Source organism: Streptomyces sp. NPDC058051 (assembly GCF_042885475.1).
Classification (GTDB): domain Bacteria; phylum Actinomycetota; class Actinomycetes; order Streptomycetales; family Streptomycetaceae; genus Streptomyces.
Genome location: NZ_JBHVRW010000014.1, coordinates 57,672 through 115,342, shown reverse-complemented (window position 1 = coordinate 115,342; position 57,671 = coordinate 57,672). Strand labels below are relative to the sequence as shown.

General features: G+C 69.2%; 42 protein-coding genes and 2 pseudogenes (1 of these 44 only partly in view). 26 read left to right on the top strand and 18 right to left on the bottom strand.

Features of this window, described 5'->3' with window-relative positions; genetic code table 11:
• Positions 1 to 161: 161 nt before the first annotated feature.
• From ACFVUT_RS22580 to ACFVUT_RS22570, 3 genes are all read left to right on the top strand, one after another.
• Positions 162 to 1,433: a ParA family protein gene (locus ACFVUT_RS22580; protein WP_389653667.1), complete on the top strand. Its 1,272-nt coding sequence runs from the start codon at positions 162 to 164 to the stop codon at positions 1,431 to 1,433.
• Positions 1,430 to 2,641, top strand: a complete 1,212-nt coding sequence (locus tag ACFVUT_RS22575; protein ID WP_389653665.1) for a ParB/RepB/Spo0J family partition protein — start codon at positions 1,430 to 1,432, stop codon at positions 2,639 to 2,641. Before ACFVUT_RS22580 ends, ACFVUT_RS22575 begins: the two co-directional genes overlap by 4 nt.
• Positions 2,642 to 3,813: 1,172 nt before the next feature.
• Positions 3,814 to 4,284 carry an SsgA family sporulation/cell division regulator gene (locus ACFVUT_RS22570; RefSeq protein ID WP_389653662.1) on the top strand — a complete coding sequence of 157 codons (471 nt, stop codon included), beginning with the start codon at positions 3,814 to 3,816 and terminating at the stop codon, positions 4,282 to 4,284.
• A 96-nt stretch (positions 4,285 to 4,380) separates the two neighbouring features.
• On the opposite strand, the gene ACFVUT_RS22565 is transcribed toward ACFVUT_RS22570, so the two are convergent.
• Both ACFVUT_RS22565 and ACFVUT_RS22560 read right to left on the bottom strand, forming a co-directional pair.
• On the bottom strand, positions 4,381 to 7,386 hold the full coding sequence (locus tag ACFVUT_RS22565) for a S8 family peptidase (RefSeq protein WP_389653659.1): 3,006 nt from the start codon (positions 7,384 to 7,386) through the stop codon (positions 4,381 to 4,383).
• 397 nt (positions 7,387 to 7,783) lie between these two features.
• Positions 7,784 to 9,892: a BTAD domain-containing putative transcriptional regulator gene (locus tag ACFVUT_RS22560; protein ID WP_389653657.1), complete on the bottom strand. Its 2,109-nt coding sequence runs from the start codon at positions 9,890 to 9,892 to the stop codon at positions 7,784 to 7,786.
• Between the two features lie 389 nt (positions 9,893 to 10,281).
• Here ACFVUT_RS22560 and ACFVUT_RS22555 point away from each other — a divergent pair, with 389 nt between their 5' ends.
• Both ACFVUT_RS22555 and ACFVUT_RS22550 read left to right on the top strand, forming a co-directional pair.
• Entirely contained in the window at positions 10,282 to 13,080 is a 2,799-nt protein-coding gene (locus ACFVUT_RS22555) for an ATP-binding protein (protein WP_389653654.1), read from the top strand.
• A 114-nt stretch (positions 13,081 to 13,194) separates the two neighbouring features.
• Positions 13,195 to 13,698: an SRPBCC family protein gene (locus ACFVUT_RS22550; RefSeq protein ID WP_389653651.1), complete on the top strand. Its 504-nt coding sequence runs from the start codon at positions 13,195 to 13,197 to the stop codon at positions 13,696 to 13,698.
• 156 nt (positions 13,699 to 13,854) lie between these two features.
• Here the strand turns inward: ACFVUT_RS22550 and ACFVUT_RS22545 are convergent, their stop codons facing one another.
• Positions 13,855 to 14,517 carry a hemerythrin domain-containing protein gene (locus ACFVUT_RS22545; RefSeq protein WP_389653648.1) on the bottom strand — a complete coding sequence of 221 codons (663 nt, stop codon included), beginning with the start codon at positions 14,515 to 14,517 and terminating at the stop codon, positions 13,855 to 13,857.
• Positions 14,518 to 14,814: 297 nt separating this feature from the next.
• On the opposite strand from ACFVUT_RS22545, the gene ACFVUT_RS22540 reads away from it, so the two are divergent.
• The 6 genes from ACFVUT_RS22540 (at position 14,815) to ACFVUT_RS22515 (ending at position 21,292) form a co-directional block, all read left to right on the top strand.
• Positions 14,815 to 15,498, top strand: a complete 684-nt coding sequence (locus ACFVUT_RS22540) for a hemerythrin domain-containing protein (protein WP_389653645.1) — start codon at positions 14,815 to 14,817, stop codon at positions 15,496 to 15,498.
• A 246-nt stretch (positions 15,499 to 15,744) separates the two neighbouring features.
• A complete protein-coding gene (locus tag ACFVUT_RS22535; protein ID WP_389653642.1) occupies positions 15,745 to 16,257 on the top strand; it encodes a nuclear transport factor 2 family protein in 513 nt (170 codons plus the stop codon).
• 319 nt (positions 16,258 to 16,576) lie between these two features.
• Positions 16,577 to 17,659, top strand: coding sequence for a CE1758 family FMN-dependent luciferase-like monooxygenase (locus ACFVUT_RS22530; RefSeq protein ID WP_389653639.1), 1,083 nt, complete (start codon positions 16,577 to 16,579; stop codon positions 17,657 to 17,659).
• A complete protein-coding gene (locus ACFVUT_RS22525) occupies positions 17,656 to 18,267 on the top strand; it encodes an FMN reductase (RefSeq protein WP_389653636.1) in 612 nt (203 codons plus the stop codon). Before ACFVUT_RS22530 ends, ACFVUT_RS22525 begins: the two co-directional genes overlap by 4 nt.
• Positions 18,268 to 18,728: 461 nt before the next feature.
• The gene (locus ACFVUT_RS22520) at positions 18,729 to 19,712 is read left to right on the top strand and encodes a zinc-binding alcohol dehydrogenase family protein (protein ID WP_389653633.1); all 984 of its coding nucleotides are present in this window, start codon (positions 18,729 to 18,731) and stop codon (positions 19,710 to 19,712) included.
• Between the two features lie 167 nt (positions 19,713 to 19,879).
• The gene (locus ACFVUT_RS22515) at positions 19,880 to 21,292 is read left to right on the top strand and encodes an aldehyde dehydrogenase family protein (protein WP_389653630.1); all 1,413 of its coding nucleotides are present in this window, start codon (positions 19,880 to 19,882) and stop codon (positions 21,290 to 21,292) included.
• Positions 21,293 to 21,445: 153 nt separating this feature from the next.
• Here the strand turns inward: ACFVUT_RS22515 and ACFVUT_RS22510 are convergent, their stop codons facing one another.
• On the bottom strand, positions 21,446 to 22,063 hold the full coding sequence (locus ACFVUT_RS22510) for a TetR/AcrR family transcriptional regulator (RefSeq protein WP_389653628.1): 618 nt from the start codon (positions 22,061 to 22,063) through the stop codon (positions 21,446 to 21,448).
• A gap of 144 nt (positions 22,064 to 22,207) precedes the next feature.
• Here ACFVUT_RS22510 and ACFVUT_RS22505 point away from each other — a divergent pair, with 144 nt between their 5' ends.
• The 3 genes from ACFVUT_RS22505 to ACFVUT_RS22495 all read left to right on the top strand — a co-directional run bounded on the left by ACFVUT_RS22505 (position 22,208) and on the right by ACFVUT_RS22495 (position 24,403).
• Complete coding sequence (locus ACFVUT_RS22505; RefSeq protein WP_389653624.1) at positions 22,208 to 22,789, top strand: ester cyclase; 582 nt, start codon at positions 22,208 to 22,210, stop codon at positions 22,787 to 22,789.
• Between the two features lie 118 nt (positions 22,790 to 22,907).
• The gene (locus ACFVUT_RS22500) at positions 22,908 to 23,672 is read left to right on the top strand and encodes an SDR family NAD(P)-dependent oxidoreductase (protein ID WP_389653621.1); all 765 of its coding nucleotides are present in this window, start codon (positions 22,908 to 22,910) and stop codon (positions 23,670 to 23,672) included.
• Between the two features lie 167 nt (positions 23,673 to 23,839).
• Positions 23,840 to 24,403, top strand: a complete 564-nt coding sequence (locus ACFVUT_RS22495) for a sigma-70 family RNA polymerase sigma factor (RefSeq protein WP_389653618.1) — start codon at positions 23,840 to 23,842, stop codon at positions 24,401 to 24,403.
• Positions 24,404 to 24,673: 270 nt separating this feature from the next.
• Here ACFVUT_RS22495 and ACFVUT_RS22490 read toward each other — a convergent pair whose 3' ends face one another.
• Entirely contained in the window at positions 24,674 to 25,516 is an 843-nt protein-coding gene (locus ACFVUT_RS22490) for an alpha/beta fold hydrolase (protein ID WP_389653615.1), read from the bottom strand.
• 191 nt (positions 25,517 to 25,707) lie between these two features.
• Complete coding sequence (locus ACFVUT_RS22485) at positions 25,708 to 26,268, bottom strand: NADPH-dependent FMN reductase (RefSeq protein WP_389653612.1); 561 nt, start codon at positions 26,266 to 26,268, stop codon at positions 25,708 to 25,710.
• 127 nt (positions 26,269 to 26,395) lie between these two features.
• Between ACFVUT_RS22485 and ACFVUT_RS22480 the strand changes: the two genes are divergently transcribed.
• Complete coding sequence (locus ACFVUT_RS22480) at positions 26,396 to 26,872, top strand: MarR family winged helix-turn-helix transcriptional regulator (RefSeq protein WP_389653610.1); 477 nt, start codon at positions 26,396 to 26,398, stop codon at positions 26,870 to 26,872.
• A gap of 122 nt (positions 26,873 to 26,994) precedes the next feature.
• Here ACFVUT_RS22480 and ACFVUT_RS22475 read toward each other — a convergent pair whose 3' ends face one another.
• The gene (locus ACFVUT_RS22475) at positions 26,995 to 27,516 is read right to left on the bottom strand and encodes a cupin domain-containing protein (protein ID WP_389653607.1); all 522 of its coding nucleotides are present in this window, start codon (positions 27,514 to 27,516) and stop codon (positions 26,995 to 26,997) included.
• Positions 27,517 to 28,084: 568 nt separating this feature from the next.
• Here ACFVUT_RS22475 and ACFVUT_RS22470 point away from each other — a divergent pair.
• Positions 28,085 to 28,903: an isoprenyl transferase gene (locus ACFVUT_RS22470; RefSeq protein WP_389653605.1), complete on the top strand. Its 819-nt coding sequence runs from the start codon at positions 28,085 to 28,087 to the stop codon at positions 28,901 to 28,903.
• A 90-nt stretch (positions 28,904 to 28,993) separates the two neighbouring features.
• Positions 28,994 to 29,401, top strand: a pseudogene (locus ACFVUT_RS22465) (dehypoxanthine futalosine cyclase); the annotation flags it as partial.
• Here ACFVUT_RS22465 and ACFVUT_RS22460 read toward each other — a convergent pair.
• The 9 genes and pseudogenes from ACFVUT_RS22460 to ACFVUT_RS22420 form a co-directional block, all read right to left on the bottom strand.
• Positions 29,385 to 29,822, bottom strand: a complete 438-nt coding sequence (locus ACFVUT_RS22460; RefSeq protein ID WP_389653602.1) for a hypothetical protein — start codon at positions 29,820 to 29,822, stop codon at positions 29,385 to 29,387. The pseudogene ACFVUT_RS22465 and the gene ACFVUT_RS22460 overlap by 17 nt on opposite strands.
• Positions 29,823 to 30,288: 466 nt before the next feature.
• Positions 30,289 to 30,513 carry a hypothetical protein gene (locus ACFVUT_RS22455; RefSeq protein WP_389653599.1) on the bottom strand — a complete coding sequence of 75 codons (225 nt, stop codon included), beginning with the start codon at positions 30,511 to 30,513 and terminating at the stop codon, positions 30,289 to 30,291.
• 252 nt (positions 30,514 to 30,765) lie between these two features.
• A pseudogene (locus tag ACFVUT_RS22450) lies at positions 30,766 to 31,137 on the bottom strand (winged helix-turn-helix transcriptional regulator); the annotation flags it as partial.
• 286 nt (positions 31,138 to 31,423) lie between these two features.
• The gene (locus tag ACFVUT_RS22445; RefSeq protein WP_389653597.1) at positions 31,424 to 32,473 is read right to left on the bottom strand and encodes a hypothetical protein; all 1,050 of its coding nucleotides are present in this window, start codon (positions 32,471 to 32,473) and stop codon (positions 31,424 to 31,426) included.
• A gap of 382 nt (positions 32,474 to 32,855) precedes the next feature.
• Entirely contained in the window at positions 32,856 to 33,758 is a 903-nt protein-coding gene (locus ACFVUT_RS22440; RefSeq protein WP_389653594.1) for an SDR family NAD(P)-dependent oxidoreductase, read from the bottom strand.
• A 448-nt stretch (positions 33,759 to 34,206) separates the two neighbouring features.
• Positions 34,207 to 37,554, bottom strand: a complete 3,348-nt coding sequence (locus ACFVUT_RS22435; RefSeq protein WP_389653591.1) for a right-handed parallel beta-helix repeat-containing protein — start codon at positions 37,552 to 37,554, stop codon at positions 34,207 to 34,209.
• A 27-nt stretch (positions 37,555 to 37,581) separates the two neighbouring features.
• A complete protein-coding gene (locus ACFVUT_RS22430) occupies positions 37,582 to 39,261 on the bottom strand; it encodes a hypothetical protein (protein WP_389653588.1) in 1,680 nt (559 codons plus the stop codon).
• A 101-nt stretch (positions 39,262 to 39,362) separates the two neighbouring features.
• Positions 39,363 to 41,978: a hypothetical protein gene (locus ACFVUT_RS22425; protein WP_389653585.1), complete on the bottom strand. Its 2,616-nt coding sequence runs from the start codon at positions 41,976 to 41,978 to the stop codon at positions 39,363 to 39,365.
• A 508-nt stretch (positions 41,979 to 42,486) separates the two neighbouring features.
• Positions 42,487 to 42,702 (bottom strand): hypothetical protein, encoded by a 216-nt coding sequence (locus ACFVUT_RS22420; RefSeq protein WP_389653582.1) that lies wholly within the window; start codon positions 42,700 to 42,702, stop codon positions 42,487 to 42,489.
• A gap of 4 nt (positions 42,703 to 42,706) precedes the next feature.
• Between ACFVUT_RS22420 and ACFVUT_RS22415 the strand changes: the two genes are divergently transcribed.
• Complete coding sequence (locus tag ACFVUT_RS22415; RefSeq protein WP_389653579.1) at positions 42,707 to 43,729, top strand: S8 family serine peptidase; 1,023 nt, start codon at positions 42,707 to 42,709, stop codon at positions 43,727 to 43,729.
• A gap of 156 nt (positions 43,730 to 43,885) precedes the next feature.
• On the opposite strand, the gene eccCa is transcribed toward ACFVUT_RS22415, so the two are convergent.
• Positions 43,886 to 47,911 carry a type VII secretion protein EccCa gene (gene eccCa / locus ACFVUT_RS22410; protein ID WP_389653816.1) on the bottom strand — a complete coding sequence of 1,342 codons (4,026 nt, stop codon included), beginning with the start codon at positions 47,909 to 47,911 and terminating at the stop codon, positions 43,886 to 43,888.
• 431 nt (positions 47,912 to 48,342) lie between these two features.
• On the opposite strand from eccCa, the gene eccD reads away from it, so the two are divergent.
• From eccD to ACFVUT_RS22370, 8 genes are all read left to right on the top strand, one after another.
• Entirely contained in the window at positions 48,343 to 49,743 is a 1,401-nt protein-coding gene (gene eccD / locus ACFVUT_RS22405; RefSeq protein ID WP_389653576.1) for a type VII secretion integral membrane protein EccD, read from the top strand.
• Between the two features lie 18 nt (positions 49,744 to 49,761).
• On the top strand, positions 49,762 to 51,267 hold the full coding sequence (gene eccB, locus ACFVUT_RS22400) for a type VII secretion protein EccB (RefSeq protein WP_389653573.1): 1,506 nt from the start codon (positions 49,762 to 49,764) through the stop codon (positions 51,265 to 51,267).
• 164 nt (positions 51,268 to 51,431) lie between these two features.
• Entirely contained in the window at positions 51,432 to 51,821 is a 390-nt protein-coding gene (locus ACFVUT_RS22395; RefSeq protein WP_389653570.1) for a hypothetical protein, read from the top strand.
• A gap of 70 nt (positions 51,822 to 51,891) precedes the next feature.
• Positions 51,892 to 52,197, top strand: coding sequence for a WXG100 family type VII secretion target (locus ACFVUT_RS22390; protein WP_389653567.1), 306 nt, complete (start codon positions 51,892 to 51,894; stop codon positions 52,195 to 52,197).
• A gap of 38 nt (positions 52,198 to 52,235) precedes the next feature.
• The gene (locus ACFVUT_RS22385; protein WP_389653564.1) at positions 52,236 to 52,691 is read left to right on the top strand and encodes a type VII secretion system-associated protein; all 456 of its coding nucleotides are present in this window, start codon (positions 52,236 to 52,238) and stop codon (positions 52,689 to 52,691) included.
• Positions 52,692 to 52,724: 33 nt separating this feature from the next.
• Entirely contained in the window at positions 52,725 to 55,646 is a 2,922-nt protein-coding gene (locus ACFVUT_RS22380; RefSeq protein ID WP_389653561.1) for an AAWKG family protein, read from the top strand.
• A gap of 64 nt (positions 55,647 to 55,710) precedes the next feature.
• Positions 55,711 to 56,133, top strand: a complete 423-nt coding sequence (locus tag ACFVUT_RS22375) for a YbaB/EbfC family nucleoid-associated protein (protein WP_389653558.1) — start codon at positions 55,711 to 55,713, stop codon at positions 56,131 to 56,133.
• The gene (locus tag ACFVUT_RS22370; RefSeq protein ID WP_389653555.1) at positions 56,126 to 56,473 is read left to right on the top strand and encodes a hypothetical protein; all 348 of its coding nucleotides are present in this window, start codon (positions 56,126 to 56,128) and stop codon (positions 56,471 to 56,473) included. Before ACFVUT_RS22375 ends, ACFVUT_RS22370 begins: the two co-directional genes overlap by 8 nt.
• A gap of 119 nt (positions 56,474 to 56,592) precedes the next feature.
• On the opposite strand, the gene ACFVUT_RS22365 is transcribed toward ACFVUT_RS22370, so the two are convergent.
• A protein-coding gene (locus ACFVUT_RS22365) for a ricin-type beta-trefoil lectin domain protein (RefSeq protein ID WP_389653552.1) crosses the window boundary here: on the bottom strand, positions 56,593 to 57,671 show its 3' portion. Its footprint extends 250 nt past the window's final position; 1,079 of the gene's 1,329 nt are visible here — the last part of the coding sequence; its start codon lies off the right edge, out of view; it ends in the stop codon at positions 56,593 to 56,595.

The following is a 57,671-nucleotide window of genomic DNA, read 5'->3' as shown; positions in this document are numbered from 1 at the left end:
TTCCGTTACGCGTCTGGTCTGTGTCCGGAGGAGAGACGGCACGCGGTGAACCCGTTCAGCTATTACGCCGTAATAGGTACGCCGATGCTGACGGACCACCAAGTCATGCAAGCTAACGTGTCGGTGCGGCAAACGATCTACAACGTTAGTAAGGTAGCGTCATGAGTATGCCAGCCACCTCGAACGACCGGGCAAAGGTCGTTTCCAAGCTGCCGGGATGGCTCCGGCAGAACCTCAAGGTCAGAACTGCCCAGCTGGGCATCGAGATCCAGTCTGCCGTGGAGCAGGGGATCGACGCGTGGTGCGGGCTCGCGTCGACCACTCTGGCCATCGACACATCGGGTGCCGAGTCGTTCTCCACCTTCCTGCCCCCGAGCCAGTGGGAGGAGTTCCGCACGATTACAGAAGACCGCCGGGTCTCTCTCATCCAGGGACTGGCCCAGTCTGTCCAGTTGTGGCTCGACAACAATCCAGCCCCGGACGTCCAGCGTCCCGACATCACCCGTCGCATGGTTGTCTGTAACCAGAAGGGTGGCGTCGGTAAGACCGCCATCACCGCCGGCGTGGGGGAGGCGCTGTCGGAGCCCGCCGACCAGCTGTATCCCGTCCGGGTTGCCAAGGCTCTGGCCACCGCTCTCCGGGCCAATGAGACGCAGAACGGCAGAGACGGTTCCGGCACCGCTGCCGATCCGCTCGACATCGAGAAGCTCCCGGGTCTTGGACTGCGCGTGCTCCTGGTCGACTTCGACCCGCAGTGTCACCTCACCAATCAACTCGGTGCCATGCCTCTGCCCATGAACGGGGACAGCCTCACCAACCACATGGCGGGCGATCCCAAGGGGGATCTCCGAGAGCTGATCGTGTCCGTCGACGACGCTCACTTCGGTGGTCGGCTCCACCTCCTGCCCGCCTGCCACGACGCGTTCCTGCTCGACGTGCGACTGTCGGCCGTCCGAGCGCGGGAAGCCGCACTGGAACGTGCACTCCTTCCCCTGGAAGCCGATTACGACGTCATCCTCGTTGACTGCCCGCCGAGCCTCGGCCTGAGCATGGATGCCGCCGTCTACTACGGCCGCCGCCGTGAAGGGGAGAGGCCCGGAGAGTCCGGAGCGCTCATCGTCGTCCAGGCCGAGGACAGTTCAGCCGACGCCTATGACCTGCTGACCAACCAGATCGAGGACTTGCGTGGCGACCTCGGTCTCGATGTCGACTACCTGGGGATCGTCGTCAACCTCTACGACGGCCGCCGTGGTTACATCGCCACCTCGTCCCTTCAGGGATGGATCGACATAAAGGATCCGAGAGTCGTCGGCCTGATCAGTGACCTGAAGGAGCAGAAGGAAGCCGTGCGCATGAAGCAACCCCTGCTGAGCTATGCCTCCTCCTCCCAGCAGGCCATCGGAATGCGCGCCCTCGCCAGGGAGATCTCATGAGCAAGGCCGATCAGCTCGGATCCGGACGCTTCGGCGGAACTACACGGCCGGTCAGCGCTCGCCGAGCGGCCATCGGCGCAGCCACCGGCGTGCCCACCGACGGGGTCGGCTCGCCCAACCGCCTGCCGCTCACCCTCATCAGTCCCAACCCTGAGAACCCGCGCACCACGCTCGGAGACCTCACGGAACTCGCGGGCAGCCTCAAGGAACACGGCCAGAAGCAGGCCATCACGGTGATGAACCGTGACGCCTACCTCAAGGCCAACCCCGAGCGCGCCCAGGACCTGGAACCTGACACGACCCATGTCGTCGTCGACGGAAGCAGCCGGCTGGTCGCCGCCCACGAGGCTGGTCTCACCCATCTCCATGTGATGGTCGACGACAACCAGGGCAGCGACGGCGACGCCATCCTCGAATCCGCGCTCGTCGCGAACATTCACCGCAACGACCTCGACCCACTCGACGAGGCCCGTGCCCTGCAAAGGCTGCTGGCGATCCACGGCTCGCAGGTCAGGCTCGCCAAGCGGCTGCGCAAATCACAAGGATGGGTCTCACAGCGGCTCGCCCTGCTCAACCTCACCCCCGAACTGCAGGCCGTGGTCGGCGAGGAGCCCGTCGAGCTGCTGCGCAGTGTCGCCAAGGAACCCCAGGAACGCCAGGAAGCGGCACTCGAACAGCTGAAGGCTGAACGGGCGAGGAAGGAAGCGGAGCGCAGATCTGCCGTCCCGACGCGTGTGGACACCGCCGAACCGGAGGTCACCGGAGTCCCACCAGTTCCAATGGTTCCCGAAACTCCGAAAGTTCCGGTCTCTTCGGGCCCTGCCGAGGCCGAAGCCGCGAGCCGTGTTCCGATCCCCGTTCCGGCTGCCGCCGTGAGCCCCGCCACCAGGGCTGCCGAGGAGTCTCACGAGGAGGCCCCGCTGAAGCAGGGAAGCGGGCAGTCGAGCCGTGCTCGATCCCTGGACCGAACGGAGAGCGTGCCGGAGCCCAGGTCCAACGGGGCATCAGCCACCGAGGCGATGGCTGAGGCCGACCCGGTCCTCCTTGAAAACGGTTCGCCCTCGGTACGTCGACTGCCCTACGACGACGGTGCCTTCATCGCGATGCACCTCATCCGCAAGATGACCGACATCGAGTTCGACAAAATGCTGGACATCCTCAACCGTCACCAGCGGCAACGTCAGGAGTCCGATACGGCGGCTTCCTGATTTCCGCAAGCCCTGTGGGCCGACCGGCGCCGAGCCCGGTCGGCCCACAGGGCTTTTCGCTGCGCCTATTACGGCGTGAAGGCCCCACTTCTGAGCCGGGGCGGTCACCGGGGGAGCGTGCCGAACCGCCGTGCGCACGGGACGCCCTTCTTGTCGTGCCGTCAACAATGAAGAAAGCGGTGCGACGGTCGGGAGACCACCGATGACGATTCCAGGGCGCCAGGTTGACTTCTGCGGGCAGGTCATATTAATTCGGGCGAATCGATTCACTGAATCTCTTCATTCGAACAGTTCGATTCTTCGCTCAGAACGATTCTCCCGCAGCGTCCCTTGGTCCGTTTCTCCTGCCATGGCGGCTGACTGCTCCGGGCTGTACGGCTCACCGCGATCGATGGGGGCAGGGTCGAGCGCCGAGTGAGTGGACCGCGGGGGCGTCAGGTTCGCCGAGACGCAAGTGAACTCCACGACTGTCGCGTCCGTCGTATGAGATGAGGGCCTCGGGAACTGACCGGTGAGCCTCGGTGCGGTGGTCCTCCCGGCGCCCCCCGGAGCCGGGAGGACCACCCGCCCGTCACCTGTTCCGAGGCCGTGGGTGCGGGTCGGCAAGGATCCGGATGGCGCACGGATGAGGTGCCATCCCGGAGTTGTGAGTACAGGCCCATGGCGAGGGCCAGATACGAGACGTGTTTCCACGAGGCTTCGGGGTTGTAGCGCTCGCTGTCTGCCGCGTTCGGAGATACCGGTTTCCCCATGACCATGTCCTCGTGGCGGGGGTGCGTGCGGGCCATGTCTCTAACCGTGCGTTCCGGGCTGTCGCGGCGCTGTTCGTCGTCCCTTCGGTGCTCACCGTCATTCTCCGTTCGAGCAGTGGCGGAATCCGCCGTACTACTCGCGTGGTTCAAGGACGCCTCGCACGACATCACCGGGCAAGACGGAGACGATCGCTTGAGTGACGGTGCATCACGGACGTGCGCCGAACGCACTGCCCCGGGGCGTCGGCAGCGCCGACGCGTGCTCGCCGGCGCGGTCGGTGCGTCAGTCGATCGCCCGTCCTCCTGTGAGGTGGGTCCTACGACGTACCGCACAGGCACCGTCAACTGACTTATGCGGCGCCTCCCTTTACAGAGAAAGGTAAGGACGTCGAATCCGCATCACGGAAGGAATCACGCGTCATGAACGGCGACCGCTCAGAGCTGTACTCCCCGCAGGCGCCGTGGGGACTGCCCGCACTGTCCCTGCCGATCCACCGGATTCTTGACGGATTCGTTCGGTGTCCCATGCGGGCGGAGTTCCGTTTCGACCCGGGAAGCCCCATGGTCGTGTCCGTCGCCTTCATGGCCGACCAGGACTTGGGTGTGACCTGGCGGATCGCTCGTGAGCTCCTTCAGCAGGGGCTTCACTCGCTGAGCGGCGTCGGTGACGTGCGCATGCGGCCCGCTGTCCTCGACGAGCGGGCCATGGCCCCCACGTCATGGCTGATGCTCGGCTCGCGGGACATGTCCGCCCTGTTCGAGCTGCCCATACCGCCTCTTCGGGAGTGGCTCGCGGAAAGCTACCGCATCGCCCCGCCGGAGGCGGAGACCGACGGGATGGACTGGGACGCCTTCATCGCGCAGGTGCTCGACGACTCGCAGCCGGCATGAAGGACCGCACAGGTGGTCACGGAGTGTGGGTTCCGCAGGATGAAGGGGGTGAGCCCCCGGGTGGGGCGCCGAACGGCGTGCCACCCGGGGACATCGTCAGCCGCCGATGCTGACCAGCGTCCCCGCGCCGTTCGGGTAGGCGACGTACGCGGTGGCCGGGTCGTCCGTGCCCAGCCCCGACCAGGTCCCGGTGACGGTCAGTGGCACCCCGGGCCGGGTCACCGGCTGCTGGGGCGACACGGAGAATGTTCCGGACGTGGCGAAGGACGCACCCACGCCCACCACGTTCGACTGCAAGGCGAACCCGGTGGACGAGGTGCCCGGCGGATCGCCGATGTCGACCACCAGGGCCAGGTATCGCCCCGGTGGCAGGTCGGGAACGCTGACTCGCACCTGGTGCCCCAACTCACCGAAATTGCCGACTACTTGTGAGGGCTGCCCGGTCGAGGGATCGGTGACGATTTCAAGGATCAGTTGAGCCTCAGGGGTGTTTGTGGTGAGGAAGAACTCGCCCGCTCTGCCGCCCTCCGGCACCGTGAAGGCGAACATCTGCAGACCTTCACCCGTGGCGGAGATCTCGCCCTTCACCTTCTGGCCGACGACCGGACCGTAGCCGGCCAGCGTCAGTTTCCCGGTCCCCGGTGTCACTTGGTACGAGACGCTGCCCTCCGGCCCGCTGCCGACCACCCGCTCAGGTGCCAGCACGGGGTACGGCGTCACCGCGATGGGGCTGCGGACACTGCTGTGGCCAGGGCTGTTCCAGGTCAGTGACCCGGTTACCAGGTGGTCGGACCTACCAGTCGTCAACGTCAGTGTGATCTTGACCTTCGCGGTCTGCCCGGCATGGGTGAAGCGCACCGTTGACGGCTTGACCTCGACGTCGATACCGGGCACCTGCGCGGACGCCTGGTACACACCGGCGCGCGTCGCGGTCAGCGTGCGAGTGACGGTCTTCGAACCCACCAGCTGAGGTGTGGCGATGGACGGGTAGTTCAGATCACTGGGGTCGACCGGAGGTACCCCTTCCCCTCCCACGCCGAGGCCCGCTTCATAGGCGAGCCAGTCGGTGTTCGATGAGTCGTACACCAGGCCGGGGTCGAGCATCGCGGCAGGATCGACCTCACCGGAACCCTGTGCGAACGGGTCGGTGACAGTTGCACCGGTCGCGGTCCTCGTGTCCACCGCAGTCGTCATGAGCGCCGACTTCACCGCCATCGGGGACCACGTGGGGTGCGCCCCAAAGTACAGCGCCGCGAGACCTGAGATCTGTGGCGCCGCCATCGACGTCCCGGACATGAAGTCGAAGTCCCGGCCGAAGTTGCCGGGCGGGGCGACCGCGGCGAGGACAGCGACGCCGGGCGCGGTGACATCGGGCTTGATCAACGCGCCTTTGTTCTGCTCCGACGGGCCGCGCGAGGAGAAGGGAGCGACCTGAGGATAGGAGATACCCGAGGACCCACCCGGCAGCAGGGTGGCGGTGGCGCCCGCCTTTGCCGCGTAGACGCGCACCGCGGTGGCGTCCGGCGCGTTCAGGTGCACGGTGGGAACCATGTGCAGGTCGGCGTCCGTGTCCAGGTCGGTGGTGTTGACCAGCACCATGCCCGCTCCGCCTGCGCGTTCGACCTCCTGGGACTTGCTGACCCGGCTGTTCACGCCGCGGTCGCACATCACGATCGTGCCGGCCGTCTTCGCTGGATCCAGGGTGTCGGTCTTGCACAGTCGGGCCGAGGACATGTCGGCGTCCGCACCGCGCACGTCTTCGGCGCGGACCAGCGGATCCGGTCCGAGCGGCGCGGTCACGGTCCGGCTGGAGCCGACGAAAGTCTGGCCGTCTCCCAGTTTCACCGTGGCTTCCACCGGTGCCAGGGTGCTGGCCGCGACCGTGGTGACCCAGGGCGACACGTTGTCCAGCGTCGCCGTGTCCGGGCCCGTGTTGCCCGCCGCCGCCGAGACGAATATCCCCGCTGCCGCGGCGGCCCGGAAGGCCTCCTGGACCGGCGTGTTGATACCCGTCTCCAGCGCATTGCCCGCAGAGAAATTGATCACGTCGACCCCGTCGGTGGCCGCCTGGTCGATGGCTGCGACGATGTCATCGGTCGTACCGATGGAGTTGCCGTCCTTGCCGGTCCACAGGGCCTTGTACGCTGCGACGACCGCCCCCGGCGCAACCCCGGAGACGGTGCCGAGGTCGTGCCCGTCCGCGACGGCATGGACGTTCGCGTTGCCCACCGCTGTGGACGCGGTGTGCGTGCCGTGCCCGGCGATGTCACGCGGCGAGAGGTAGTCGGCCCGTTCCTCCGGCCGCACCACCGCCAGCCAGCCGTCGGCGAAGTAGCGCGCACCGACCAGCTTGGTGTTGCAGGAGCCGGCGCCGAACTCCTCGCCGGTCTGGCAACTGCCGGTGAACGTGCCGCCGTTCGCTTTGCGCATCGTGATCACGTCGCCCTTGAGATAGGGACGATAGGGATCCCTGGCTGTGGGAGGTGCGCCGCCCAGCGGTGAACCCGCGAACGAGTCGCTCTCCGGCCAGATACCGGTGTCGATGTCGCCGACCACGACGCCCCGGCCGGCCTTCGCGGTACCGCCCAGCGCTGACCACACACCGTGCCGCCCGGAAAGGCCCAGGAAATCGGTCGCCCTGGAGTCGTCGGCCACTTCGTACCGGGCATCCGGACTGACCTTGAGGACGCCAGGTTGTGCGGACAGGCGGGCCGCCTGAAGTGCGGTCAGGTCGGCGGCGAAACCGTTGGTCACCGTGTTGTAGCGGCGGCGGACCTTGGCTCCGACCGAGGCTGCGGCATCGTCCTGACGGTGGTGCAGGAAGTCACGGTAGCGGGTGGCGTTCGCGCTGTGCGGATCCAGCTTCGCGCCCGCCGCCGGAGCGGTCCGGCTGATGCCGCCCACGCCTCCTTGATAGGTGGCTGTCGGAGCGTCGGCCAGGGTGACGATGTAACGGCCGGCCGGGAGTTTCCGGTGAGTCGGCGTGGGGGTGAGGGGGTTGTCGGCGGCCTGGGCGGTCACACCGGAGAGCAGCGTGAGCAGGGAGACAGCGATGGCCGCCGTACCCCGCGTGATCAGGTATTTACGTGAAGAATGGCTCACACGTTCCTCTTTGGAGGCGGAGAACGACTTCGGAACCTTCGAAATGTCACATCCATGTCGTGGACCACGTCATGGATGCACGATGTCATCATGGGTGTGAGTTGTTCGAGACATGTATCTCGATGAGAAGAGTGAACCTTGCCGTCCCGTAAGGTGTCCAGACCTTCTCGCGGCGCCTTTGGTGAGGTGCCCGGGTGCGCCGACAGAGCCCGGGGGCCTGACCTGCGGACTCGGCGGAGGCCGCTTCCGTGTGGCCCGGGGCAGGTCGCGGTCCGGCGAACGCGGCCGTCCTTCCGGCCCCCGGACCTGCGCGGCAGCGCCGATTCGCTGCGGCCGGAGGTGTCCTTCGTGCCGGACGAGCGGCAACTGCCTTCGGGGCAGGCCAGCCGTGCCGCGCTCACTTTCGGGGGAGCGCGTTCAGGTACCAGCTCAGCCGCCAGGCCTCGTCACCCGCGCCCTGGTCGGCAGCCCACTTCACCGTGGCGATCAGTACGGACAGTTCGGCCTCCAGCCAGGACACGGCCTCGCACTCGTCGGCGAACTGCTCGGGGGCGACCGTGGGAACGTGTGTGGCGACCGCGACGATCTGGCGCCGGATGCTGGACGTGATGAGTGAATTGGCGGCATCCGCCGAGAACACGTAATAGGCGAGCAGCCGTTCCACGGCCCGCTCTCGTTCCGCCGCCGAGTCCCTGGCCCTGCTCAGCTCGTCCGCGTACGTCCTGAGAAGGTCGTGACAGATGTACCGGCCGGGAGTGGACTCCCCGAGCAGGTTGACCCGGTTCAGGTCGTCGAGCAGAACCTCGGCCCGGGACACCGGGACACGGGCCAGCACGGCGGCCGCCTTGGGGGTGATCTCCGGGCCGGGGTGCAATGACAGCAGACGGAACAGCCGGGCGTTCTCGGGCGTCAGGGAGTCGTAGGACCAGGAGAAGACGACGCGCGCGTTCTCGGAGGGGTCCTTGCCGAGGGCGAGGGCGTCGAGACCGTCGTAGACGTCGCGCAGGGGTTCGCTGATCTGGGTGAGGCTTGTCGTGGGGAGATGCGCGGTGCGCGCGGTGGCCAGGGCGAGAGCGAGGGGAAGCCCGGCGCAGAAGTCGATGATCTCGCCTGCCGCCTCGGGCTGGGCGGCGACCCGACGGCTGCCCAGCGCCCCCGCCAGGTACGCACGGGCCTCGTTGTCGTCGAACGGGCCGAGGTGGATCTCGCGCGCCTGGTGCGCGACGGTCAGGCCCGGTATCTGGCTGCGGCTGGTCACCAGGATCAGGCAACCGGGGGAGCCGGGAAGGAGCGGACGGACCTGGTCGATGTCGCGGGCGTTGTCGAGCAGCAGCAGGATCCGCCGGTCGGCGACCACGCTGCGGTACAGCGCCGCCCGGGCCTCTGTCGAGGCGGGCAGCTGACTCGATGCCACCCCGAGGGAACTGAGGAAGTCCGCCAGGACGTCATGCGGTTCAAGCGCCGCGACGTTGTCCACGCCGTGCAGGTTGACGTACAACTGGCCACCGGGGAAACGGGACTTGACCCGGTGGGCCACCTGCGTGGCGAACGTCGTCTTGCCGACACCGGGCATGCCGTGGATCACGCAGGTGGTGGTGGTGTCGTGGGCGGCGGTCTCGCGAGCCAGAGCGGCCACCTGTTCGCACTGGTCCTGGCGGCCCGTGAACCGGGGCAGCGAAGCGGGCAGTTGCGCCGGCGTGAACCAGGGAGCGGCGCGCTCGGCCGTGGGCGCGGGCCCGGGCCCGGGTGCGGGCGGTCGTCGGCCGAGGAGGAGATCGCCGGAGAGAATACGCCGATGCGTCTCCTGGAGGGCCGGCGTCGGCTCGACACCCAGCTCGTCGCGCAGCAGACGGCTGGTCCGGGCGAAGACGGCGAGGGCGTCGGCCTGACGGCCGCCACCGTACAGCGCGAGCATGTGCAGTTCACGCAGCCGCTCGACCAGCGGGTGGTCCGCGATCAGCAGGACGAGTTCGGAGGCCGCCTCGGCGTACTGGCCCGCGTCGACCAGGCAGGCCAGCCACTCCTCGGCCGCGCGCAGCAGCCGGCCTTCCAGCCGGGCGCGCTGCGTCTCGGCGTACGGCCCGGGAACACCTGCCAGCGGCGGTCCGTTCCACAGGGCGATACCGTCCCGGTAGAGGGCGGCGGCCGCCACCGGATCCCCCTGGTCGCGCAGTGCACGGGCGTCGGCCACCCGCTCCTCGAACGTCGTCAGATCGACGGGCACGGCGTCGGTGTCCAGCACGTATCCGCCGTCCTGCGAGCGGATCCGTTCGGCGAAGGGCGAGCCCAGGCCCTTTCTCAACTTGTGGACGTAGGTACGGACAAGGGCCTCGGCCGAAGCGGGGGCGTCGATGCCCCAGAGGTCGTCGATGAGCTGGCCCGTGGTGGCCCTTCCGCCCCGGCGCAGCAGCAGGCAGGCCAGAACGGCCCGGACCTTTGCGTGACCGACCTCCACCTCGGCGTCGCCACGCCAGGCCCGGACAGGGCCGAGCAGTGTGAAGTGCATCCCCTGGTCAGGTCCTTGATTCGTCAAGGATGAAGGCATGGGTATGCCCGTGGGGGAGCGAAGGGACGCGGTGATCGGGTCGAGCTGCATGGGGTCGGCCCCTTCGGAGCGAGGTGGGTGACAAGGAAATGCCTCGGCCTCCGGGGTCGTGCCGGACCCGTGTGACGCCGACCGGCATGAAGCCTCCGCCCCGTACGCGCGTCTCTCATGCGGACCTGCTGCCATTCCTGTCAGACGCTGCCACTATGGTGTGTCCAGAACACCGTACACAGAAATTATATGTGCGGCGTCTAAACATCAGCAGTCACATGGATTCGATACCGGCTGGAGGCAGAGCGTGACACGCGCGCACCTGAGCCGTGCCGCGTTGTTCGAGGGAGCGATTTCAGGTGGATACGCCGGCGCCTTTGGGGCCGCGACGGTTGTTCGGCCGGGACGAGGATCTACGGTTCGTTCTCTCCTTCTTCGACGACTCGGCGGTGCTGGGCGGAGCCCTGCTCCTCTCCGGTGACGCCGGTGTGGGCAAGACCGCCCTGCTCGACTCGGTGGCGCTGGCCTCGGCCCGCCGGGGGGGCCGGGTCCTGCGCGCGGCCGGTGCGCAGTTCGAGGTGGATGTCAGCTATTCGGGCCTCAATCAGCTGCTCATCCCGCTGCTGGACGCCCTCGACGAGTTGGACCCCGCCCACCGTGACGCCCTGCGGGTCGCCATCGGTCTCGGCAGCGGCCCGCCGCCCGACCGTCTGCTGCTGTCCACGGCGGTGCTGTTCCTGCTGCGGCTCGTTGCGGCGAAGACACCCCTGCTGCTGATCGTCGACGACCTGCCCTGGATGGACCGGGCGACCAACGCGGTACTGGGCTTCGTGGCCCGCCGCCTGGTCGGCAGCCGCGTCGGATTCCTGGCGGCCTCCCGTGCCCACGCGGACAGTTATTTCGAGCAGGGAGGACTGCCCGAGCACGTGCTGCGGCCGCTGGACGAGGCGGCCGCCGACGAACTGCTGTCCAGCCGGCATCCCGATCTGGCTCCGGCCGTACGACGACGGCTGATCGCCGAGGCGAGCGGAAACCCTCTGGCGCTCGTGGAACTGCCGGGCTCCCTGACCGGGGCGCAGCGTTCCGCCCTTGCCGCGCTGCCGTCGGTACTGCCGCTCAACCAGAGGCTGCAGACCCTGTTCGCGACACGTGTCGCGGCCCTTCCCGCCGCCTGCTGCAGGCTTCTGCTGGTCGCGGCGCTCGACGGAACGGGCGACCTCGCGGTGGTCGAGGCCGCAGCGGACGGCCAGGCCACTCTGGCGGACCTCGCTCCCGCCGAGCGCGACCGTCTGGTCCGGGTGGACCCGGTGACCCGGCGGCTGACCTTCCCTCACCCGCTCATCGGCTCGGCCGTGGTCGACGAGTCCACCGCCGGTGACCGGCGCTGGGCCCACCAGGTGCTGGCCGACGCGCTGACCGACGCCCCGGAACGACGGGCGGCGCACCTCGGAGAAGCCGCGGCGGGCCCGGACGAGACGGTCGCCGAACTGCTCGAAGTGGCCGCGCGCAGCCGACTGGCCAAGGGAGACGCGGTCGGTGCGGTGGCCATGCTCACCCGTGCCTCCACGCTCAGCCCCGAGGCACTCGACCAGAGCAGGCGACTGGCCGAGGCCGCCTACATCGGCGCGGACGCGGGCGGCGAGCTGACGAACGCCTCCCACCTGCTGGAGGGGGCACGCCGGACGAATCCCGGCGGCGGCGACTCCCTGCACGCGGTGGCCGCGGCCGTCTTCCTGCTGATCAACGGTGACGGTGACATCGACACCGCGCACCGCCTGCTGGTCGGCGCGATCCGGTCGAGCGACAACGGCTACTCCGGGCAGGACGAAGCCCTCACCGACGCGCTGCACACGCTGATGCTGCTGTGCTGGTTCTCGGGCCGGCCGGCGCTGTGGCAGCCGTTCCTGGAAGCGGTCGAACGAGCCGCACCCGACGTACCCGAACTGGTGTGGGTGGGCAGCCGGACGTTCGCCGATCCCGCGCGGTGCGGGCCCGAGGCGCTGGCCCGTCTCGACGCCCTGCTCACCGGCTCCCGTCATGAGACCGACCCCACGCGGGTCATCCGCATGGGCACGGCCGCCGTCTACCCCGAACGGCTCGGCGCTGTCCGCGAGGCGTCATGGGAAGTGGTCCATCGGGGTCGCCTGGGCGCCGGACCGGTCCGGCGCCATCTCGGCGCGCTGATGCACCTGTGCCTGGACGACTACCTCGCGGGCCGCTGGCGGGAAGCGGGCGAACTCGCCGACGAAGGTCTCGGCCTGTGCGAGGAACACGGGTACATGTTCTTCCGCTGGTACTTCCAGTACGTCCAGGCCGTCCTGGCCGCCGTGCAGGGGAACTTCGTCTCCAGCACCGCCCTCAGCGATGAGATCTCCCGCTGGGCGGCGCCCCGCGGTGCCCACGGCGCCCGTCACTTCGCCCGTCACTCCGAGGTGCTGACCGCTCTGGGCACCGGTGACTTCGAGGCGGCCTACCGGCACGCGTGCAAGCTGAGTCCGGCCGGCACTCTGCCCCGGTACATTCCCCACGCCATGTGGGTCGCGCTGGACCTGGTGGAGGCCGCGACCCGCACCGGCCGCGCCGAGGAGGCGGCCGCTCACGCGGCGGCGATGCGCGGCTCCTCGATGCCGCTGCTCTCGCCGCGCCTGGCCATGCACACCTTCGCCGCCGAGGCGCTGCTCGCCTCCGGTGACGAGGCCGGCACCCTGTTCGAGCAGGCACTCAAGGTCGCGGACGCCGAACGATGGCCGTTCGACACCGCGCGTGTGCATCTGCTGTACGGCGAACACCTGCGACGGCTGCGGGCGGCGTCGACGTCCCGGTCCCATCTCACCGAAGCCCTGGAGGCCTTCCAGCAGCTCGGCGCGGTGTCCTGGGCCGAGCGGGCCACGGCCGAACTCCGCGCCGCCGGCCATGCGGTGACCCGGTCCACCGGGCGGGGCAGCGCCGAGCTCACCGCACAGGAGCGGCAGATCGCCTTGCTGGCGGCGGGCGGGCTCACGAACAAGCAGATCGGCGAGCGGCTCCACCTGTCGCACCGCACCGTTGGCACACATCTCTACCAGCTCTTCCCGAAGCTCGGCATCAACTCGCGTGCCGCGCTGCGTGACGCACTGGAGGAACTGGAGAGAACAGAAAAAGACCGTCCACGTCAGTGACACGGTCAGTCATTTGACGTATGCCTGCCACCGGTCGCCGACGCAACGTGGGTGGAAGATCCATGCGGTCCCGCTGTACGCGGACCGCTCTTCCCGCAGCCAGGAGGTAGCGCGGTGTACGACGCGGTAGCCGAGGACGACGACGGTCCGGACGTCCACTGGCCGCCCGGCTTCGCCCCGGACCAAGCGGACTGCTACTGCCGGGCACAGACGACCGTCTCCGCCCCCGCGAGCCAGGTGTTCGACCTGCTCGTCACTGCCGAGGACTGGCCGGGCTGGGTGCCGGGCCTGACCGACGTGCGGTTTCGCGGGCCTTGCCAGGGGACGTTGCAGAAGCACGGTGCGTTCGAGGTCCGGCTGGCGAACCGCCGGCGGTTCGAGTTGCTGGTCGCGGAGATCGCCGCGCCCCGCCGACTGGGCCTTTCGGGGATCGCCACCGGGTTGCAGTTCTACCAGGCGTGGCTGCTCACGCCTTCGAGTACGGGGACCGTGGTGTCGAGTGAGATCGTGGCCCGGGGCATCGCGGCCAAGGCGATGCGGGAGGCGACGCCCGACTGGGCGAGCCGCGTGAACTCCCGGTGGCTGGCGGGCTTGAGGGCGCGCGCGGAGACGGTTTGAGAAATCTGGAGGGAAGGCCGGCCGTGGGGCGTTTAGGCGGTGCCGTGGGACACGCTTCGGGCCGGGCGCCCGCGGCGGTGTCGTGGACCCCCGTCATGCCGTGCATCCGCGGCCGGGACGGTCCGGCCGCGGGAGCGCAGTGAGCCCGAGGGGATGTCACTCCGCCCTTCGGGCACCCTGGTCCCCGGCACGGGCCCGCGGTGGTGCAGCGGTCCCGTGGACGGTCGTCGAGTGTGCCGCGAACGCCTTCGACGCCACCTCCTTCAGCACAAGGCGGACATCGGCGGGCATGCCGGCGAACATTCCGTCGATCAGGGCGGGATCGGCCTCGTACATCATCATGCCGAAGGACACGGGCATGATCCTCGTGGGCATGCCCGCCGCTTCCGTGCCGATCATCTCCACCCATTCCGTTGTCGTGATGTGCTCGTCGAACAGCGGTATCAGATGCTCTTCCATCAGGTCCGCGTGGACCTTGACCCGGGCGACCAAGTCGTCCAGGAAGTCGGCCAGCCTGTGGCCGGACGTACCGTTCAGCCGCCATTCCCCCAGTACGGCCAGTAGATCGGAGGTGACCGTCTCCATCTGTGTCAGATGGCCCGCCGCCGTGCGGATCATCTCGTGCTGCTGTGGCCGTGCCCGCTGCAGGAGCTTCGGCATCAGATACGTGTCTCCAGCGTGCAGGTGCTTCAGAAATGGCGCGGTGACGATCTCGATGTGTTCCGCGACAGTCCGCCGACGCTCCTGATCACCGGGATCCACACCGCGGACGAGCGCGGGCATGAGGCCGAACTCGCGCTGGAACATGGTGTGAGCCATGACCACCTCTTGTGATGCGGCGGGTGGTCGGACAGGCTGCGCCATCTGGTTGCCCTTCTTTCTCGGTGGTCGTGTCGGCCGGACCGTGCCGCCTTGGCAGGGAAGGTCCCGTCGTGGTGGATCACGATGGTCCACGGCCCATCGTACGAGCCCTGATCAACAGCTGTTGTGCGCATTCTCTGCGGCAGCACTGCATCGTCTTACCCGTGTGTCGGCACGCCCGCGCGCGCTGCCCGAGCCGCTGCGCGGGCGTGGATCCGGCCGCGTCCCAACGTTCCTGTAGAAGGAAACAACGCAATGAGCAATACACGTATGTTCGACCGGCGCGAGATGCTTCTCATACACGACGTGCTTCGGCGTGAGATCGGTCTGATGCCGCGTACGGTCAGGGCCAGCGACCCCGCGGACGCCGAGCGTGTCCGGATCGTCGGTGGCCACATCGCGGCGCTGACGGGTCTCCTGCACCACCACCACGCCAGTGAGGACGCCACGCTGTGGCCGCTCCTGGAGAAGCGCTGCTATGACCTGATCTCGACGACCGTGGCCTTGATGGAGGAGCAGCACCAGCAGGTGGACCGGCTGGTGGGCGAGGTCGGCCAGGCGCTGTCGGCCTGGAGCGAGAACCCCACCGCGCGGACGCGTGACGCGCTGGCCGGCACGCTGGAAGAGCTCATTGTGGCCCTCAAGGAACACCTTGAGGCCGAGGAGAGCCAGATCCTGCCCGCCATGGAGGAACATGTCACGGCCCAGGAGTGGGACGACATGGTCCGCGAGGGCATGGCTCAGGCGGACCCGGAGGGCATGCCGCTCGGGTTCGGCATGCTGATGTACGAGGGCGATCCCGAGACAGTGGAGTCGGCTCTGAACGGCATGCCGCCCGAGTTCGCGGTGGTCCTCAGGGAGAAGGCCCCGGCCGCGTACGCCGCTCACGCCGAACTCCTCTACGGCACCTCCACCCCGCCGCGCAGCACCGAGCTGTAGACGCGGCCGGTCCCGCGATGACCGGCCGGCCCGGTGACGCGCCTTTCCGGCCCCGGGCGGGGGGATCCCGCTCGCTCTGACCCGAGGTCCGGCCATCGTCCCTCCCTCCCGATCCGCCCGGAGGGAGGGACGTCCTTGCTGTGCCGGATCGCCCGGTGCTCCCCGTGGTCCGGCAGCCCCACGAATTCCGCCCGACGGCCTTCGCGAACACATCCGCGCGGTACGACAACAAGAAAGAGGACAACCATGACGACTCCCCCCGAGGTCCGGTACCTGCTGGACCGGATCGAGATCCAGGACCTGATCGCGAGGTACGGCCTGGGCCAGGATCTGCACCAAGGTGACAACGACGACCAGGACCTGTTGGCGCAGTGGTCCGCGGTCTTCGCCTCCAACGCCGTGATCGACGCCTCCGACCTCGGCCAGAGCGCCGCGATCGGCCTGCAGGACTACGTCGACTTCATGCGGGGCACGGACCGCAAGGGCACCGAGGGCCTGGGCAAGCTGTTCGGCCGGTGGCAGCACCGCGAGGGCTATGCGACCGTCACCGTCGACGGCGACACCGCGAAGGCCACTTCGCCGTTCTTCCACACACACGAGACGCGTGACGGCCAGGCCAACGTCATCCACACCGGGCTGTGGCACGACCGGTTGGAGCGGCGTGCGGAGGGCTGGCGGATCGTTCACCGGCGTCTGGAGAACGGCTTCTTCCACACCGTGCCGCGCGTCGCCAACCCGGGCGACCTGCTGGACAGGTGACCCGAAGTGGCCGGTGCGGTGCCACGTCATCCGACTGATGCGGCCGTGTCCTGACCGCTGCAGCATGGTGCCCGGGGCGGCAGGGCGGCTGTTGCCGGGCCTTCGCGGACGCGTCCGTGTTCCGCGAAGGCCCGGGCCGACGACGTGGTCAGCGGCCCGGTGACGAGCACCGGGGCCGAAGGCCACCAGCCCCTCTGCCAGCGACAGCCCGCGGGGCACCCGCCGGAGCCAAGGCCGGCAGGAGGGTGCCCCGCGGCCCCACGAACCTGACCCGTCAGTGAAGTTGCCGCGCGACAGCGGCGGAAGAAAGCAGGCTGAAATGCAGTTCGGGCTCTTCGGCGTGGGAGACGTGGTCCTCGATCCCGTGTCCGGCCGCATGGCGACGGAACACGAACGGATCAAGGCCGTTACGGAATACGCGCGGTTGGCCGAGGAAGTCGGTCTCGACGTCTTCGCCATCGGCGAGCATCACAACCCACCCTTCATGCCGTCCTCGCCGACAACGCTTCTGGGATACGTCGCGGCCCGGACGGACCGCATCATCCTCTCCACGTCCACCACGCTGATCACCACCAACGACCCGGTGAAGATCGCCGAGGACTACGCCATGCTCCAGCACCTCGCGGACGGCCGAGTCGACCTGATGATGGGGCGGGGCAACACCGGCCCCGTCTACCCGTGGTTCGGCAAGGACATCCGCGACGGCATCCCGCTGGCCGTGGAGAACTACGCGCTGCTGCACCGGCTCTGGCGCGAGGAAGTGGTGGACTGGGAGGGGAAGTTCCGCACTCCCTTGCAGTCGTTCACCTCCACCCCCCGGCCGCTGGACGGCATACCCCCCTTCGTCTGGCACGGCTCGATCCGCAGCCCGGAGATCGCCGAACAGGCCGCCTTCTACGGAGACGGGTTCCTGCACAACAACGTGCTGTGGCCCAAACACCATGTGCAGCGGATGGTGGGCTTCTACCGCGAACGGTACGAGCACCACGGACACGGGCCGGCCGACCAGGCCACCGTGGGCCTCGCGGCACTCGCCTTCATACGCCCCGATTCCCAGGACGCGGTCAGGGAGTTCCGCCCCTACTTCGACGGCTCCGAGGTGTGGGGGAACGGTCCGTCGCTTGAGGAGACCATCGGACAGACCGCGCTCCTGGTCGGCAGCCCGCAGCAGGTGATCGAGCGCGTCCTCGCCTTCCGCGAGTACGCCGAGGGCGACTACCAGCGTCAGCTCTTCACCGTCGACGCGCTCGGGCTGCCGCACAAGACGGTGCTGCAGCAGATCGAGATGCTCGGCGAGGTGGTCCAGGTGCTCCGCAAGGAGTTCGCCGTGGGCCGTCCCGCACACGTACCCGACGCTCCCACACACGCGTCCCTCAAGGCCGCGAAGGAGGCTACGCGATGACCCGCACCGTGGTGGTGGTCTCCGCGGGACTGCGGCAGCCGTCGTCCACCCGGCTGCTGGCCGAGCGCCTGGCGCAGTCAGCCGACGAGCAGCTGCGGCAGCTGGGCGAGCAGCCGGGCATCGAGTACATCGAGATACGCAACCTCGGGCACGACCTGGTGAACCAGACGATCGCCGGCTACCCCTCCCAGGCGCTGGAGAAGGCGCAGGACAGCATCGCCCGCGCCGACGGGCTGATCGCGGTGACGCCCGTCTTCACCGCGTCGTACACCGGCATGTTCAAGATGTTCTTCGACGCACTGGACCACAGCTCGCTGGTGGACAAGCCGGTGCTGATCGCCGCCACCGGCGGTACCGGACGGCACTCCCTGGTGCTGGAGCACGCGGTACGGCCGCTGTTCTCCTATCTGCACGCCGCCGTGGTTCCCACCGGGGTCTTCGCGGCACCGGAGGACTGGGGCAGCGGTGAGGGGGCCGGTACCTCGCTCGGGCAGCGCGTCGAACAGGCGGCGGGGGAGCTGGCCCGTGAAGTGCACCGACGGGAGGCGCCCGTTGTCGCTGACCCGTTCGAGGGCGTGACGTTCGATCGGCTGCTGGGCGCCGACTGACCGGGTCGGCAGCCCTGGCCTCGCCGCTCGGGTGGTGGCGGGGCTGCCGCACCGGACGTACACCTGGTCCGCGCCGTTCGCCCGCACTCCGGGCGCGGAAGTGACGCCGACACCGGTCATCCGCCGGTGTCCTGTCGGCAAGTCATCGGTGTCCCCGATGCCGTCCAGGTCAGTCATCCGGTGTCCCGTCGGCAAGTCATCGGTGCCCCAGGTGTCTCGCAGGTCAGTCATCCGGTGCCGCGTCGGCCAGTCACCGACGGTCCGTCGGACAAGTCACATGGCCTATCGGTTCCTCCCCGCGCAGACGGCACTGTAGGGGTCACGGGCCACGCCGGACGCCGCAGGAGCGGCGCCCATGGCCCACACGGACCGCGCGGACACCCCACGGAACGCGCACATCACTAGCGATGGGTCGCCGTGCCGCAGTACGGGCGACCCATCAGGGGAAAGGAGACGCGGTCATGCACGCCGTAGTCGTTTCACACTTCGGGGATCCCGAGGTTCTCGAACTCACCGAGTTGCCCGACCCGGTCCCCGGGCCCGGCCAGGTGGCGATCGACGTCACTCACGCCGCTGTCGGTCTGATCGACGCCTACATCCGCAAGGGCCTGTACAAGGACGAGGCAAGCCTGCCGCAGCCGCCGTACGTTCCCGGTCTGGAAGTCGCCGGTACCGTCCGCGCCCTGGGCGAGGGCGTGCGGGACTTCCGGGTCGGCGAGCCGGTGGTGACCCTGTCCGGCACCGGACCCGAGGGAGGCTACGCCTCGGTCGCCGTGGTGGACGCGAGGATGACGGTCAGCCTGGAGGGCTCCGGGGTCGATCCGGCGCTCGCGGTCGCCGCGCTGCCCAACGCCGCCACCGCCTATCTGGCACTCACCGCGGTGGCGCACCTCCAGCAGGGCGAGCGCGTCCTGGTGCATGGGGCTCTGGGCGGGCTGGCGTCGGGCTTCCCCGGCGTGGCACGCATCCTGGGCGCCACCAACGTGGTGGGCACCGTGCTGCGCGGTCAACTGGACGAGGCGCGCGCCTCGGCGCTGCCGTACGACGACATCGTGGCCGGCGAGGATCTGGCCGAGGCGGTCGGTGACCAGCGCTTCGACGTCGTGGTCGATCCGGTCGGCGGGAAGCTCCGTACGCAGACCCTGCCGGTGATGGCACCCATGGGCCGGATGCTGCTGGTCGGCAACGCCAGCGGCGACTGGCAGCACACCGTGGAGACCAACGCCCTGTGGGGTGGCAACCTCGCCATGCTCGGCTTCGCGGTCGGTTTCTATCTGCCGGCTCACCCGGAACTCGGCCACCCCGCCGGGCAGGCCGGTCTGCAGGCCGTGAGCCAGGGCCTGGCCACCGTCCACACCGAGACCATGCCCCTGGCCCAGGCCGCCGAGGCGCACCGCCGCGTCGAGAGCGGAACGGTGGGCGGCCGGCTCGTGCTGACCGTCTGACCACGCGCCGTGGGCATCACACCCCGCCCGCGGCGGGTGCCCGCACCCCGGGATCCCGGCCCACCGCTGTACGGCGTGCGGCACCCCGACACCCGTGGCACGTCCGCGACTTCACCTACTCACTCACTCCGGGTCCTGCGCCCGGTGTCCCGCAAAGGATGATCACGTTGAAGGTTCTCAATCGTCAGTTCGTCAACGGCCGTGTGCGTGCGTCACACGGCCAGGACACACAGGTGGTGACCAGTGCCATCACCGGCCGGCAGATCGCCGAGGGGGTGCTGGGCGACGCCACCGACGCCGACGAGGCGGTAGAGGCCGCCAAGCGAGCGTTTCCCGCCTGGTCGGCCACCACGCTGGACGAGCGCCGGGATTACCTGCAGAAGCTGGCCGACTCCTTCGAGGCCCACCGTGAGGACATGATCGCCTCTCTGGTCGAGGAGTTCGGCACCACCACGGCGACCGCCGGTTACATCGTCGGCCAGTCCCGCGACTGGTTCGTGTTCGCGCAGAAGCTCCTGTCCGAGGAGACCTTCAGCGAGCGGATCGGCCGGGCCACGGTGCACAAGGTGCCGGTCGGCGTGGCCGTCCTGATCACCCCGTGGAACGGGGCCAGCTGGTTCATCGCGATGAAGGCGAGCGTCGCCCTCGCGGCCGGCTGCACGGTCGTGATCAAGCCGAGTGAGCGCGGGTTCTGGCAGGCCCAGGCCGTTCTCGACGCGTTCGCCGACGCCGGTCTGCCCGACGGTGTGGTCAACATCGTGTTCGGCAAGGGCGACCCGGTCGGCAACGTCCTCACCTCGCACCCGGACGTCGCCAAGGTGTCGGTCACCGGCTCGACGGCGACCGGGAAGATCATCGCCCACAACGGCGTGGACACCATGAAGCGGGTCACCCTGGAGCTGGGCGGCAAGTCGCCGACGATCATCCTGGACGACGCCGACCTGTCCCAGGCGGTGCCCTTCGCTGTGCAGGCGGGGCTGTTCAACAACGGGCAGGCCTGCATCGCCGGCACCCGGATCCTCGTTCCGCTCAGCCGCGAGCAGGAGTTCAAGGCCGCACTGGCCGAAGCCGTCGGCGCGCTGAAGGTCGGCGATCCCCGTGAGCCCTCGACAGTCGTCGGCCCGGTCCTGGACCGGGACCAGTACGAAAGGGTGCAGCACTACATCCGGGTGGGTGTCGAGCAGGGCGGTGAGGTCCTGGCCGGCGGTCTCGGCCACCCCGAGGGCCTGGAGACGGGCAACTACGTCAAGCCCACGCTGCTGACCGCGACCAACGACCGCACTCTCGCTCAGGAGGAGGTCTTCGGCCCGGTGCTGGCCGTGATCACCTATCGCGACGAGGACGAGGCCGTGGCGATCGCCAACGACAGCCCGTACGGGCTGCACGCCTACATCACCACCGGCGACAGCGAGCGCGGACAGGCTCTGGCGCGCCGCCTGGAAGCCGGACGCGTGATGGTCAACGAGATCATCGACGCCCCCGACGTTCCCTTCGGCGGCTTCAAGCAATCGGGTCTGGGCCGGGAGTTCGGCAGCTACGGACTGGCGGCCTACCTGGAAACGCAGGCCGTCTTCGCCTGACCGTCCCGCGGGTTTTGGACGCGGTGGTGCCGAGGGCGGTCCGCACACGGCGGGCTTCCTGTCGGTCCGGCACCACCGGCGGTCGTGGCCGGCCCACGGGGGTCCTCTGCCGAAGCGGTGCTTCGCGAGAGGGCCGGCCGCGGCAGGAGGGCCTCACCGTGTGCGGAGCGTGGCGATCGCCGTGCGGATGAGGAACGTCTCCGCACGTTCCCATGGCCACCCGTTCTCCACCACCAGGGTGCGCCAGCCGTTGGGGCCGAACCAGAACCACAGGAGGTCCGCCGTCTCCTCCACCGGACACGGGAGCGGCGGCGTCAGGGTGTGCAGATGGTGCGCGGTGGCGCGGAGCGCGTCGCGGTAGTCCGCGGTGGCGCGCTCCCACAGGGAATCGCCGTCCTCATGGGACGGCAGCGCCTTGTGGATCGCCTCGTGCACCGTGAACTGGCCCTCGTTGCCCGTCCGGGTGCCGTGGGCCACCATCCTCAGCACCGACTCGGGGTCCTGCTCGGCGAGTACGTACTGCATGGACTGTTCGTAACCGGAGGCGCGCACGGCAGTGTCGACGATCTCGTTCAGGATGTCGCTCTTGCTGCCGGCGCTGGCGAAGACGGTCTTCGCGGAGACGCCGGCCGCGGCCGCGATGTCCGCGACGGTCACCCGTCCGTAGCCGTGCTGGGCGAACAACCCGGTCGCAGCCTGGAGGATCAGCGCGCGCGTCTGCGCGGCAGCCTGCTCTCGCCGGGGTGAGACATACGTGCGCTTGGTGGGCATGGGCGCCAGTGTAACCGACATGATTACGCCTTGGCCCTATTCAATAGGTGATGTATAACTTCAATGGTGAACCCGGGCCGTGAACAAGGCTTTTCGGGAGTGGCCGAATGCCGTACATGGCGGATCGCCGCGTACGCGAGAGGAATGAACACCATGGGAATGGACGCCAAGGACATGGCCCGCGGCCTCTTCGAGGTCCTGGAGACCGGGGACGCGGCACTGGCCGCGGAAGTCGTGCACGACGACTTCACCAACCGCGAGGCGGCTGTCTCACCCGCGGCCTGCTCGATCCCGGGCCCGGCCGGAGTGCTGGCGTCCGGCGTGTGGATGCGCTCGGCCTTCACCGATCTGCGATTCCCCGTCACCGACCTGGCCCACGAAGGCGATCAGGTGTGGGTTCGGCTGCGCATGCAGGGCCGGCACACCGGCCCCTTCGTCCGCTACCGCGACGGCGCCCTCGACCAGGCGATCCCGCCCACCGGAGCCGAGATCGACTTCGAGCAGATACATGTGCTCAGCCTGCGGGACGGCAAGGTGGTGCGGCACGAGGCGGTACGCGACGACATCACGATGCTGGGACAACTCGGCGTCTTCCCTCCCGGTCCCGGCGCCCTGCGCATCCTTGCCTGGAAGGTGACCGGGCGGGCCGGCCGCGCCGCCGCCCGGACCGCCGAGGCGGCCGGGCGGGCGGCGGCCGTGCACCGGCACACGCCCAGGCTGAGCTGAACCCCGCTCTCCACCAGGTCTCCTGACGCCGGAGAGCAAAACGACGTGTCCGGCGTGAACCCGACCCCGCAACACCGGGGCGGCATGTACACCTTTCCGATCCGTCAGCGGAGGAACAATGAGCAAGCCACTCAAGGACACGGTCGCCCTCGTTACCGGTGCGAGCAGCGGCATCGGCGAGGCGACCGCCCGGACCCTGGCGATCGGGGGTGCCTCGGTCGCACTGGTCGCCCGCCGCGGCGATCGCCTCAAGACGCTGGCGGAGGAGTTGCGGACGCACGGTATGACCCCGCTCGTGCTGGAGACCGACATCACCGACAGGGAGCAGGCTGCGGCCGCCGTGGAGCGCACGGTCGTCGCGTTCGGCCGGCTGGACACGGTGGTCAACAACGCGGGGCTCGGACTCCTCGGTCCGGCCGTCGGGGCGCCCTTCGAGGAGTGGGAGCGGATGCTCTCGGTCAACGTCCAGGGCCTGTTGCACATCACCTGGGCCGCCCTGCCGCATCTGATCCGTGCCGCGGAGCGGTCCCCGCGCCGGGTCGCCGACCTCGTGACGATCAGCTCCACCGCCGGCCGGGTCGCCCGGTCCGGCTCGGCCGTCTACAGCCTCACCAAATTCGGTGTGAACGCGTTCTCCGAGTCGCTGCGCCAGGAGTTGCAGCCCAAGAGGGTGCGGGTCGGAATCGTCGGACCCGGCCGGGTGGACACCGAAGCGCCCCTGCACCTGCGCGACGGCGTGCGTGAGGAGGCCGCACGGCAGACCGAGGGCCTGGAGCTGCTGCGTCCGCAGGACATCGCCGACGCCGTGGACTACATGGTCACCCGGGACCGCCGCGTGGCGGTCAACGAAATGCTCGTCCGCGCGGCCGAGCAGCCGTGGTGAGGCACCCGTCGCTGCTGGACCTTCTGCCGTGACCCGCACGGGTGCGACGCCGGAACACGGCGGTCGTGGTGGGCAACTAGGCAAGTGGTCTTTTCGGGCCGGGTACAGCGTGACTCGACCGCAGGCGTCGCGGCGCCACTGTGTCCGCCGGATCAGAGGAGTCAATCATGGGCTGGACCGTCATGGGAGCAGCCGAACCGGGCGAGGACGGGCAGTATGTGCTCGCCGGATACATTAAACATGTACCCGCCCTGTACACATACGTGTGTCGTCTGACAGGTGGCGACCGGTACTGGGCCGAAGACGTGGTCCAGGAGACCCTGCTGCGCTGCTGGACGAAGTACAGACACCGGGAAGGCGGGTTGCTGCGGCCCTGGCTGTTCACCGTGGCCCGCAACCTGGTCATCGACGACTACCGCAGGAACACGGCCCGGCCCCAGGAGGTCGACGTGGTCACGCGGCTGGATCAGAAGGCCTGCGAGCGCGACGACATCGAACGCATGCTGACCTCGCTCGTCGTCGCCGAATCCCTCCAGACCCTGTCACCCGGACAACGGGAGACGCTGCGCGAGACCTACCTGCTCGGCAAGTCGATAGAGGAGACCGCACGCACCCTCGGCATCCCCGTGGGCACCGCCAAGTCCCGCATCCACTACGGGCTGCGTGCTCTTCGCCTCGCTCTGCAGGAACGGGGCCTCTCACCCCGGCAGGTGCTGCCCGCAGCCGCTTGAGCGAGTGGCTTCAGCCGCCTGAGCTGAACTGTTCTTCGAAGGCCCGGTCCGCTGCCCGCGCTGCCACTCGCCCGGGACGCGCAGAGGCGACCGCACGATGGTGACGCGTGGACGGGCACGCGGGTTTCGGTGCGCGGCCCGAGGACGGGAACTCCCTCGCGGGCGCCACACGGACCTGACCTGACCGTGGCGGGATGTCGAAGGGGCCCCGGCCGCTGCTTTTGCGCAGTAGCGGCCGGGGCCCCTTCGACATCCCGGCGGCGACGCCGATCAGCCGAAGAACTTCACCAGCTCGTCGGCGAGAGCCCGCGGGTTCTCCTCCGCGATGTAGTGACCGCTGTCCTCGATGACGGAGAACCGGATGTCGGAGGCCTTGCCCGCCATCGACTCCCGGACGACACCGATGTGCTGTGCGCCGATTCCGAGAACGGGCATGTCCAGCGGGGGATAGGACTCGTTGTCGGCCAGGTCCTGGTGGAAGGTGCGGTACAACGCGAAGGCCGCGTGCACCGCGTCCGCTTCGTTGTACGCCGCGGTGTACAGGGCTCGGCTCTCCTCGCTGATCCGCTCCGGGTGGAGCGCGAGATGCTCGGCCGTCCAGTCGATGATGTGACGGAACCGCCCGGTAAGAAGTTTCTGAGGCAGATCGTCGATCTGGCTCAGCGGATACCAGAATGCGTTGGGCTCACCCGGCTTCGGGAAGGGACTGATGACATCCAGGAAGATCTGCGAGAAGGGTCCGCCCTCCCACAGCGCGAGTTTCCTGGTGGCGTCCGGGTAGTTCGCGGCGAAGGCGTAGGCCACCATGGCGCCGACGTCACCTCCGGCCAAGTTGACCTGCTCGTGTCCCAGCTCGTGAACGAGCTGGTGGAGGTCCTTCGCCATGTTCTTCTTGTCGTAGCCGTCCTTGGGCTTGTCCGACTGGCCCATCCCCCGGTAGTCCACGGCGATGACCCGGAAGCGCTCGGCGAGCAGTGGCATGATCTTGTGGAGCCCGTGCGATGTCCGGGGCCACCCGTCCATGATGACCAGCGGTGCCCCGTCGCCTCCGGCCTTGTAGTGCAACCGGGTTCCGTTGACCTCGGCGTAGCCGTCCTCGAATCCATCGAGCATCGTTGAACCTCTTGTCCGGTGGGAGCGTGTCGTGAAGGTGGTCGTACAGGGAGGTATGACGGGACGCCAGGCCGTGTCGGTGGCGTCCGGGTGTGCCGCGTCCGGTGCGCCGGCTTTGCCTGGGTACGGGGCACTCCCCGTACCGGCGTCATCGGCCGGTACGGGGAGCGTCGGGGCCCGTGGGGTCTCGGTCAGCTGGCGCGCAGCGGTGCGAGGGCCTTGCTCCAGGCGACGACCTGGTCCAGCGTGCCGGCGAGGGCGCCGGCCTGGGCGTCGACAGGCTTGAAGAGGGCGAAGTTCTCGAAGTCGCTGAAGAAGGAGAGCGCCACCTGGGCGCGGACGTCGGCCATCTGGAGTTCGCCGGCGATCAGGCGCAGGTGTTCCACGGCGCGGGTGCCGCCGGTGGCGCCGTAGCTGACGAAGCCGACGGCCTTGTTGACCCATTCTGCGGCCAGGAAGTCGATGGCGTTCTTCAGCGCGCCGGGCACCGAGTGGTTGTACTCGGGCGTCACGATCACGAAGCCGTCGAAGGAGGCGATCTTGGCGGCCCACTCGTGGGTGTGCGGCTGGCTGTACTTGCCCATGGCCGGCGGGTACGGCTCGTCCAGCAGCGGCAGCTTGTAGTCCAGCAGGTCCACGAGCTCGTACGTGGCGTCGGTGCGGTGCGTGGCCTGTTCGAGCACCCAGTGCGCCACGGACTCGCCGAGGCGGCCGGGGCGCGTGCTGCCGAGGATGATGCCGATCTTCGTCATATTTCATACCTTCACTGGATAGATACTTGCCGAGTCAAGTAAAACGGCCTGAATGTTGCGGCTCGAATACTTGATGAGTCAAGTAGATTGCCTTGTGCTTGACTTGTCAAGGAGATAGGGTGCGGGCATGGCCGAGGAACAGCCGCTGCGCCCCATGGATGCCGCCGAGGAAGCGCTCGTACGCGTACTGGGCGATGTCATGATGGCGCTGCCCCGCGCCGTCGACGCGGACATGGTGCGTGACGCCGGACTGCGGCTTTCCGAGTACAGCGCGCTTCAGTTCCTGTCCGAGGCTCCTGAGGGCCGGATGCGGATGAGTGAAATCGCCGTACCCTGCAACCTCAGCCTCAGCGGGATGACCCGTGTCGTCAGCCGTCTTGAGAAGCAGGGGTTCGTCGAGCGGGTCCGCTGTACCGAGGACCTGCGCGGCTGGAATGTCGTCCTCACCGCGACTGGCCTCGCCCGCCTGAAGGAGGCCTGGCCCGCCAATCTGGCCAGTGTGCGGCGGCACATGCTCGACAACCTCGCCGGCCATGACCTCGCTCAGCTCACCACCGGACTCAGGCGTATCGCGAGGGCGTCCGGTGGGCGCAGGAACCCCTGACTCCCGCAGGCCGGGGGAAGGTCCGCCGGGTGGATGACCACCGACCTTCCGGGTGACCCGACAGGCTCTGAGGCGCCGCGCGGACGCCCGACCGGCCGCCGGCCTTGTCCCGGCCCGAGGGGTCAGGAGTCTTCGGGCAGCAGCGTGTTGCCGTAGAGCTCGATCAGTTCGCCGACCCGTGTATAACGCTCCGGGCTCCAGGGCTCCGGCGTCTTGCCGGGTACGACGTCGTCACCGGTCTCCAGGAAGAACCCTTCCTGCCCGCCCGGGGTGAAGAGGAACAGCAGCTCGGCACTCGTCGCGCCCGTGTTCTTGAAGCGGTGCCGGTTGCCGCGGGGGATGAAGACGAAGTCCCCCGCATCGGCGGTGAAGACCTGGTCGCCGTTGAGGAACTCCAGTTCCCCCGACAGGAGGTAGAACGCCTCGTCCTCCTTGGCGTGTGCGTGTGCCTCCGGTCCGCCGCCCGGAGGAATCGTACCGGTGACGAACCCGAGGGAACCGCCTGTCTGTCCCGCCGTCACCTTGATCGTGTATTCGTCGCCCGCGTTCCACTTGACCGTTCCCTCGGCCTTGCGGACGTACACGCCGTCGTGTCTGGTCCAGCGAGGATCCGTCTTGTCCGGGATGTTGAAGGGCAGAGTCATGACCGCTCCCGTCACATGGAGACTTAGTTAGATACGTATCAAACAGTAGGGGGTGTTCTCAGGTATGTCAAAGGAGGTTCGGGGTCCGTGCCGGTCCGGGTGCGTCAGCGACGCGGCCGGACCGTGCGGCCTGGCCTTCGACCGCGCACGGACCGCCTGCCGGTATCGGCTGGATCACACCCGGCAGCCGGGGTGCGGGGGTGTGGGCCTGCGAGAGGACGGTGAACCTTCTCGCCCCTTCACACGTTCTACCGAGTGAGGCCACCCAGATTGCCGGGTGGCGAGTGGGAGACCGTGGACGCCTTCACGCCCGGCCCCTCTTGACCCGATGTTCATGCTGGTCGTCGGCTCGTGTCCGGTCAGGTGCCGAGGTTGGGCGCGGACCGTGGGCAGTCGACCGACCCCGCACCCGGCCGTAGGCCTTGCGGCGCATGTCTCCCCAGTCCTCCCAAACAGGGGCTTCGGGACACGGGGAAGGGGGCGGACAACGGGCGTCCGGGTCGCCGTTCCGTCAAGAAGGAGCCGGCGGCGCGAGAGCGCCGTCGAAGCCGGTAGGAGAAGTACGACCATGGCACGTAGCGGGATCCTGTCCCCCCGCCGAAACACGTACCGCGCGCCGGACCCGCACCCGTCCGGCGCGCGGCCCCCGAAGATCCCCGGCCAACTGATGCCCCAGCACGTCGCCATCGTCATGGACGGCAACGGACGGTGGGCCAAGGAACGCGGCCTTCCGCGCACCGAGGGGCACAAGGTGGGCGAGAGCGTCGTGCTCGACGTACTCAAGGGCTGCCTGGAGATCGGCGTGCAAAACCTCTCGCTGTACGCCTTCTCCACCGAGAACTGGAAGCGCTCGCCGGACGAGGTGCGCTTCCTGATGAACTTCAACCGGGACGTGATCCGCCGTCGCCGCGACGAGATGGACGCACTCGGCATTCGCATCCGCTGGGTCGGCCGGATGCCGAGGATGTGGAAGTCCGTCGTCCAGGAACTGCGGATCGCCCAGGAACAGACCGCCCGGAACAACGCGATGACGCTGTACTTCTGCGTCAACTACGGCGGCCGCGCGGAGATCGCGGACGCCGCACAGGCCATCGCCCGGGACGTGGCGTCCGGCAGGCTCGACCCGTCGAAGGTCAACGAGAAGACGTTCGCGAAGTACCTGTACTACCCGGACATGCCGGACGTGGATCTCCTCGTCCGGCCCAGTGGTGAGCAGCGTACGTCCAACTACCTGATGTGGCAGAGCAGCTACGCGGAGATGGTGTTCCAGGACGTGCTGTGGCCGGACTTCGACCGTCGTGACCTGTGGCGGGCGTGCCTGGAGTACGCCTCCCGCGACCGGCGGTTCGGCGGGGCCCTCCCTGACGAGAAGCCGGCTGAGAACTGAGGACGCGCGGGAACGTCCGACAGTCGGGTCCGTCGTCCCCGCGCGGATGCCGATGGCCCGCATTCTGACCGCCCACCGGACCTCGCGCCCTGTGGGCGGACCCAGGCTACGCTCTTCGAGTATCTGCGGATGATCGCCATCGCGTGGCTGTTCCTTGACAACGTCGCCCACATCCAGGGCTCGTGGCTGACCACGGGCAAGGCGGCCGGCCAGATGTCCCCGCACTACGGCGCCGATGATCTCGGCTCGATCATGCTGGAAGAAAACGTCGTGCCGTCGGCAGGAGCCAGGCACCGCTCCCACCGGAGTGAGATCACCGACCTGATCCGTCAGGCGGGCAGGGTACCGGCCCAGCGGACGACGACGTACGAACACATCGCCGTACACCTCGACCCGGCGGGCGACCCGGTCGACTACCGGGTCGCCTCGCACACCTCCTCGACCGCGATCGAGGGCGGGACGGCGCATCCGGAACTGAGGATCACGAGTTCCGATTGATGTGCTGGACGACTGGGACGCTTCGCTGGTCCGCGACCCGCTCCAGCAGCGCTACCGCCGCTGTCTGTGCCGAAGTGCCCCGTGCCGACGCGTCCCCGGTGTCGTCCGGCGTGCCGGGGTGCTCTGCCGCCGAGGCGTGTTCGAGCAGACAGGCCAGCAGGCTCGCGAGTCGGCCACCACCCGCGTAGGTCAGTTCCATGCTGCCTTCCCACAGCGCGTCGCTCACGTGGCGGAAGGACAGCACTCCGATGTCCGCCGACGCCAGGGCCAGGCGTCGGGCCAGACTGATCTCCAGCGGGCCGGGGATCCAGTCACCGCCGCGCAGGTCCTGGTCGAGCCTGCCGAGAAGTTCTGTCAGCCGGTGCTCGGCAGGGAGGGACGGATTCGCGGACACGGCTGGTGAGAATGAGGATTCGTGCATGACTCTCTGTCGTCCTTGCTTGATCGGGTATCAGAAGGCGTCCCCGGGGCTCGGGCCCGGGAACACCGGGGCTCCGACGCAGCCGACACGTCCGGCCGGAAAACCGGCGCGACGGGCTTCAGGCAGGTGCGCGCCGCGGAGAGTCCGCGCGCGATGTCACCCCCGGCTTTCATCGACATGCTGCCGGTGCGACAAGGTGTCCATAAGGCCCGTACTGCGAGTCGGCCTGCCATACGTATCTTAAGGCATCGTTCTCGGCGCCCGTGCCCGCCGCGGCTTCCGTCACATCCGCCCGAAGGCCGGCTGACCAGCCGGGCTCAGCGGCTTTCCCGCCCCGGCCCGGGACATCCACGGGGCCGCAGGGATCCCGGCCCACCCGAGGTCACGACGTGGGCACACCTCGTGGGACAAAGCCTGGCGAGACGGTGGACGAACAGGGCAACCACTTCGAAGCCCGCTGCACACATCAGAGATCAAGACAGGTATCTCGTGTTTCTGTGACGCCCGGCTGGGTGTGCGCCGGGTTCACCGGGTCGGCAGGGATCGCCGGGTCCGGTGACCGGTGCCCAAGACTGTTCCGAAACAGGACCTCGCCGATGGCGACGTGGCCGAGTTGGACACGGCGGTACTTCGACGTGAGCGGTTCGTCGCCCGGCCCGATCGTGTCGATGGTCGGCGCGTGGACGCTCAAGTTTCCCCTCCCCGGCTCCGGTTCGGACGTGCGTGGTGTGGGTTTTCTGCGGCGGCGCCGCTCACGCCGCCGAGCCCCGCGGACGCCGCTCGGCGGCACCTGACCGACGGGGGCCTCGGACACACTGTCCGCCGGCTGGACCGCCCGCTGCCGGGGCCGTTCGCCGGGACGCATTCAGCCGCGGCGCTCGCGTGGGACGACGACGTGGCCGGGGCGCAGTTCGTGTCCGTCCTGGCTGGTCGGCCTCATTCATGCGATCGGTTTACCGGTCGCCCTGTCCCCGAGGGTCGGAGGGTTTTCGTCGGCGGTGAAGAGGTGGTCCTCGCCCCACTGGCGCAGCGCCGCCAGGACCAGGCGCAGCGCCTCGCCCTTCTCGGTCAGCACGTACTCCTGGTACGCGCTGCCGTCCGAGGCCGGCCGGGTCCGCAGAATGCCGTGCTCCACCAAGGTGTTGAGCCTGACAGTGAGGATGTTCTTGGCGAGCCCGAGGCTTCGGTGGAACTCGCTGAAGCGGCGAACCCCGTTCAGGGCATCACGGACGATGAGCAGGGACCACCAGTCGCCGACCTGGTCCAGGGAACGGGCCACTGGACAATCGGCGTTCGAGAACGTCTTCCTGCGCACGTCGCACACTCCCCAGGCATCGGTGCAGCCACCACTGGCTTGCTCTGACGCAGCCGCGTCGTCCACGGAGGGCGGCTACGCGATGGCTCACTCGCCTCTCCACCTTAATACTCCCGTCGGATCTCTGAATTTCGCCTGGTCAGCGACTTGGTGACGGGGTGCGTACCGGGGCGGGCGAAGGATGTGCCGGTCGGCTGTCTCCCTCACATGTGCTCGCGCCGTGTGTGAGGACGGCCCGGGGCACGGGCTTCCCAGTGCCGACCGGTCATCCGGTGAAGACCCGTGATCACGGCCTCGTCGGCAAGCGGGGACTGTTCCTCAGAGCAAGAACCGCTGTGGCGACGGCCAGCGCCGCGAACGCCAGACTCGCCACTCCCAGCACCGTCCAGGTGACCGGCCGCCAGGCGGGCACGTCGGCACCGTGTACCCAACGGATGACGAAGTTGGCGGTCGCGGCGACGGGGAAGGAGTAGATCCAGAAACCGGTGTGGAACGAGTGCTGTCGCAGATGGGGCAGCAGGAACACGACGATGAGAAGGGTGAAGGCGATCAGACCGGCGAAGCCGTTTCCGATGGCGTCGACCGGGCCGGGGTGTGCGGCCGCCCAGGCCAGACCGCCCACGGTCGGTGGGATGCCGAGCACGGTGAGAGTGGGGCGGGCCGGTACGGGCAGCGCGGGATTGGCCACCAGGCTGCCGAGGATGACCGTACCGAAGGCCAGCCAGTACAGCAGTCCGATGGCGAAGGCGCCGTCCGCGACATCGGGAAGCCCCAGCGTGGTCGCGGCGATGCTGGCGATGAACGGTCCCGACGACACCGGCAGCAGATAGCCCGGGTGGAGGGGGGAGGAACTGAGCGTTCCGGTCAGCCAGTGGGCCAGCAGCCTGGCCGCCACCGCCGCGGTGACCGCGGCGAACACCGCGTACGCCCAGCGTGCGGTATCCAGTCCGAACCGGGAGAAGTGCGCGGCGAAGAGCATGCCGACGATGGGGACATAGGCGAGTGCGAAGCCCTGCCCCGGATGCCGCAGATCGTGTTTCAGGTTCGACCAGCGTGCTCCGCCGTGGCGGACGTACTCGGCCAGCAGCACGAGCCACACCAGCCCGCTGACCGCGAACAGTCCGTCGCTGACCCCGAGGGGAGCGGACACGCTCACCGTCGCGGACTGCCACGCGCCGCCGAGTCCGGCGGAGCCGAGCGAGACGGAGAGCAGCCCTATGCGTTCGGCCCGCCGCACCCGCCGTAGACCGTCCTCCTCCGGGTCTGCGGTGGTCCCGGGTGGTGTGCCGGCCGGGTGTGTGTCCGCCGGCGCGTTCCTACTGGTCAGTGACTTCATGACAGAACCTCCTCGGAGTTGGAGGCCGTGCGGCCTCCAAGGGCTGGACGACGACCGCGCCCCACCGGCTTCTTCGGGGGAGGGGCGAGCCATGGGCCGACAGCCGCCGGGTCCGTCTGCGACGACCAGGACACGGCTGGCCCTGTGGGCTGCCGTTTCGGTCGCAGTCGGCGAACTGCCGTACCGGGCAGAGCAGAACACCGCGGCGCCGGACAGCTTGATCGGGCAGGACGGCGGATCGCGGTAAAGTGGTTTCGATATTAAACAAGACATGTCGAGGACACAACTCGCTGCCCCTCGTGCCGTCCCGTGTCACCTCACCCGGCCCGACGGCACACATGTGTCCCGACGGCACTCGGCACACATACATGTCCGTGCCTGGTCAGCGGTTTCCGGGACGGTGCGGCGCCAGGAGGTCGCTCAGCCCCATTCGGCCGAGGAACCAGACGCGCTTCTGATCGGCGAGTTCGCTGACTTCCTGCGAGCCGTCGTCCACCGGGTCGACATGGATGCGGAACGGCCGCTCGCCGTGCGGCATGCCGACCACGTCGACGATGGCGGCCGCCACCTGCGCGGCATCCGCGTCCGGCGGTGACAGCTGGGCCAGGCGGGAGCCGACGTGTTCGGCCACGCCGGCGTAACGCGCGTCGTACGCCGGCATCCTGTCCGGCTCCGAGGGGTGGGAGGCCTTGGCGAAGAGGTCCGTTCCCCGGGCGAACACGCCGGGAACCACGATCGACGTCTCGATGTTGAAGCGGGCCAGCTCGGCAGCATAGGACACCGCGAAAGCGTCCATGGCCGCCTTGGCCGCGAAGTACGGGGCCAGATAGGGAGGCGTGCCCCCTTTCGTGCTGGACGATCCCACCCATACGAGCAGTCCCTCCTCGCGCTCACGCATGTGCGGTAGCACGGCGCGGTTGACCCGCTGTGTGCCGATCACATTCGTGTCCAGCACGGCGGCTGTCTCTTCTGGTGTCCAGGCCTCGGCGGGACCGACCAGGAGACGGCCGGCGTTGTGGATCACGACGTCGATGGAACCGCTCTCGGACAACACGGACTCGACGGCCTTCGCCACCGAGACGTCGGAGTTCACGTCGAGTTCGACCGTACGCAGATCCACTTTGTGCTCGCACGCGTGGGCAGAGGCCCGTTCGACCGCGGGAGCGTTGCGTGTCGTGGTATCGCGGATCCCGGCGTGGACCGTGTGTCCTGCCCGGGCCAGTTCCTGTGCGGCCAGTTCCCCGAAACCGGAGCCGCCCCCGGTGATGATGACGGTCTTGCCCATGTGTCAGGCGCTCCTTGCGATCGTGGGGGAGGGCAAAGCCCTCCGGTGTGCGTATGTGCCTCTGCGGCGGTAAGCCGGAGTCCGAGCCCACCGACCGCAGCGCGTGGCGGACATTCATCCTGCCGTTCGCCGGAGCGGGCAGGTGTGAGCCGTTGCCCTGCCGTCCGGGCGGATGCCACGGCCCGGCGAATGCGTCGACGGCCTGCCGGGCGCGCACTGGACGAGCGGGCCTCGGTAGGGGATCCCGTGGTTGGTCTTGCATCAACTCCCGTCGTGTGCAGAGCGAGAAGTCAAAGTATAATATGACCAGTCGTCTTCAGTGAATGGTCGCGCCGTGAACCGAGCTCGCCTCATGACATCACCGGTTCCGCCCGGCAGGATGTCGCGGTCCCCGCGTCCTGTCGGGCCGTATGCCATAGCGGGGTGCCGGACAACTGTGGCCCCGGCGTCATCGCGTCCGGCTCGGCGGTACGGCGAGTGCTCCTTCGGGCAGATCGCCCGGGAGCAGCGTGGTGAGCGCCTCCAGGTCGGGCGCGGCGTGAGAAGCCAGCCGGCTTGCCTGGCGGGTCATCATGCTCTCCAACAACTGGCGGGCCAGACGCGCGTTGCCGAAGGACCGGGTGCGGGGCAGGCCGTCGAGGTGGAACCGCAGGGCCTCCACTGCCGTCGGCGCGCACACGTAGCCCGCTGCCGTCGCCTGTTCCTCCATGATGGACAGCAGTTCGTCGGTGGAATAGTCCTCGAAGGTCACATGTCGGGAGAAGCGGGAGGCCAGCCCAGGGTTGGAGGACAGGAAGCGGTCCATCTCCTCGGGGTAGCCCGCGACGATCACCGCGACCTCGTCGCGGCGATCCTCCATCAGCTTCAGCAGGGTGTCCACGGCTTCGCGGCCGAAGTCCTGCGGCGAGTTCTCGGGTGTCAGTGTGTACGCCTCGTCGATGAAGAGCACGCCGCCGACAGCCTCCTCGAACTTCTCGGCTGTCAGCTGCGCCGTGTGGCCGATGTAGCGTCCCACCAGGTCCGCGCGGCTGACCTCGACGAGCTGGCCCCGGGACAGCACTCCGAAGGACCGCAGCATGTCGGAGTAGAGGCGGGCCACCGTCGTCTTGCCGGTGCCGGGCGGGCCGGAGAACACCGCGTGGTGACTGACCGCGGGAGTCGGCAGCCCCATCGCGGCACGCTGCCGGTAGGTGGTGAGCAGATCGACGATGCCCCCGACCTCCCGCTTGACCGCCGACAGACCGGTCATGGCGCGCAGCCGCGTGAGCACGTCGGACTCACCCGGCTCCTTCTTCACCTCCGTGCGTACTTCGTCGGCCACATCGGCTCCGACGTCCTCCGGCAGCATGAGGATCAGATCCGCCTCACCGGCGTCCGGCAGGGTGGCCAGCCGCAGCGACTGCCGGTCGACCATCTCCTCGAAGACCTGGCGCGCGGCTCGGCCGTTGCCGAAGGTCGCGTCCCGCCGCATACGGGAGAAGTGCAGACCGAGTGCCTCCTTGGTGAGCGGGTCGAGCACATAGCGGTGGCCCGCGCACATGGTCTCGGTGATGGTGACGAGCTCGTCCACCGAGTAGTTCTCGAATTCGATGGTCCGGGTGAAACGGGAGGCCAGGCCTGGATTGGCGGCCAGGAAGTCCTCCATCTCCTTCGGATATCCGGCGACGATCACGACGGTGTCGTCACGGTGGTCCTCGATCAGCTTCACCAGGGCGTCGATGGCCTCCTGGCCGAAGTCGACGCTGGAACCCTTGCTGTCCGACAGCAGGGTGTAGGCCTCGTCGATGAACAGGACACCGCCCTGCGCCTGTTCGAACACCTCGGTGGTCTTGATCGCGGTGCCACCGATCACCTGGGCAACCAGGTCGGCACGGGCCACTTCGACGATGTGGCCCGACGACAGCATTCCGAGGCCGGCCAGGATGCCGCCGTAGAGCCGGGCCACGGTGGTCTTGCCGGTACCGGGCGGGCCGGCGAAGACCAGGTGTCGGCTCATCGGTGGGGCCGGTATGCCCAGTTGTGCCCGTCGCTGGGCGAGCTTGCCCAGGCTCACGAGCATGTTGACCTGCTCCTTGACGTTGGTGAGGCCGGTGAGCGCGTTCAGCTCCGCGACGAGGGCGTTCTCCGGGGAGTCGCCCTCCTTGCGGGCGGTCGCGGACGTGCCGCCGCCCTCGGGGCCGGCCGGCTCGGCGGAGGGATCGGTGCCCTCGTCCGGAGACTTGTTGTCGATGCTGGTCAGGCCGGAGAGCGTGAACTCGGCACGCGACGGCGCCCGCTTGATCCCCGCACCGCGGTTGGACCGTACGGTGCAGTCGGTGGCCTCCATGGGGTGGTCGGTGTCGATCCGGATGCCGTCGCCGGCGTTCCCGCTGAACTCGGAGCTCTTCAGGGTCGCCCGGCCGCCCGTCCCGATCAGGGCGCCGTGGCCGCCGCATCCCAGCACTCGGGTACGGACGAGCGTCAGGTCGCCCGCCTCCTCGACCGCGGCCCCGGAGGCGGAGCAGCCGGAGACCTCGCAGTCCCGCAGTGTGGCCCGCCCGCCGCCTCCGACACAGACACCGGACCTGGCCGCGCCGCGCAAAGCGGAGGTGCCGACGTGCGGATTGCCGCCACCCTCGACTCGCAGGGCGTGCCCCGTGCAGTCACCGACCTCGCAGTCCTCGAAGCGGCCGCGGCTGTTCCCGGCGACCTGGATCCCCGCGCCGCCCGCCTCCCTGATCTGCGCCCGGCGAAGCAGCGGATTGGCTCCGGAGGCGAGTGACACGCCGATCCCGCCCGCCCGCACCACGTCCAACTGGTCGAATTCCGCGGCGGACTCACCCTCCACCAGCACGCCGACGGTCTTGCTGTCCGTCACCCGGGTTCCGCTGAGAGAGGGGGTGCTGGACTCGTCGACATGTACCGCGGCCTGTTCGGCGGTGTCGAAGGCACAGTTGACGAAGTATCCGCGGGAGCGTCCGGTCACGTACAGACCGCTGCCCCCGGTTCCGGAGGTCTCGCAGTAGGACAGCTGCGGGTCGGAGCGGTCCGCCACCACGAAGCCGTGACCGCTGGAGCCGTACACCCGCACATGGGAGAGTTCGGTACGGGCGGAACTCGCGAGATGGACGCCCACGGAGCATTCACGGAGAGTCGTGCGCACCACCCTGAGCGCCGTACTGCCCTCCAGAGCCAGGCCGGGCTTCTCCGCGGCGGTGATCTCGCAGTCCTCCACGATGCCCCGGGACTGGCCGTTGGCCAGTACGCCGTTGCCGCGTGCGTCACGGATACGGCAGTTGCGCACGTCGGCACGGCCCTGCTCACTGATCACCACACCGGAGGTCCCCAGGTTCTCGATCAGGCAGTCCTCTATGGCACTGCCGGTACGGCCCGTCTCCACCACGCCCGCGCCCACGGGATTGGTGATCCGGCAGGAGCGCATCGCGAGAGAACCGCTGCCGCGGCTGAGCAGGGCCGTCCAGCCCGCCCCGAGGATCTCGCAGCCGTCCAGGGCGACCTGGCCGTGGACCGCGTCGATCACCGGCAGTTCGCCCTCACCACCGCGCAGCAGCAGATCGGTCAGCATGACGGCGTCGGCGGCGAGCGTCACGGCGGTGCCCTTGGCGGGAGCGATCTCGACACTGCCGCGCGGGCCGTGGGCGACGATGGTCACCCTGTTGTTCACGACGAGGGTTTCCTGGTAGCTGCCGGGCCGGACGCTGATGACAGCTCCCGGACGGGCGTTGCTCAACGCCGCCCCGATCGTGGTGTGGTCGCACCCGTTCTCCTGGCCGACGGTGATCAGATTGCGGGCCACGCCTGCTCCTTCATGTTCGCGGTGGGCTCAGTGCTGGGTGCCGGCAGCCCAGAGGGTCTGATCGTCGGCGCTCAGGATCACGACGTTGCCGTCGTTCTGGATGACCAGCTCGGCTCCCGTGTGTCCGGCCGTCCGGGAGGACCACAGAGTCTCCAGGTACCCGGAACGGACAACGAGTTCGCCGTTCGCCTTGAACGTGGCGTAGTTGTTCTGCCCCGTGGTGTGCGACGACCAGCGGATCGTGCCGTTCTCGTCCGAGACGACGAGGTCGCCGCCGGACCGCATGGTGACGCGCATCCGGTCGGAAGCGACGGACTCTCCGGCACGCAAGGTGAACGGGTTGCTGAAGACCTTGGTGCTCCACTGGGGGGCGGACCGCTCCTGCGCGGGGACGGCCGGCGCTTCGGTGGCCTGGTCCGAGGCGGTGGCCTCGGCCGGGGTGCCGGCCGCCGGTGAGGACGAGACCGCCTGCTCACGGTCCTGGGCCGGTGCACCGGTCGTCCTGTCCGTGTCAGCCGTCTTGTCCGTGCCGGTGGTGTCGTCCGTCTGCGTCGGGGTGGTCACGGCCGTCGTGGACCGGGCCGTGGCCGTGCTGCCGTCCGTCCGCGTCCTGGCGGAGTCGGCCTCGGCGGACGGTGTCGCGGACACCTTCGCGGATGCGGCGGTGGACGCGGCGGTGGGGCTGGTACCGGCCGTGCTGTCGGACTTCGCGGTGGTGCTGGTGGGCGCCGTGGTCCTGGCCGCGATCGTGCCCGTGGTCCTGACAGCGGGTACGACAGCGGCCGTCTCCGTGGTCCTGGGGTTCGCCGCGGCGAACCCCAGGACCACGGACGATCCGGTCCCCTCGGAGGAACCGTTCTTCGCCGACTCGGCGGCCGACGAGGCCGAGTGCTGTGGCGCATCCGCGGCCGACCGGGCGACGTCGTCCGCGCCGGACGTCTGCCGCGGGTGCGCGGAGGCCGCCGCCGCGCCCGAAGCGGGCTCGTGGCCGGCGGGAGTGTCGGCCACCAGCACCCCGGGGACGACCGGAGTGTCCGCTTCCTGCGTGTCACCGGCGGTGGAGGTCTGCCCCGGCCCGTGCCAGGCTCCGGCGTCGGGATCCATCAGGTTGTCGGCGGACGTGTCCTGGCCGTCGGCACTCTGGTTCTGTACCAGTATCCGGCTGGAGTATGCCTCGGTGTGCCGGTCGGGAGCACCACCGGAGTCCACCGCCACCGGGTCGGCCTGGCCCAGGCCCTCGTACGTCGTCGTACGGTCTTTGGTGTCGAACGTCAGGAACGGCGTGGCGGCGACCACCGCGCCGGCCACGGCGGCGGCGACCAGGAACGGCCGTTCGGTGACCTTCGACGTCAGCCGGGCACTGCCCGGACGGCGTTGGGGCGAGGCGGCCACGGCTGCCGCGCCCTCGACGCCGGCGGTCGCGGGCGAGGGCTCCTGGCCGGCCTCGTCCGTACCTTGCGGACGCCACGCGGCCCGGTCGGTCTCCGGCTCCGACTCCGGCGTGCGGGACGCGGCCAGGGCCGAGGGAAGGGACCGGATCGTGCTCTCGTCCTGGTCGGCTCCCAGCGGATCGGCCGGGGCGAGGGGGCTCATACTCGCTCCGTCGGGCATGGGCAGCGCCGCGGCGCGCCGGATGCGCCGCACGGCGTGGGCCCTGGTGCCGGTCGCGGCCGGTACGGCAGCGGACCTCGGCGTACTGGGGGACATGATGCTCCTCGGGACGGGACGGTGGAAGAAAGGGCTTGGCGGAACCGACTGCTCTCCGGCGAATAGCGGCGGTCTGGGCGTCGGCTTCCGGGAGCGGCGGCCTAGGCGTCGGCTTCCGGAAGCGGGGCCGGTTCGGTTCGTGGGACCGGAGGGCCGAGGTCCTCCTCAGGCGCGGCGGAAGGCAGGTCGAACACGGCACGCAGACGGCGCAGGAGAACGGCGTCCGGGCCCGTGGCGGAGGCGTGCGCCTGCTGCGGTACCTCGTACAGAAGGCCGACGGTGGCCGCGCCGTGACGGGTGATGCCCAGAACCCGGAACCTGGATTCCGGCGCGAAGAGGATGTCGCGCGTGCCGTCGCCCGCCAGGGCGCCGGCACGGCGCCCGGTGACCGACCATATGGCGACGTGGTCGGCGGTCGGGCTCGGGTAGGTATCGGCCACCGCCGTCGCGCGGATCGGCAGGGTTCCCGCCAACGCGGTTCCCACCGCGTCGGGCGTGATGTGCGCGACCAGTTCCTCGGCGGTGCTCATCGCGATGCCCCGGTAGGAAGGCAGACGGCGCATGCCTGCCCTCAGACAGCGGAGCAACGTCCGGCTCTGGTCGTCGTCCTCCGTCAGCCCGGCCCGCAGCCGTGTGTCGTCCACCGCCGTCATGTAGACGTGCACCGCGGCCAGTTCCGCGATCGCGTCGGCGGATCCGTCTCTCGTGTGCGTCTTGGCAAGGCGTGTCATGGCCTGCGACGCGGCCGCACGATGCTGCTCCCAGAAGGGGCCCAGATACGCGCGGAACCTCGCGTGGTCGGTGTCCGAAGCGGCGCGCGCCTGCGGCTTCTCCGCGCCGCGGGCACGCTCGGTCATCCGCAGGGGGGACTCGGAGAAGGAGTTGGCGCTCGCGGTCACCGGAGCATCGCCCGTGGACGTCGCGGACGTACCGGCCGCGGACTTCGCAGAGGTCGCGGAAACCCGCTGTCCGGCGGCCGATGGCACGGCCGCGCCTACGGCGGCGGCGGGCACCGTTGCCGTTGCCGTTGCCGCTGGTGCTGGTGCTGGTGCTGGTGCTGGTGCTGGTGCTGGTGCCGGTGCCGGTGCCGGTGCCGGTGCCGGGGACTTGGTCTCCGGGGACTCGGTCTCCGTGGGCAGTTCCCCCCGGTCCGTCGGCGACCCCGTTTCCGTCTTTGGGAACGTCCGCTCGTCCGCCTGCGGAGCTCCCAACAGTCCCGTCTCCTGTGCCGTCGGTCCCTCCGGGTGGGCTGCGCGCGAGGGTGTCGTTGCCGGGGACGGCGACGAAGAGGCGGTGGACGGCACCGGCTCCGTGGCCCCGGCAACGCCTTGCTGTTGCGGCATCAGGGAGAAGCTGTGCCGGATCGCGAGCCGACGCAGGTGCTCCGTGCCGCCTGCGCCGAGGACACCGTGCACGTGGACGACGGCCCGCTCCCGTACCTCGGGATCGAGTTCTTGGAACAGGCGGTCCAGGCCGGGCCAGAGCAAGTCGTCGAGCGCCCGGCGCGGGGCCCCGAGTTCGATGGCGACGGTGTCCGGGCCGGCCGTACGGGTCGCTGCGACGAGCGGAGGCTCGCTGCCGCGCGGGCCGGCCCACAGGCCGGCGGGGGTGAGCGCCATCTTCCAGGTCCGGCCGAACGGCAGGGCGTCCGGCTCCGCACCCCGGAGCATGGAGGCAGGAGCGCGCCACCTGGTGACACGCACGTGCTCGTGCCGGCCGTCCCTGGCCGGCACGCAGGTGAGGGTCTCCGCGAACGGCCGCCAGGCCGGCGTGCCGTCGGCGTCGACGAGGTACAGCTCCGTCGAGGCATTGGTCGAGGCATTGGTCGCGGCGTCGGTCGTGGCGTCGCCGCTCGGGCCGCCGTCGGTCACCACGGGCACGCCGTTGGCCACGTGTATGTCGGTCCCCAGCAGATCCGCCACGGCCTGCCCGGTCTCCAGCATCGAGCGCCCGTCCAGGGACAGCAGCCGTATGTCCTCGCGCACGTGTCCCGGCAGCGCGGCGATCACCGTCGCCAGTCCGGCGGCCGGGACGCCCGGCGCGTCGACGAGGAGGTGCAGTCGGTCCGGGTCGGGCGGGACGGCGTACGGAAGTGTGTGCACGGCGGCGGAGGTCGCTCCCGCCGGGCGGATCACCAGACCGGCCGGTACCGGCTCGACGACGTGGTCGGCGATGGCGTACCGGTCCACCCGCCGCAGCGCGGACTCCCAGTCGGGAATCGGCAGCCGGCTGCCCACAGGCCGCGGCACCTCGCCGAAGGAGAAGTGCCACCAGCCGCCGGGTGCGTCGGGAAGGTCGGGTGAGAAGAGAGTGCCGTCCGGGACGACGACCGCGGCCCCGGCGGTCGCCAGCACGTCGAGGTCCCACCGTTCACAGATGAGTCTGGCCGCCGACGGCCGCCCTTCGGCCTCGTCGGCTCCCGCCGACATGACCAGCCGCAGCAGACGTACGTCCTCGTCCTTGAACTCCTGCAACAGTGGCCCGAGCTGCCTGCACAGTCCCTCGATGCCGTCCTCGCCCAGGGAAGCACCGACCAGGATGGCGGCCTCGTTCGGGCGGGCGGGGCCCAGCCGGTCGGCGATGTCCGCCAGCCGCCGTGACGGCGTGCTGCCCGTGTGCACCAGGTGGACGTGGTCACGGGCGCGCGAGACCGTCGGGTGCGCGGTCGTTTTCCGGTCGGCGTGCCCCGTTCGTCGGCCGGTGCCGCGCCGGATCATCGCGCGTTCCTCACAGGGATGACGGTCATACGGTCCTCACAGCTCGTGGTCACATCCGGTGGGGCGGCATCGGCACGCGTTTGGGACACCAGCGGGTGCCCGGTCGGTGACGGCCCGGCAGCGCCGGACCGGGAAGCGAGCGGGAAACGTAGGTGTCTGTGCTCCGTCACGTGCGAGACCCACGTGGTCCGGCGATGCCGACCCACTGCCACACGTATGTCTCTCAATACCTATCTTACCCGCCGGCGGCAACGGCGAGCGAGGGCGGCCTGGTCAGGACAGGCCCAACGGAACAGCCCTTAGCATGTCCCCAGGTCCCCGCCGCATCGGACGGCGCGGTCGCAGGTGTTCGTCCCCGGCCGGCCGGCTTCCGCCCCGTTCTCCGGTCTGTCCGCCTTTTCGTCTGCCGCACGGCACACCCACCGGTCTCCACGCCCAGGGAATTCACTGACATGACCGACGACAGCCTCTTCCTCCGCAGTCCCTCCCGTGGAGCCCGGGGAGGTGCTCACGGGCTACGCCCGGCGCGCGGCCCCGGCGCGCCGCGCCTGACGGTGCTGGCCCTTCTGGGGGCGGCACTTGCCGCACTCCCGCCGGTGAGCGCCTCGGCCGCCACGACCCCGGCGGCGATGTCGGCCGCCACCGCGTCGGCCGCGCCGAAGCTGCCGTTGATACCGTCCTCGATCGACCCTGACTCCGGCACATGCACCAAGCCCTCAAACATACATGTGAATGCCACTCCCTGGGCGCAGCAGCGCCTGGACCTGGAACAGGCGAATCGGTACACCCGGGGACACGACGTTCTCGTCGCGGTGGTGGACACAGGTGTGTCACCACAAGCGTACGGGCTCGCCGGGCGTGTCCGGGCGACTGGTGCGGCCGCGCGGGACTGCGTGGGGCACGGTACGTTCCTCGCCGGTCTGATCGCCGCTTCGGCCATGCCCGAGAGCGGGTTCGCGGGCGTGGCACCCGAGGCCCGCGTCCTCGCCGAACGGGGCACGGACCAGTGGGGCCGAGCGAGCGCCGCCCAGGTCGCCCAGGGGATCGAGTCGGCCGTGGCGGCGGGGGCGAGGGTGGTGGACGTGTCGGCCGCCCTGCCCGAGAACACCGCCCAGCTCCAGGCAGCCGTCGACCACGCGATAGCCAAGGACGTGCTCCTCGTGGCCCCTGCCGCGCCCGACACCCAACCCGGGACCACGGCCGACCAGCCCTCGGATCCGCCGCCCGCTCGCTACTGGCCGGCCTCCGCGGACGGTGTGCTCTCCGTGGTGGACGTGGACATCGACGGCAGCCGTCCCGACGGCGTCCCCGAACCGGAACGCGCGGAATTGGCGGCGCCCGGCAGCGGAATCACCGGCATCGGGCCGTCGGGCACCGGGAACTACGTCGCCGGCGGCGCCTCCGTGGCCGCCGCCTTCGTCGTCGGCACGGCCGTACTGGTGCGGGCCCGTCTGCCGCAACTCACCGCGGCCCAGAGCGCCGCCCGGCTCAAGGCGACTGCCGCGCATGCCACGGTGCCGTTGCTCGATCCCGCGGGCGCGCTCAGCACGGTGCTGCCCTCCGGGGCGGCCGCGCCCGCCCCGGAGGAGGGTGCCGTGCACCTGCCCGAGGCGGCGCCCAGGAGCGGTGTCGTCGGCCGTGCCTGGGCACTGGCCGGAGCGTGTCTGATGTCGGGCACCCTGGCCGGCGGCGCCATGGCACTGGCCAGGGCGCGCGCCGTGCGGCGGGCGGCCGGCCGAGGTCCGGCCTGAGAGCCTGTCGGGTGACCTTCGATCAGAGGTCACCCGACAGGCTCTGAGCCGGCGGCCGACCTCTCGGCACGCGAGACGCGACGAGGACCGGGGCGTACGGCAGCCGCCGTATGCCCCGGACACGGGTGTTGTGCCGACTGCCCACTGAGGTGCTGGTCACCGGCCTGCGGGCATCTCCGCCGACTCGGTCTCCAGGAACGCCGTCTGGATCTGCGTCACGCTGCGGCGCGTGATGTAGTTGCCCCGGCCGGGCGGCAGCACCCGCGGCTTGACGTTGCCGAACACATATCCCTCGCTGGGCGGGCAGGACAGCAGCAGGCCCGGTGTGTTGACTTCCAGCATGCGTCGCACCAGCGGGTCGTTGACGCCGCGCATGGAGCCCGCGGCGGACCGGGTGACGATCATGTGCAGGCCCACCTCGTAGCCCAGCGGCAGGTGTTCGAGCAGCGGTTCGAAGACGCTGCGCATGGGACTGCCGACCAGGTCGTAGTCGTCGACGAGGACGAACAACCGTGGCCCGCCCCACCAGTCCGCCCGCCGCATCCGGGCAGGGGTGATCTCCGGGCCGGGGGCCCGTGTCTTCAGCGCCCGCGCCACGCCTTGGACGTACTCGTCCAACTGGTCCACCGACACCGCGTGTCCCAGCCGGTGCTCCTCGGGCACCGACTCGACCAGTTCACGGCGGAAGTCGACCGCGAGGATCTGTGCCTCGGCCGGGGTGAACCGTTCGGTCACCGCCTTCGTGACCAGCCGCAGCAGGTTCGTCTTGCCCGACTCGGTGTCGCCGAAGGCCACGAGGTGCGGTGTCTCGGCGAAGTTGTGCCAGGCGGGCGCCAGTTCCTTCTCCTCGACGCCCAGAGCGATCTCGAAGCGCCGGCTCTCGGGTGCCGGGGCCAGTTCGTGGGCGTCCAGCATCGTCGGGAGCATCCGCACCGGCGGCGCGGCGGGCGCCGACCAGCTCTCGGTCACGGCCCCGACCAGGTCGGCGACGCCGTCGGCGAGGTCGGCGGGGTCGCTGACGCCGTCGATCCGCGGCAGTGCGGTGAGGAAGTGCAGCTTGGAGTCGACCGTCAGACCGCGGCCGGGGATGCGTGGGATGTTCTTCGCCTGCCGGATGTCGATCATGGAGTCCAGCGGGTCTCCCATCCGCAGCTCCAGCTTCGTGGCCGACTGGTCACGGATCGCGGCGGTCAGCTCGACCCAGCGGGTGGTGGTGGTCACCACATGGATGCCGTAGTTGAGACCGCTCGTGGCGAGCTGGCCGATCACCTGCACATGGTCCTGGAAGTCCTGCCGGACGGTCTGCCATCCGTCGACGATCAGGAACACGTCGCCGTGCCGCTCGTCGGGGAACTCGCCCGCCGCCCGGCGGCGGCGCAGCGTCACCATCGAGTCGATCCCGTGCTCCAGGAAGAGCCGCTCGCGGTGGGCGAGCAGCGTCGCCATCTCGGCCACGGTCCGCCCCACCCGTTCGCCCTCCAGCCGGCCGGCGACCGAGCCGACATGCGGGAGGCCCGCCAGCGAGGCGAGCGAACCACCGCCGAAGTCCAGGCAGTAGAACTGCACTTCGCGCGGAGTGTGGGTGAGCGCGAGCGCGGTGATCAGGTTGCGTACCAAGGTGGACTTGCCGCTCTGCGGCCCGCCCCCGATCGCGACATGGCCGCCGGAGCCGCTGAGATCCACCGTCAGCGGATCACGTATCTGTTCGAACGGCTTGTCCACGATGCCGAGCGGAACCCGCAGCCGGCCGCGGCCCTCCCAGTCGGCGGTCGTGAGCCCCAGTTCGGGATCCGGGACCAGCGGCGGCAGCAGCGCGTCGAGGGTCGGTGGTGCGCTCAGCGGCGGCAGCCACACCTGGTAGGCGGGCGGGCCCGCGTCACGGAGCTTGTCGATGGCCACCGCCATCAGACTGGTGTCGTCCTCGTCGTCCGCTCCCGCCCCGGCGGTCCGGTCGGGCTCCTCGGCACTCGGCGCCTCCCGCACGTTCACCCAGTCCCCGGTCCAGGGCATCACCTGACCGGCGATCTTCTCCTGGGCCAGCGTGCCGACCCGCTGTCGGTAGGGGCCCGACACATAGGCGGCGCGGAAGCGGGTGAGCGGCTCCACACCGCTCTTGAGGTAGCCGCTGCCCGGCTGCGAGGGCAGCTCGTAGGCGTCCGGCACACCGAGCACACCCCGGCTTTCCATCGCGGAGAACGTCCGCAGACCGATCCGGTACGACAGGTGGCTCTCCAGTTGGTGCATACGCCCCTCGTCCAGGCGCTGCGAGGCGAGCAGCAGATGAACGCCCAGGGAACGGCCCAAGCGGCCGATGGCCACGAACAGGTCCATGAACTCCCGGTGCGCGGAGAGCAGTTCACTGAACTCGTCGACGACCACCAGCAGACTGGGCAGCGGCGCCAGCGGTGCTCCGGCGGCGCGTGCCTTCTCGTAGTCCAGGGCGGAGCTGTAGTTGCCGGAACTGCGCAGCAGTTCCTGGCGCCGCTGCATCTCGCCGCGCAGCGCGTCCTGCATCCGGTCCACCAGCGCGGCCTCGTCCGCGAGGTTGGTGATCACGGCCGAGGTGTGTGGCAGGGCGTCGAACCCGAGGAAGGTCGCACCACCCTTGAAGTCGACCAGGACGAAGTTGAGGGCCTCGGACGAGTGGGCCAGGGCCAGTCCGAGGACCAGGGTGCGCAGCAGCTCGCTCTTGCCGGAACCGGTGGCGCCGATGAGCATGCCGTGCGGGCCCATGCCGTCCTGCGCCGACTCCTTGAGGTCGAGTTCCACCGGACGTCCGTCGGCCCCGACCGCGATGGGCACCCGCAGCCGCTTGTTCTGCCCGGCACGGCGTTCCCAGTACACCGACGCGGAGTGCCGGTGCAGGTCGGTGATGCCGAGCAGGGCGGTGAGCTGGATGTCCACAGACAGCGGCTGGGCCGCCTCCGCGACCCTCCCGGTGCGCATCGGTGCGAGAAGCGCGGCCAAGGACCGGGCGCCGGCCGCGCCGAGCCGGTCGGCGCGGCCCAGCGCGATCGACGTCTCCCTGCGGCTGCGATCGGTACGTACGATCTTCACCTCGTCGTACGGCCCGGTCCCTGCGGCTTCCTCGGACTCCTCCACGAGCAGGCGCAGCACGGTCCGGCCGGGTTTCCAGGCCAGGCCGTCGGAGACGTCGATCACCACCGAGTTGCGGAATCCGGCGCGCTCGAAGCGGTGACCGGAGGGCACCTGGCCGCCGTCCAGGACGACGACCACGTACGGTTCGTCCTTGCTCGGCGAGGCGCCTGCCTCGAAGAGCGGCCGGTCGGTCAGTTCCTCGCCCAGCAGGTCCTCCAACTCGGCGAGGGTCGAGGTGATCAGCCGGGCGGGCCCCGCACCGTCGGTCTCCTTCGGGTGCAGCGCGTGCGGAAGCCACTTCGCCCACTCCCACTCCGCGCGGCGCTCCGGAGCCAGACAGAACGCGATCATCAGATCCTGCGGAGAGTGCAGCACCGCGAGTTGACCGAGCAGTGCGCGGACGGTCGCCAGCACCTTCTCCCGCTCACCCCGGAACAGGATCCGGGCCCACGCCCGCAGGAAGATCGCGATGGGCTGTCCGGGCACGGTGGAGTAGGCGTTGATGAAGGCGCGCAGCGCGTGCGCGGTCAGCGGGTCGAGGTCCTCGACCGGCTTCGCCGTCTTGTTGACCAGCCGCATCGCGAGCCGCTGCTCGCCGACCGCGATGCGGACCTCCGCGAAGTCCTCGTCGGCGGTCCGGCGTTCCCACAGACGGGAGGTCTTCACGAACGACCACAAGGCGGTCGGCTCGGGGTGCCTCCAGGCCAGTGCGCGCTGCTGCTCGGCGACGGCGGACCGCACCCTGCGCCGCACACCGCCGAGGTAGCGCAGATAGTCCCGGCGTACGCCCTGCATCTTCTGCTTGCGCTCGGAACCGGACTTCACCAGCTGTCCGACCAACATCATGATCATCGACAGCAGCATCAGTCCGACCACCAGGTAGATGACCGGGCCCGTTCCGCTGCCGATACGTGTGTACAGCAGCACCATGCCGACGGACATGCCCGCCATCGGCAGATAGGTGAGCATGTTGGCCGAAGACGACGGTGCCGCCTCCGCGAGCGTCGGTGGTTCCTGGAGCGTCAGCTCGCCGTCGGGCAGGTCAGGACCGCGGCGGCGGGCCGGCCTGCGGAAGAAAACCACACTCAACTGGGCTCTCCTTCAACTGTGCACAGGGCGATTCACGGGCCCCGCGCGGAAGGATGTGGGGCCTGGAGCGCGGGGCTCACCGCACAGGGCACTCTCTCGTACCGCCACCGCTCAAAGCGGTCCCGGCGCCGGAATCGCGGGCGACGGTCGAGCGGCGACAGGGCCACGTGTGGACACGGCCAGATGTGAACAAGTCACATGTGACTCGGGCTCCGGTGAAGAAACGCTTCCGGACATGAGAGTATCTGCTGTCACGTACTTCTGGCGAAGGCATGAAGCCCTCGACCGTCCCCACGCTTCACCCGCCCGGCCCATGCCCGCGCCGGGCGAAGCGGCCTCCCCGACCGCTTCGTCCTGCCGCGACATGTTCGTGTGAGCACGTTGCCGTACGGCCGTGTACGTCCCCTCGGAAGGCTGTTGCCCCCATGAGCGAAGGCTCGCTGAACGGGCTGTGCCGCCTCACGGTGCGCGCCCCTGACAAGACACTGGACCTCGCCGTCCCGGCGGACGTCCCGATCGCGGACCTGCTGCCCGTGATCGCGGGACACGCGGGCGAGGACCTGGCCGAGCGGGGTCTGGAACACGGCGGCTGGGTCCTGCAGCGCATCGGCGGGCATCCGCTGGACATCGAGGGGACGCCGGAGTCGCTCGACCTGCGGGAGGGCGAGACGCTGCTGCTGCGCCCGCACACCGAGTCCCTTCCCCCGGTGCGCTACGACAGCCTGCTCGAAGCCGTCTCGGCCGTCGTGCAGCAGCTGCCGCACGCGTGGAGCCCCCGCATCAGCCGGTGGCTGCTGCGGGTCCTCATGGCCACGGCGCTGCTCGGCTGCCTGGTGCTGCTCGTCGAGTCGGGCGGCGACGCGGGCGACCGGGTGATCCTCGCATCGGGCGCGGCCCTGCTCGCCCTGTCCGGTGCGGGCTCCGCCGCCAGGGTGCTGGACGATCCACAAGGCGGCGTGCTGCTCGGTCTGTTCGGAGCCGCCTTCCTGACGGTGGCCGGTCTGCTGCTGGTCGGCGGCGGCCGATCCGGCGACGGTTCGGCCCGGACCGTCGGTGCCCACCTGCTCGCCGCGGGCGCGGCGGGCACGGTGGGGCTCGTCCTGGCCACCGCGGTGGTGGCCGGCTACCCCGTGGTGTTCGCGTCCTGCGGGGTGCTGACGGTGTCGGGTGCGCTCGGCGGCGCCCTCATGGTGGCGTTGAACGTGTCCGCCCATCAGGCGGCGGCGGCGGTCGCCTCGGCCGTGGTGCTCCTCGGCGCCTTCATCCCGATGATGTCCTTCTCCCTCGCCGGGCTGCGCCTGCCCCCGCTGCCCACCAATCCGGGCCAGCTCCAGGAAGGCATCGAGCCGCGCTCCGAGAGCGACGTCGCGAGCGGCGGCGCCGCCGTCGACCACTGGATGACCGGTCTGTACGGCGCGGTCGGCGTGGTCTGCCTCGCCGCCCTCGCCGCGCTGGCCCGCCACCCGGGCCTGCCCGAGACGATCACCGTGATCGTTCTGGCGGTGCTGCTCGGCCTGCACGGGCGCAGTCTGGGCACGTCCTGGCAGCGGATCGCCCTGAGTCTGCCGGCGGGTATCGGCATGGTGCTCCTGGTCGTCGAGCTGGCCGTCCGGCACGGGGAGCGCGGTGAACTCCTCGGTACCGCGGCCCTGATGCTCGCGGCCGCCCTCACCGCGATCGTCTCCTGGACCGTGCCCGGCCGGCGTCTGCTGCCGTACTGGGGGCGGGCGGGTGACCTGCTGCAGTCGGGCGCGGCCCTCGCGCTGCTGCCGCTCACCCTGTGGGTCCTCGACGTGTACCAGCACCTGCGCAGTCTGTTCGGCTGAATCTGAGGAGGTGTCATCATGCAGTCCCGACGCGACCAGGTCATGGCCCACCAGTTCCTGGTGTCCCGGCTGACCTCGGGTTTGTTGCGCGCCGACCCCGACGTGACGGAACCGCCCACCCGGCGCACCAACCGCGGCATGACCTACGGGCTGGTCGTCGCCGCCGTCGTGTCCGCCGGATGTCTCGTGTTCGGCCTGGTCAAGCCCGGTGGCAACACGTCCTGGCAGAGCGGCAAGGCGCTCATCGTCGAGAAGGACACCGGCACCCGGTACGTGTACGACGGCCGCCTGCACACGGTGCTCAACTACCCCTCCGCGCGCCTGTTGCTGGGCGCCGGCATGTCGACCGTGTCCGTGTCCGCGAACTCCCTGAGCACGGCCAGGCACGGCACCGAGGTCGGCATCCCCGGCGCCCCCGACGCCCTGCCCACCTCGGACCACCTCAACTCCCATCCCTGGCAGGTGTGCGCGGCCACCCGGGCCACCGAGTCCGGGGGGCGAAAGCAGCTGACGGTTCTCGCCGTCGACACCGAGCTGGAGGGCACGGGCGTGCGGGCGGACCAGGCGGTTCTGGTCAGGGGCCCGGACGGTGACACGTATCTGCTGTGGCAGGACAACCGGTTCAAGGTGGCCGGCGGCCAGGCAGCGACGGCGGCGCTCGGATACGGCGGCGTCACCGCTACGACCGTGTCCGCGGCGTTCCTCGACGCCGTGCCCGCTGGTCCCGACCTTGCCGCGCCGTCGCTGGCCGGACTGGGGGAGAGCGGTCCCACTCTGGACGGCCGGGCCACCCGGGTCGGCCAGGTGTTCACCGTTGAGACCCCGGGGTCCGCGAAGCGGTACTACGTGCTCGGCGGTGACGGTCTCACCCTGCTCACCCCGACCCAGGCCGCCCTCGCCCTGGGTGACCCCGAGATCAAGCAGAAGGCCTATCAGGGCGGCGCCCCGAAGGAAGTGGTGCTGTCGGCACAGGCACTCAGCGGCGCGCTGGCGCCGTCCGGTTCGGCGACCAGCACAGCCGTACGGCGGGCCGGGGCGCAGCTCCCGGCCGAGCCGCCGGCCCTGCTGACCGTCCCCGGCTCCACCGGGGTGTGCGTCGGCCTCGACGCGCAGGACGCCAGGAGCATCCGGGTGACGCTGTCGCTGGTACCGGCGCAGGCGGTTGTCGAGCAGGCCCTCCCGCCGCTGAAGGCGCTCGCGCCGGCCTGCCTGCCCGTCGACGGCATCGCGGTGGCGCCGGGCAGCGGAAGTCTGGTGAGGGCGCTGAACAGCTCCGGGGGCGGCACGGGTACCACCACATATCTCGTGACGGACAACGGGGTGAAGTACCGCGTGCCCACGGCGGCCGCCGGCAAGGCGCTGGGGTACGACCTCTCCGCCGCGAACGGCCTTCCGGCCCAGATGCTCAACATGCTCCCCACCGGTCCCGACCTGTCACCCGAGGCCGCGGCGACCGGCAGTGCTACGGTCACGGGCACACCTGTGTGCCGGCAGAGCGACAAAGAGAACGCGAAGGCAGGGTGACGGCACACAGGTAGTGTGAACCTTATAAGCACGTATCTCGTCTTCAATGAGTAGCGGGAGGGGTGTCGCCACCGCGACACCTTCCTGGTCAGCGCATCCTTGCTCCGGCCGGTCGGCATGCCGAGGACACCGCCGGGGCACCCCACGACATCGCGGAGAGGACCATGGAATTCAACAACCAGAAGTCGACGAACGAGGCGTACGTCAAATCCATCGGATTCCTGGAGCAGGCCAGGAAGGGCCTGCAGTCCACTCAGGACGTGGTCAGGTCGCACCGTGAGGCGCTCGCCACTCACTACCAGGGCAAGGACGGTGTCGCGTTCGGGCGAGTGATCGGCACGTGGCTCGAAGAAGTCGACCGGATCATGAACACCTGCATCGCGATGGAGAACACGCTCGGCGAGAGCATGCAGCGCGACGGCCACGTGCAGGAATCCAACCTCCAGGCCGTGGTCAACAGCGGTGGCGGGCTGACCGATTACGGCCAGGGCCTCGCGGGCACGGGCGGCGGCACCTCCACAGCGCAGAACACGTTCAAGACGCTGGTTCCCTGATGCCCCGGCGAGCAGCCGCAGCCTGATCAGCACCACTTCGTAGAACAATCATCACTTCCAGGGAGAAACCATGTCGGACGGTATCGATATCGATCACCTCCAGGTCGGCCAGTCGGTCACGGCCATGGAGGAGCAGACCCAGGCAATCGCAAAGACCATGAGCGAGCTGGAAAGCAACATCACCACTGTCGTCGAGGCCTGGACAGGTCCTGACAAGGACGTCTACTACCAGCGGGTCCTGCCTACCTGGCACAGTGAGGTGGCCAACCTCTCGACCATCCTGCGCAACTTCTACACGACGCTGAACGACGTCTCGGACAACTACAAGCGCGTGGTCCAGTCGAACGCGCAGGGGTTCATGGACATCCGGATGTAACTCCGCACAGCAACACGTCGAAGCGGCAGGAGGCACATATGCCCGGCAGCGATCACCCGCACTTGGAACAACTGGATTTTTCGGCTCTGCAGAATTTCACCGACACTGATGTCAACGGCTTCCTGGCCGCAATCGACGAAATTCGGTCACCTACTGCTTCTCCGGTGTCGCTCTACGAGGTCCGGAACAGGAATCAGGTTCTGGGCATCGGCCCGCTGGCGGGCGACAGCGAAACCGGTGGCAAGGACATATGTGACCGTGCCAAGTCGGTCGCCGGTGAGATCGACGACATCTTCAATCACCACAAGGACGCGCTCACCAAGCTCCAGGCCGAGCTCCACAATGTCATCAAGGACATGAAGAAGGCCCAGGAGCAAAATCTCACGCAGGTTGAATCGCAGAAGTTCATGACCGCTGTCACCGGCTACCAGTCCGCCCTCGGCGGCGGCACCAGCGGCAGCACGGGCAACGTTCAGAACTCCCCGAGTCTCTGACACAAAGAATCCACCCCTCGGAGTAGTAGGAACATGGCCACGGATAGCTGGGAAGACATCCTCCATCTGCTGACCGGTTGGTCGATGGTCAGACGTGAAGACGTCACAGGTGTCACCGGTGACAGTGGTATCCCCTGGGTCAACATCAGTATCGTCCAGGGGGGCCACGTATTCGATGACCAGAACGACTACACCGCGTGGATTCTGCCTCGAAGCTCCAACAAGGGGTTCTATTTCGAGTTCTATGCCGTCACCGATCACGTGCGTAAATGGAAAGTCGAGATAACATATCTCGACAATCCGGCAGGTCATCGATACTGGGGAGACTCGGACGGTGTGCTCTCCAGCCTGACTGGGGAACAGCACTCCTCCGTGAAGGGGGACATCGTAGTCAGGGGGGACGGAGCACCCGACAACGAACAGAACGGCGTAAGGCTCAGTGCCTTCGCCGAGCTGGCCAAGTCCTACGATGCGGCGGGTGATTTCTTCAAGCGTCAGACCGCGGTCCTGCAGGAGTGGAAGACACAACTCGGCAGCGAGCAGGCGTCGTGGAAGGGAAACGCCGCAGGTGCCTTCTGGCACCTGGTGGACGACCTCCACACCAAGTACGAGAACTACACCGCGCAGTTGCAGCCGCCGGGTTTCGTTCCGCTGAACACGTCGCCGTCCACTCAGTACGTGAGCAGGACGACGTACGGGAATGATCTGGTGGGCGCCGAGGAATCCCTGTTCCAGGCGTACGTCGATCTGCACGGGTTCTACCGTGCTTTCTACTCGCAGCAGGCTGCCAAGCCCATCACGGTCAACCTCCCGGACGGCTCGACCACGGAGCAGCAGATACCGGCCGATCCCCTGGACGTGCTGAACCAGGTGTTCATCGAACTCGGCCGCTGGATCATCGACAACAATGCCCGGCTCATCCACTCCGACGATTCGGCGGCTGCCAGCGGAACATCCTCGTACCTGGCCAAGACCCTGCCTGGTTTCCAGGACAGCATCCACCTGGGCAAGCTGACGGACACAGGTGTCTGGCACGCTCTGGTCCAGGAAGCCGTCACACGCTGGACCAAGAACATCCAGACGAACCTGGACGTCAATGCCAGACAGGTCGTGACCACACTGAAGTCAAAATGGTCACCTGTGCTCGACCCGAACTGGAATCCGGCCTTCTCCTTCACGGACACGCCGTCCTCGCTGACTTCGGACGTACAGACAGAGATCCAGGACAAGACCGGCGCCGGCCTCGACGGCGATCTCGACGATGTCACCGGCAGTGTCAAGAGCGCGCTGTCGAACAGCGACGGCTTGTCGGACTTCACGAAGAACCTCGCCGGGAACGGTGATTTCCCGGCCGACTCGTTCACGGGGAACGGCGAATTCTCGGCCGACTCGCTCGCCGGGAACGGTGATTTCTCGGCCGACTCGTTCACCGGGAATGGCGAATTCTCGGCCGACTCACTCGTCGGGAACGGAGGGACGGGCGGTCAGCTCTCAGCGGACCCATCGGACATCTCCGTCCCGGACATCTCCGTCCCGGACATCACCGGGCAGGGAGCCTTCGGCGACAGCGGCTCCACGGACGTCAACTCACTGCTGGGCGGCGGAGCAGGTATTTCGCCCTTCGGCAGTGGCCTGCCCGTCAACAACATCGACGGCAGCACCACCGCCCTCAACGGCAACGGTGTCATGACCACCTACCCGAACGGCGACACCGTGACCCGCAACGCCGACGGCAGCATCACGTCGACGTTCTCCGACGGCACCAGCCGTACGGTCACGCCCGAGGGTGACGTGACCACGGTGGACGCGCAGGGCCACTCCTCCACCAGCCACCTCGGGGTGGGCGAGTCGCTCACCAACCCGGACGGCACGAGCGTCACCCGCAACGCGGACGGCAGTCTCACCCAGACAGCCCCCGACGGCACGAAGACGACCACGTTCACCAACGGCTCGTCGGAGATCGTCACGCCGGACGGCGAGACGCAGCTGACCTCGCCGGACGGCACGGTCTCCCACATCAACTCCGACGGCAGCCTGACCATGGACAACCTGGACGGTTCGAAGGTCACCGTGCACCCTGACGGTGACGTGACCACCGTGGACGCCCAGGGCCACTCCTCCACCAGCCACCTGGAGGCCGGGCAGAGCATCACCAACCCCGACGGCGGCACCACGACCGTCGATGCCAAGGGCGACATCATCACCCGCAACCCGGACGGCAGTTCCACGACCCTGCGTCCGGACGGCACGATCACCACCACCGAGGCCACGTCGACGGGCACCGGTGTGAACGGCGGCGGACACATCTCGTCGCCGTCCTTCGACATTCCGACGTTCAGCGGCGGAAGCCAGACCGCGTACACGCCGGACGGCACGAGCATCACCAGTCACCCCGACGGCACCACCGAGATCAGGCATCCGGACGGCAGCGGGATCGTGACCAGCTCGGACGGCCAGTTCCAGCCGATCCCGAGCGAGGCCAACGCGGCCACCGCGGCGGACACGACCACCGACGCCGCCGCCGCGGGAGGCGTCGGCGCGAGTGCGGCCTCGATGACCGGCGGCGCCGCCACGGACAGCCAGAACGCCATGGGGCTGCTCTCCCCCATGATGATGATGGCCGGCATGAGCCGCATGGGCGGCCAGCAGGGCGGCCAGGGCGGCGGGGAGCGGGACCGCGATCTCTACGACGGCAACGACATGGACGGCGCGGTCGTCCAGCACGGCGGATCCCCGTTCGCCTCCCGGTCCGCCCCCGACGAGGATCCGGAGGAGTGGGAGGAGGAGGAGACCGACTCCGACGAACTGCTCGGCCCGCGGCGCACGTCCACCGAGTCGTCCTTCGGACCATCCGGTGGTTCCCCTCCACAGACGCGGAGTTCCGACTGGGCCGGAAAGAGCAAGGACGTCTGGGGCACCGAGGAGGGCGGGCTGCCCGCGTCGATCGGCCACTGATCCCCGGGCACCCGGCCCGTTTTGCCGCTCCTTTGTGAGCGGCCCCACCGGCACAGGAGAATCCATGAGTTCCGCACTGGAAGAACAGCGGCAGAACGCGCTGGCCGAGTTCATGAAGAAGCGCCAGGCCCTCGTCGAGGCCAAGAAGGAGATCGGGACGATCTCCGCCACGGCGCGGTCCCGGGACGGCGCCGTGGAGGTCACGGTCGGCATCGACGGTGCCCCGTCGGGGCTGCGTTTCCCCAACAACAAGTTCAAGGAGATGACGGGCCAGGCTCTGGCTGCCAGCGTGCTGGAGGCCATGTCAGCGTCCCGGACCCAGGTCGCCTCGCGTGCCAGGGCCGTCATCGAAACCGTGGGAGGCAGCGGTCCGGGCACCCCCGGCGGCAGTGTCCTCGACCGCATCGACCTCGACAGGCTCCTCGACGGCGGGTCGGTCGAGGAAGTTCTGGCTCCGCCGACCACCGGAGGCAAGAGCCGTGGCTGACGAAAGCACCTTCAACGCCGACCCGGCCCGCATCATGGCCGGCGGCGGGGCCACCGACGAGGTCGGGACCGAGACACGTCGCGCCGCCGAGGGCTTCGCCGACAAGACCTCGTGGGACGTGCAGGATCCCCCCTGGGGCAACGACTCGTACGGTCACCAGTACGCCCAGAACTACATTCCGTTTCATTCCCAGCTCCGCGACGCCATCCGGACGCTCGGCAACGCCGTGCACGCCGCCGCGGATCTCACGATGAACTCGGGCAAGAGCTTCCAGAAGACCCAGGACGACGCCCTGGGCCACATCAACGGCCTGAAGCCCCAGAGCCACGCGCGTCCGTGAACTGGCCGGCGCGGCGCCCCCGGGACCGTCGAGGCAGGTCTCACCCGGCGGGAAGGGATCTCACCGCGGGCCCGGTCACCCGGACCCGCGGTGAGATCCCGTGCATGCGGCTGCTCCGGTTACCTCTTCGACCACTTCTGGTTGTCGGTGCCCGCGCAGGACCACAGCTGCAGAGCGCCATTGGCCGTCTGCCCGTCCTTCACGTCCACGCATTTGTCGGCGAGAACGCTGACCAGATCGTGGGAGGAGTTGAGCCGGAACTGCTGCGCCGGGCCGCCGTTGCAGTTGGCCAGCTGGACGACCGTCCCGTTGGCGGTCGACGCGCCGGCGGCGTCCATGCACAGGCCGAAGGCACGGATCGTTCCGTCGGAGGCGAAGGCCCACTGCTGTGCCGCCGAGCCTGAGCAGTCCTGGATCTGCAGCGGCGAGCCGTCCTTGCCCTGACCGCCCGTCACGGTGACGCAGCGGCCTGAGGCATGGCTGAACACCGCCACACCCGAACTGCCCGAACTGCCGGAGGAGGCCGGAGCAGCCGGGGCACGGGATGCCGCGGTGGCGGCCTCGGTGTCCTGGCCGGCGGACGAGGAGGACGTGCCGCCACCCGTCTGGTGGTCACCCTTGTTGTCGCTCGTCGATGAGGAACCGTGCGAGCCCTTCCCGGCAGCGGCGGAGCCGACGTGCTTTCCGTCGCCCGGGTGACTGTCACCGGCCCGACCGGGTGAGGCGTCGCCGGACTTGCGCCCGGACGGGAGCGGCAGCGCAACCGGCACACCCGCCTGAGGACCGCCGTCCGAGCCCGGAGCGAGCAGGGAGGCGGCGGGATCCGGGGCCGCCCCGGCATGGGTGGCGCCGCCGCCCCGGAGCCCGACGAGGACACCCGCCACCAGGACCACACCGGTGACCGCGGCGACGGTCAGCATGGTGCGGTGCGTACCGCGCAGGAAGGCACGGGCACCACCGCGCCCCGCTGCTGTCCGCGTCTCGCCCTCGGCGGCGACGGCGGCGGACCGGGCGGCGCCCTGGGCCGTGCCCGTGTGGGTCAGGACATCGGGGTCACGGCCGACGCCGAGGGAGTTCTTGCCGATCCGGGCTGTGGTGGCGGCCGCTGTCCCGGAGACCGTGGCCGCCACGGTCGTACCGGTGCCGGTCGCTCGCGCCGAAGCCCGCGGCGCGAGCGGGGAGAGCCCGGAAAGAGCGC

What these genes read in the sequence shown, in the direction of transcription:
- ACFVUT_RS22520 (WP_389653633.1), top strand. Translation starts at nt 18,729, where the DNA reads ATGCACGCCGTAGTCGTTTCACACTTCGGGGATCCCGAGGTTCTCGAA.
- ACFVUT_RS22420 (WP_389653582.1), bottom strand. Translation starts at nt 42,702, where the DNA reads ATGTTTGAGGGCTTGGTGCATGTGCCGGAGTCAGGGTCGATCGAGGAC.
- ACFVUT_RS22445 (WP_389653597.1), bottom strand. Translation starts at nt 32,473, where the DNA reads ATGAAGTCACTGACCAGTAGGAACGCGCCGGCGGACACACACCCGGCC.
- ACFVUT_RS22440 (WP_389653594.1), bottom strand. Translation starts at nt 33,758, where the DNA reads ATGGGCAAGACCGTCATCATCACCGGGGGCGGCTCCGGTTTCGGGGAA.
- ACFVUT_RS22575 (WP_389653665.1), top strand. Translation starts at nt 1,430, where the DNA reads ATGAGCAAGGCCGATCAGCTCGGATCCGGACGCTTCGGCGGAACTACA.
- ACFVUT_RS22505 (WP_389653624.1), top strand. Translation starts at nt 22,208, where the DNA reads ATGAACACCATGGGAATGGACGCCAAGGACATGGCCCGCGGCCTCTTC.
- ACFVUT_RS22395 (WP_389653570.1), top strand. Translation starts at nt 51,432, where the DNA reads ATGGAATTCAACAACCAGAAGTCGACGAACGAGGCGTACGTCAAATCC.
- ACFVUT_RS22500 (WP_389653621.1), top strand. Translation starts at nt 22,908, where the DNA reads ATGAGCAAGCCACTCAAGGACACGGTCGCCCTCGTTACCGGTGCGAGC.
- eccD (WP_389653576.1), top strand. Translation starts at nt 48,343, where the DNA reads ATGAGCGAAGGCTCGCTGAACGGGCTGTGCCGCCTCACGGTGCGCGCC.
- ACFVUT_RS22485 (WP_389653612.1), bottom strand. Translation starts at nt 26,268, where the DNA reads ATGACGAAGATCGGCATCATCCTCGGCAGCACGCGCCCCGGCCGCCTC.
- ACFVUT_RS22560 (WP_389653657.1), bottom strand. Translation starts at nt 9,892, where the DNA reads ATGCACTTCACACTGCTCGGCCCTGTCCGGGCCTGGCGTGGCGACGCC.
- ACFVUT_RS22545 (WP_389653648.1), bottom strand. Translation starts at nt 14,517, where the DNA reads ATGGCTCACACCATGTTCCAGCGCGAGTTCGGCCTCATGCCCGCGCTC.
- ACFVUT_RS22495 (WP_389653618.1), top strand. Translation starts at nt 23,840, where the DNA reads ATGGGCTGGACCGTCATGGGAGCAGCCGAACCGGGCGAGGACGGGCAG.
- ACFVUT_RS22375 (WP_389653558.1), top strand. Translation starts at nt 55,711, where the DNA reads ATGAGTTCCGCACTGGAAGAACAGCGGCAGAACGCGCTGGCCGAGTTC.
- eccB (WP_389653573.1), top strand. Translation starts at nt 49,762, where the DNA reads ATGCAGTCCCGACGCGACCAGGTCATGGCCCACCAGTTCCTGGTGTCC.
- ACFVUT_RS22390 (WP_389653567.1), top strand. Translation starts at nt 51,892, where the DNA reads ATGTCGGACGGTATCGATATCGATCACCTCCAGGTCGGCCAGTCGGTC.
- ACFVUT_RS22425 (WP_389653585.1), bottom strand. Translation starts at nt 41,978, where the DNA reads ATGATCCGGCGCGGCACCGGCCGACGAACGGGGCACGCCGACCGGAAA.
- ACFVUT_RS22525 (WP_389653636.1), top strand. Translation starts at nt 17,656, where the DNA reads ATGACCCGCACCGTGGTGGTGGTCTCCGCGGGACTGCGGCAGCCGTCG.
- ACFVUT_RS22580 (WP_389653667.1), top strand. Translation starts at nt 162, where the DNA reads ATGAGTATGCCAGCCACCTCGAACGACCGGGCAAAGGTCGTTTCCAAG.
- ACFVUT_RS22535 (WP_389653642.1), top strand. Translation starts at nt 15,745, where the DNA reads ATGACGACTCCCCCCGAGGTCCGGTACCTGCTGGACCGGATCGAGATC.
- ACFVUT_RS22385 (WP_389653564.1), top strand. Translation starts at nt 52,236, where the DNA reads ATGCCCGGCAGCGATCACCCGCACTTGGAACAACTGGATTTTTCGGCT.
- ACFVUT_RS22380 (WP_389653561.1), top strand. Translation starts at nt 52,725, where the DNA reads ATGGCCACGGATAGCTGGGAAGACATCCTCCATCTGCTGACCGGTTGG.
- ACFVUT_RS22470 (WP_389653605.1), top strand. Translation starts at nt 28,085, where the DNA reads ATGGCACGTAGCGGGATCCTGTCCCCCCGCCGAAACACGTACCGCGCG.
- ACFVUT_RS22540 (WP_389653645.1), top strand. Translation starts at nt 14,815, where the DNA reads ATGAGCAATACACGTATGTTCGACCGGCGCGAGATGCTTCTCATACAC.
- ACFVUT_RS22460 (WP_389653602.1), bottom strand. Translation starts at nt 29,822, where the DNA reads ATGCACGAATCCTCATTCTCACCAGCCGTGTCCGCGAATCCGTCCCTC.
- ACFVUT_RS22490 (WP_389653615.1), bottom strand. Translation starts at nt 25,516, where the DNA reads ATGCTCGATGGATTCGAGGACGGCTACGCCGAGGTCAACGGAACCCGG.
- ACFVUT_RS22530 (WP_389653639.1), top strand. Translation starts at nt 16,577, where the DNA reads ATGCAGTTCGGGCTCTTCGGCGTGGGAGACGTGGTCCTCGATCCCGTG.
- ACFVUT_RS22510 (WP_389653628.1), bottom strand. Translation starts at nt 22,063, where the DNA reads ATGCCCACCAAGCGCACGTATGTCTCACCCCGGCGAGAGCAGGCTGCC.
- ACFVUT_RS22475 (WP_389653607.1), bottom strand. Translation starts at nt 27,516, where the DNA reads ATGACTCTGCCCTTCAACATCCCGGACAAGACGGATCCTCGCTGGACC.
- ACFVUT_RS22480 (WP_389653610.1), top strand. Translation starts at nt 26,396, where the DNA reads ATGGCCGAGGAACAGCCGCTGCGCCCCATGGATGCCGCCGAGGAAGCG.
- ACFVUT_RS22430 (WP_389653588.1), bottom strand. Translation starts at nt 39,261, where the DNA reads ATGTCCCCCAGTACGCCGAGGTCCGCTGCCGTACCGGCCGCGACCGGC.
- ACFVUT_RS22570 (WP_389653662.1), top strand. Translation starts at nt 3,814, where the DNA reads ATGAACGGCGACCGCTCAGAGCTGTACTCCCCGCAGGCGCCGTGGGGA.